At 66.4% G+C, this 55,488-nt stretch carries 54 protein-coding genes (1 of these 54 cut by a window edge); 31 read left to right on the top strand and 23 right to left on the bottom strand.

What is annotated here, in order from left to right:
- Positions 1 to 165 precede the first annotated feature (165 nt).
- From ACNO8X_RS19880 to ACNO8X_RS19870, 3 genes are read left to right on the top strand one after another with little or no spacing between them, the layout of a single operon-like run.
- A complete protein-coding gene (locus ACNO8X_RS19880; RefSeq protein WP_418002388.1) occupies positions 166 to 1,485 on the top strand; it encodes an ammonium transporter in 1,320 nt (439 codons plus the stop codon).
- A gap of 60 nt (positions 1,486 to 1,545) precedes the next feature.
- The gene (locus tag ACNO8X_RS19875) at positions 1,546 to 1,884 is read left to right on the top strand and encodes a P-II family nitrogen regulator (protein ID WP_020103781.1); all 339 of its coding nucleotides are present in this window, start codon (positions 1,546 to 1,548) and stop codon (positions 1,882 to 1,884) included.
- A 17-nt stretch (positions 1,885 to 1,901) separates the two neighbouring features.
- Positions 1,902 to 4,391 (top strand): [protein-PII] uridylyltransferase, encoded by a 2,490-nt coding sequence (locus ACNO8X_RS19870; RefSeq protein ID WP_418002387.1) that lies wholly within the window; start codon positions 1,902 to 1,904, stop codon positions 4,389 to 4,391.
- Between the two features lie 7 nt (positions 4,392 to 4,398).
- On the opposite strand, the gene ACNO8X_RS19865 is transcribed toward ACNO8X_RS19870, so the two are convergent.
- Positions 4,399 to 6,537: a molybdopterin-dependent oxidoreductase gene (locus tag ACNO8X_RS19865; protein WP_418005968.1), complete on the bottom strand. Its 2,139-nt coding sequence runs from the start codon at positions 6,535 to 6,537 to the stop codon at positions 4,399 to 4,401.
- Positions 6,538 to 6,681: 144 nt separating this feature from the next.
- On the opposite strand from ACNO8X_RS19865, the gene ffh reads away from it, so the two are divergent.
- Both ffh and ACNO8X_RS19855 read left to right on the top strand, forming a co-directional pair.
- Entirely contained in the window at positions 6,682 to 8,259 is a 1,578-nt protein-coding gene (ffh, locus tag ACNO8X_RS19860; protein WP_043393425.1) for a signal recognition particle protein, read from the top strand.
- Between the two features lie 40 nt (positions 8,260 to 8,299).
- Complete coding sequence (locus ACNO8X_RS19855; protein ID WP_418002386.1) at positions 8,300 to 9,358, top strand: amidohydrolase family protein; 1,059 nt, start codon at positions 8,300 to 8,302, stop codon at positions 9,356 to 9,358.
- Position 9,359: 1 nt separating this feature from the next.
- On the opposite strand, the gene ACNO8X_RS19850 is transcribed toward ACNO8X_RS19855, so the two are convergent.
- The 3 genes from ACNO8X_RS19850 to ACNO8X_RS19840 form a co-directional block, all read right to left on the bottom strand.
- On the bottom strand, positions 9,360 to 10,193 hold the full coding sequence (locus tag ACNO8X_RS19850) for a D-alanyl-D-alanine carboxypeptidase family protein (RefSeq protein WP_043986783.1): 834 nt from the start codon (positions 10,191 to 10,193) through the stop codon (positions 9,360 to 9,362).
- Between the two features lie 95 nt (positions 10,194 to 10,288).
- A complete protein-coding gene (locus ACNO8X_RS19845; RefSeq protein ID WP_418002385.1) occupies positions 10,289 to 11,167 on the bottom strand; it encodes a D-alanyl-D-alanine carboxypeptidase family protein in 879 nt (292 codons plus the stop codon).
- The gene (locus tag ACNO8X_RS19840) at positions 11,091 to 12,116 is read right to left on the bottom strand and encodes a DMT family transporter (RefSeq protein ID WP_418002384.1); all 1,026 of its coding nucleotides are present in this window, start codon (positions 12,114 to 12,116) and stop codon (positions 11,091 to 11,093) included. The genes ACNO8X_RS19845 and ACNO8X_RS19840 overlap by 77 nt, the downstream gene beginning before the upstream one ends.
- Before the next feature lie 78 nt (positions 12,117 to 12,194).
- Here ACNO8X_RS19840 and ACNO8X_RS19835 point away from each other — a divergent pair, with 78 nt between their 5' ends.
- From ACNO8X_RS19835 to trmD, 6 genes are all read left to right on the top strand, one after another.
- On the top strand, positions 12,195 to 13,025 hold the full coding sequence (locus tag ACNO8X_RS19835) for a LysR family transcriptional regulator (RefSeq protein ID WP_418002383.1): 831 nt from the start codon (positions 12,195 to 12,197) through the stop codon (positions 13,023 to 13,025).
- 75 nt (positions 13,026 to 13,100) lie between these two features.
- Positions 13,101 to 13,532 (top strand): nuclear transport factor 2 family protein, encoded by a 432-nt coding sequence (locus tag ACNO8X_RS19830; RefSeq protein ID WP_418005967.1) that lies wholly within the window; start codon positions 13,101 to 13,103, stop codon positions 13,530 to 13,532.
- A gap of 262 nt (positions 13,533 to 13,794) precedes the next feature.
- Entirely contained in the window at positions 13,795 to 14,265 is a 471-nt protein-coding gene (gene rpsP / locus ACNO8X_RS19825; protein ID WP_029105754.1) for a 30S ribosomal protein S16, read from the top strand.
- Positions 14,262 to 14,504 (top strand): RNA-binding protein, encoded by a 243-nt coding sequence (locus ACNO8X_RS19820; RefSeq protein ID WP_003881089.1) that lies wholly within the window; start codon positions 14,262 to 14,264, stop codon positions 14,502 to 14,504. The genes rpsP and ACNO8X_RS19820 overlap by 4 nt, the downstream gene beginning before the upstream one ends.
- 2 nt (positions 14,505 to 14,506) lie before the next feature.
- On the top strand, positions 14,507 to 15,034 hold the full coding sequence (gene rimM, locus ACNO8X_RS19815) for a ribosome maturation factor RimM (RefSeq protein ID WP_418002382.1): 528 nt from the start codon (positions 14,507 to 14,509) through the stop codon (positions 15,032 to 15,034).
- A 5-nt stretch (positions 15,035 to 15,039) separates the two neighbouring features.
- Entirely contained in the window at positions 15,040 to 15,729 is a 690-nt protein-coding gene (gene trmD / locus ACNO8X_RS19810) for a tRNA (guanosine(37)-N1)-methyltransferase TrmD (protein WP_418002381.1), read from the top strand.
- 5 nt (positions 15,730 to 15,734) lie between these two features.
- Here the strand turns inward: trmD and ACNO8X_RS19805 are convergent, their stop codons facing one another.
- Entirely contained in the window at positions 15,735 to 16,655 is a 921-nt protein-coding gene (locus ACNO8X_RS19805; RefSeq protein WP_418002380.1) for a serine hydrolase, read from the bottom strand.
- A gap of 319 nt (positions 16,656 to 16,974) precedes the next feature.
- Here ACNO8X_RS19805 and rplS point away from each other — a divergent pair, with 319 nt between their 5' ends.
- From rplS to ACNO8X_RS19785, 4 genes are all read left to right on the top strand, one after another.
- Positions 16,975 to 17,316 (top strand): 50S ribosomal protein L19, encoded by a 342-nt coding sequence (gene rplS / locus ACNO8X_RS19800; RefSeq protein WP_133762512.1) that lies wholly within the window; start codon positions 16,975 to 16,977, stop codon positions 17,314 to 17,316.
- A gap of 43 nt (positions 17,317 to 17,359) precedes the next feature.
- Complete coding sequence (lepB, locus tag ACNO8X_RS19795; protein WP_418002379.1) at positions 17,360 to 18,211, top strand: signal peptidase I; 852 nt, start codon at positions 17,360 to 17,362, stop codon at positions 18,209 to 18,211.
- A 9-nt stretch (positions 18,212 to 18,220) separates the two neighbouring features.
- Positions 18,221 to 18,904, top strand: coding sequence for a ribonuclease HII (locus ACNO8X_RS19790; RefSeq protein ID WP_418002378.1), 684 nt, complete (start codon positions 18,221 to 18,223; stop codon positions 18,902 to 18,904).
- Between the two features lie 92 nt (positions 18,905 to 18,996).
- Positions 18,997 to 19,302 (top strand): DUF2469 domain-containing protein, encoded by a 306-nt coding sequence (locus ACNO8X_RS19785; RefSeq protein WP_003893809.1) that lies wholly within the window; start codon positions 18,997 to 18,999, stop codon positions 19,300 to 19,302.
- Between the two features lie 22 nt (positions 19,303 to 19,324).
- On the opposite strand, the gene ACNO8X_RS19780 is transcribed toward ACNO8X_RS19785, so the two are convergent.
- Positions 19,325 to 20,539, bottom strand: coding sequence for a cytochrome P450 (locus ACNO8X_RS19780; RefSeq protein WP_418002377.1), 1,215 nt, complete (start codon positions 20,537 to 20,539; stop codon positions 19,325 to 19,327).
- A gap of 142 nt (positions 20,540 to 20,681) precedes the next feature.
- On the opposite strand from ACNO8X_RS19780, the gene ACNO8X_RS19775 reads away from it, so the two are divergent.
- Positions 20,682 to 21,215: a TetR/AcrR family transcriptional regulator gene (locus ACNO8X_RS19775; RefSeq protein ID WP_418002376.1), complete on the top strand. Its 534-nt coding sequence runs from the start codon at positions 20,682 to 20,684 to the stop codon at positions 21,213 to 21,215.
- Between the two features lie 60 nt (positions 21,216 to 21,275).
- Positions 21,276 to 21,944: a PadR family transcriptional regulator gene (locus ACNO8X_RS19770; protein ID WP_418002375.1), complete on the top strand. Its 669-nt coding sequence runs from the start codon at positions 21,276 to 21,278 to the stop codon at positions 21,942 to 21,944.
- Between the two features lie 24 nt (positions 21,945 to 21,968).
- Here the strand turns inward: ACNO8X_RS19770 and ACNO8X_RS19765 are convergent, their stop codons facing one another.
- On the bottom strand, positions 21,969 to 23,552 hold the full coding sequence (locus tag ACNO8X_RS19765; RefSeq protein WP_418002374.1) for a PTS transporter subunit EIIC: 1,584 nt from the start codon (positions 23,550 to 23,552) through the stop codon (positions 21,969 to 21,971).
- A 137-nt stretch (positions 23,553 to 23,689) separates the two neighbouring features.
- Here ACNO8X_RS19765 and ACNO8X_RS19760 point away from each other — a divergent pair, with 137 nt between their 5' ends.
- Both ACNO8X_RS19760 and ACNO8X_RS19755 read left to right on the top strand, forming a co-directional pair.
- Complete coding sequence (locus ACNO8X_RS19760; RefSeq protein WP_418002373.1) at positions 23,690 to 24,169, top strand: PTS sugar transporter subunit IIA; 480 nt, start codon at positions 23,690 to 23,692, stop codon at positions 24,167 to 24,169.
- A gap of 60 nt (positions 24,170 to 24,229) precedes the next feature.
- Positions 24,230 to 24,616 carry a DUF2237 family protein gene (locus ACNO8X_RS19755; protein ID WP_043393462.1) on the top strand — a complete coding sequence of 129 codons (387 nt, stop codon included), beginning with the start codon at positions 24,230 to 24,232 and terminating at the stop codon, positions 24,614 to 24,616.
- A 3-nt stretch (positions 24,617 to 24,619) separates the two neighbouring features.
- Here ACNO8X_RS19755 and ACNO8X_RS19750 read toward each other — a convergent pair whose 3' ends face one another.
- The gene (locus ACNO8X_RS19750) at positions 24,620 to 26,371 is read right to left on the bottom strand and encodes a 3-ketosteroid-delta-1-dehydrogenase (RefSeq protein WP_418005966.1); all 1,752 of its coding nucleotides are present in this window, start codon (positions 26,369 to 26,371) and stop codon (positions 24,620 to 24,622) included.
- A gap of 99 nt (positions 26,372 to 26,470) precedes the next feature.
- On the opposite strand from ACNO8X_RS19750, the gene ACNO8X_RS19745 reads away from it, so the two are divergent.
- Genes ACNO8X_RS19745 through ACNO8X_RS19735 form a run of 3 tightly spaced genes read left to right on the top strand, consistent with a single transcriptional unit; the run spans position 26,471 to position 28,684 of the window.
- Positions 26,471 to 27,601 carry a Rieske 2Fe-2S domain-containing protein gene (locus ACNO8X_RS19745; protein WP_418002372.1) on the top strand — a complete coding sequence of 377 codons (1,131 nt, stop codon included), beginning with the start codon at positions 26,471 to 26,473 and terminating at the stop codon, positions 27,599 to 27,601.
- Positions 27,601 to 27,879, top strand: a complete 279-nt coding sequence (locus ACNO8X_RS19740; protein WP_418002371.1) for a ferredoxin — start codon at positions 27,601 to 27,603, stop codon at positions 27,877 to 27,879. Before ACNO8X_RS19745 ends, ACNO8X_RS19740 begins: the two co-directional genes overlap by 1 nt.
- A 4-nt stretch (positions 27,880 to 27,883) precedes the next feature.
- Positions 27,884 to 28,684 (top strand): SDR family NAD(P)-dependent oxidoreductase, encoded by an 801-nt coding sequence (locus tag ACNO8X_RS19735; RefSeq protein WP_418002370.1) that lies wholly within the window; start codon positions 27,884 to 27,886, stop codon positions 28,682 to 28,684.
- A 90-nt stretch (positions 28,685 to 28,774) separates the two neighbouring features.
- Here ACNO8X_RS19735 and ACNO8X_RS19730 read toward each other — a convergent pair whose 3' ends face one another.
- The 3 genes from ACNO8X_RS19730 to ACNO8X_RS19720 form a co-directional block, all read right to left on the bottom strand.
- A complete protein-coding gene (locus ACNO8X_RS19730) occupies positions 28,775 to 29,557 on the bottom strand; it encodes an SDR family NAD(P)-dependent oxidoreductase (RefSeq protein WP_260941460.1) in 783 nt (260 codons plus the stop codon).
- Between the two features lie 84 nt (positions 29,558 to 29,641).
- Positions 29,642 to 31,078, bottom strand: coding sequence for an amino acid permease (locus ACNO8X_RS19725; protein ID WP_418005965.1), 1,437 nt, complete (start codon positions 31,076 to 31,078; stop codon positions 29,642 to 29,644).
- A 68-nt stretch (positions 31,079 to 31,146) separates the two neighbouring features.
- Entirely contained in the window at positions 31,147 to 31,659 is a 513-nt protein-coding gene (locus tag ACNO8X_RS19720) for a DUF1772 domain-containing protein (protein ID WP_418002369.1), read from the bottom strand.
- Between the two features lie 96 nt (positions 31,660 to 31,755).
- Here ACNO8X_RS19720 and ACNO8X_RS19715 point away from each other — a divergent pair, with 96 nt between their 5' ends.
- Positions 31,756 to 32,685 (top strand): cupin domain-containing protein, encoded by a 930-nt coding sequence (locus tag ACNO8X_RS19715; RefSeq protein WP_418002368.1) that lies wholly within the window; start codon positions 31,756 to 31,758, stop codon positions 32,683 to 32,685.
- Here the strand turns inward: ACNO8X_RS19715 and ACNO8X_RS19710 are convergent.
- From ACNO8X_RS19710 to ACNO8X_RS19685, 6 genes are all read right to left on the bottom strand, one after another.
- Positions 32,682 to 33,536, bottom strand: coding sequence for an SDR family oxidoreductase (locus ACNO8X_RS19710; protein ID WP_418005964.1), 855 nt, complete (start codon positions 33,534 to 33,536; stop codon positions 32,682 to 32,684). The two genes, ACNO8X_RS19715 and ACNO8X_RS19710, sit on opposite strands and share 4 nt — an antisense overlap.
- 32 nt (positions 33,537 to 33,568) lie before the next feature.
- Positions 33,569 to 34,486 carry an alpha/beta hydrolase gene (locus tag ACNO8X_RS19705; protein WP_418002367.1) on the bottom strand — a complete coding sequence of 306 codons (918 nt, stop codon included), beginning with the start codon at positions 34,484 to 34,486 and terminating at the stop codon, positions 33,569 to 33,571.
- A gap of 31 nt (positions 34,487 to 34,517) precedes the next feature.
- Positions 34,518 to 35,318 (bottom strand): IclR family transcriptional regulator, encoded by an 801-nt coding sequence (locus ACNO8X_RS19700; RefSeq protein ID WP_020103748.1) that lies wholly within the window; start codon positions 35,316 to 35,318, stop codon positions 34,518 to 34,520.
- Positions 35,319 to 35,573: 255 nt separating this feature from the next.
- Positions 35,574 to 37,037 (bottom strand): FAD-dependent oxidoreductase, encoded by a 1,464-nt coding sequence (locus ACNO8X_RS19695; protein WP_418002366.1) that lies wholly within the window; start codon positions 37,035 to 37,037, stop codon positions 35,574 to 35,576.
- Entirely contained in the window at positions 37,034 to 37,942 is a 909-nt protein-coding gene (bphC, locus tag ACNO8X_RS19690; RefSeq protein ID WP_418002365.1) for a biphenyl-2,3-diol 1,2-dioxygenase, read from the bottom strand. The genes ACNO8X_RS19695 and bphC overlap by 4 nt, the downstream gene beginning before the upstream one ends.
- A gap of 1 nt (position 37,943) precedes the next feature.
- Positions 37,944 to 39,125, bottom strand: coding sequence for an acyl-CoA dehydrogenase family protein (locus ACNO8X_RS19685; protein ID WP_043393489.1), 1,182 nt, complete (start codon positions 39,123 to 39,125; stop codon positions 37,944 to 37,946).
- Between the two features lie 813 nt (positions 39,126 to 39,938).
- Between ACNO8X_RS19685 and ACNO8X_RS19680 the strand changes: the two genes are divergently transcribed.
- Positions 39,939 to 41,546, top strand: coding sequence for a flavin-containing monooxygenase (locus ACNO8X_RS19680; RefSeq protein WP_418002364.1), 1,608 nt, complete (start codon positions 39,939 to 39,941; stop codon positions 41,544 to 41,546).
- On the top strand, positions 41,546 to 42,346 hold the full coding sequence (locus tag ACNO8X_RS19675) for a mycofactocin-coupled SDR family oxidoreductase (RefSeq protein WP_418002363.1): 801 nt from the start codon (positions 41,546 to 41,548) through the stop codon (positions 42,344 to 42,346). Before ACNO8X_RS19680 ends, ACNO8X_RS19675 begins: the two co-directional genes overlap by 1 nt.
- Positions 42,347 to 42,441: 95 nt before the next feature.
- Here the strand turns inward: ACNO8X_RS19675 and ACNO8X_RS19670 are convergent, their stop codons facing one another.
- Together ACNO8X_RS19670 and ACNO8X_RS19665 are read right to left on the bottom strand one after the other, a co-directional pair.
- Entirely contained in the window at positions 42,442 to 43,278 is an 837-nt protein-coding gene (locus tag ACNO8X_RS19670; RefSeq protein WP_418002362.1) for an LLM class F420-dependent oxidoreductase, read from the bottom strand.
- Positions 43,279 to 43,394: 116 nt separating this feature from the next.
- Positions 43,395 to 44,225 (bottom strand): helix-turn-helix domain-containing protein, encoded by an 831-nt coding sequence (locus ACNO8X_RS19665; protein WP_418002361.1) that lies wholly within the window; start codon positions 44,223 to 44,225, stop codon positions 43,395 to 43,397.
- A gap of 206 nt (positions 44,226 to 44,431) precedes the next feature.
- Between ACNO8X_RS19665 and ACNO8X_RS19660 the strand changes: the two genes are divergently transcribed.
- Complete coding sequence (locus ACNO8X_RS19660) at positions 44,432 to 45,181, top strand: SDR family NAD(P)-dependent oxidoreductase (RefSeq protein ID WP_418002360.1); 750 nt, start codon at positions 44,432 to 44,434, stop codon at positions 45,179 to 45,181.
- Positions 45,182 to 45,268: 87 nt separating this feature from the next.
- Here the strand turns inward: ACNO8X_RS19660 and ACNO8X_RS19655 are convergent, their stop codons facing one another.
- Both ACNO8X_RS19655 and ACNO8X_RS19650 read right to left on the bottom strand, forming a co-directional pair.
- The gene (locus tag ACNO8X_RS19655) at positions 45,269 to 46,666 is read right to left on the bottom strand and encodes a WS/DGAT/MGAT family O-acyltransferase (RefSeq protein WP_418002359.1); all 1,398 of its coding nucleotides are present in this window, start codon (positions 46,664 to 46,666) and stop codon (positions 45,269 to 45,271) included.
- Positions 46,667 to 46,980: 314 nt separating this feature from the next.
- On the bottom strand, positions 46,981 to 47,820 hold the full coding sequence (locus tag ACNO8X_RS19650) for an alpha/beta fold hydrolase (protein ID WP_418002358.1): 840 nt from the start codon (positions 47,818 to 47,820) through the stop codon (positions 46,981 to 46,983).
- Positions 47,821 to 47,933: 113 nt separating this feature from the next.
- On the opposite strand from ACNO8X_RS19650, the gene ACNO8X_RS19645 reads away from it, so the two are divergent.
- The 3 genes from ACNO8X_RS19645 to ACNO8X_RS19635 are packed head-to-tail and all read left to right on the top strand — an operon-like array spanning position 47,934 to position 51,540.
- Positions 47,934 to 49,136, top strand: coding sequence for a CoA transferase (locus ACNO8X_RS19645; RefSeq protein WP_418002357.1), 1,203 nt, complete (start codon positions 47,934 to 47,936; stop codon positions 49,134 to 49,136).
- Positions 49,133 to 49,933 carry an acyl-CoA thioesterase gene (locus tag ACNO8X_RS19640; protein ID WP_418002356.1) on the top strand — a complete coding sequence of 267 codons (801 nt, stop codon included), beginning with the start codon at positions 49,133 to 49,135 and terminating at the stop codon, positions 49,931 to 49,933. Before ACNO8X_RS19645 ends, ACNO8X_RS19640 begins: the two co-directional genes overlap by 4 nt.
- A 44-nt stretch (positions 49,934 to 49,977) precedes the next feature.
- Positions 49,978 to 51,540: an acetolactate synthase large subunit gene (locus tag ACNO8X_RS19635; protein WP_418002355.1), complete on the top strand. Its 1,563-nt coding sequence runs from the start codon at positions 49,978 to 49,980 to the stop codon at positions 51,538 to 51,540.
- Here the strand turns inward: ACNO8X_RS19635 and ACNO8X_RS19630 are convergent, their stop codons facing one another.
- Positions 51,541 to 51,822, bottom strand: a complete 282-nt coding sequence (locus ACNO8X_RS19630; protein ID WP_418002354.1) for a transcription factor WhiB — start codon at positions 51,820 to 51,822, stop codon at positions 51,541 to 51,543.
- A 558-nt stretch (positions 51,823 to 52,380) separates the two neighbouring features.
- Between ACNO8X_RS19630 and ACNO8X_RS19625 the strand changes: the two genes are divergently transcribed.
- Positions 52,381 to 53,748, top strand: a complete 1,368-nt coding sequence (locus ACNO8X_RS19625; protein WP_418002353.1) for a cytochrome P450 — start codon at positions 52,381 to 52,383, stop codon at positions 53,746 to 53,748.
- 444 nt (positions 53,749 to 54,192) lie between these two features.
- Positions 54,193 to 54,864, top strand: a complete 672-nt coding sequence (locus ACNO8X_RS19620) for a class I SAM-dependent methyltransferase (protein ID WP_418002352.1) — start codon at positions 54,193 to 54,195, stop codon at positions 54,862 to 54,864.
- 105 nt (positions 54,865 to 54,969) lie between these two features.
- Here ACNO8X_RS19620 and ACNO8X_RS19615 read toward each other — a convergent pair whose 3' ends face one another.
- Positions 54,970 to 55,488, bottom strand: partial view of a TetR/AcrR family transcriptional regulator gene (locus ACNO8X_RS19615; protein WP_043986752.1) — the 3' portion only. The gene runs 138 nt beyond the window's last position; 519 of the gene's 657 nt are visible here — the last part of the coding sequence; its start codon lies beyond the right edge, outside the window; its stop codon occupies positions 54,970 to 54,972.

Genomic DNA, 55,488 nt, shown 5'->3' with positions numbered 1-55,488 from the left:
AGGGCAGGGCCGACGAAGAGGGCATTAACCGCTCCGAAACGTAACTGGTCGATCCGTTCACACGCGTGAAACGCCCGCGCGCCGCGGGCGAAACAACAGATGCGCAAAGTTCTGGCCTAGGTCATCGGCGTCTGCCCATGACATAGGTGAAGGAGGAAGCGGCCAGTGGATGGATTCCCTATCTTGGGCACGCCGGACACCGGTGACACAGCATGGATGTTGGCGAGCTCAGCGCTCGTGCTGCTGATGACACCGGGTCTGGCGTTCTTCTACGGCGGCATGGTGCGCCGTAAGGGCGTGCTCAACATGATCATGATGAGCGTCAGTGCCATGGGCGTCGTCACCGTGTTGTGGGTGCTGTTCGGCTACTCGATGGCATTCGGCAATGACACGTGGAACTTCGTCGGCGATCCCATGCAGTACTGGGGACTCAAGGGCCTGATCGGCGGTAACTCGTTGGTGCCGCACTTGGCCGCGGGAGCCACCGCGGCGGTCAAGATTCCGCTTGCCGGGACCATCCCGCAGCTGGTGTTCGTGGCGTTCCAGCTGATGTTCGCGATCATCACAGTCGCACTGATCTCCGGCGCCGTGGCTGATCGTCTCAAGTTCGGCGGCTGGCTGCTGTTCGCGGGCTTGTGGGCCACCTTCGTCTATTTCCCGGTGGCGCACTGGGTGTTCGCCTTCGACGGCATCACCGGCGAGCACGGCGGCTGGATCGCCAACCACCTCAAGGCAATCGACTTCGCCGGTGGTACCGCGGTCCACATCAACTCCGGTACCGCGGGCCTGGTGCTGGCGATCATCCTGGGCAAGCGCGCGGGGTGGCCCACCACTCCGATGCGGCCGCACAACCTGCCGTTCGTCATGCTGGGCGCAGGTCTGCTGTGGTTCGGCTGGTATGGCTTCAACGCCGGTTCGGCGCTGAACTCTGATGGTGTCGCCGCGTCGACGTTCATCACCACCACCGTGGCGACCGCTGCCGCGATGCTGTTCTGGCTGCTGACGGAAAAGATTCGCGACGGACACGCCACCTCACTTGGCGCGGCGTCGGGCATCGTGGCGGGCCTGGTGGCCATCACGCCGTCCTGTTCCTCGGTCAACGTTCTCGGCGCACTGGCGATCGGCGCGGGCGCCGGTGTGGTCTGTGCTCTGGCGGTTGGCCTGAAGTTCAAGTTCGGCTTCGACGATGCGCTCGACGTCGTGGGTGTCCACCTGGTCGGTGGTCTGTTCGGCACGCTCATGGTCGGCCTGGTGGCCGCTCCTGAGGCTCCGGCCGCGGTCAAGGGTCTGTTCTACGGCGGTGGCTTCGACCAGCTGTGGCGCCAGGCCGTCGGCGCGTTCGCTGTGCTTGGCTACTCGGCGATCGTTACGGCTATCTTGGCCTTGATCGTCAAGTACACCATCGGGCTGCGCCTCGACAGCGAGGATGAGGCCACGGGTATCGACGAGGCCGAACACGCGGAAACCGCTTATGAATTCGCGTGATCGGGAAGGATTTACGGTGACATCCACGGGTTTCGCGGTTATTTGGAAGGAAATGATCAAATGAAGTTGATCACGGCGATCGTCAAGCCGTTCACGCTCGAAGACGTCAAGACCGGCCTGGAGCAGATGGGCATCCTCGGTATGACGGTCAGCGAGGTGCAGGGCTACGGGCGGCAGAAGGGCCACACCGAGGTCTACCGTGGTGCCGAGTATTCAGTGGATTTCGTGCCCAAGGTTCGGGTCGAGGTCATTGTCGACGACGCGTCGGTCGACAAGGTCGTGGATGTCATCGTGCAGGCCGCGCGGACAGGCAAGATCGGTGACGGCAAGGTGTGGGTCACCTCTGTCGAGACCGTCGTGCGAGTCCGTACGGGTGAACGGGGCAGCGACGCCATCTGACGGCGGCTGACCACCAGATGACCATGCAGACACCAGATTCCGCTGCCGGAGCCGACGATACTTCGGTTTCGAAGGCTCCGGCAGTGGGATCACCCCGTCCGGCAAGCGATTTGTCCGCTGCCGTCGAGCAGTTGCTGGCCGGCGGCGCGCGCCGACTCGACTCGGCGGCGTTGCGTGAGGCGCTGGTTGACCTGTACGAATTCTGGCTTGCCGCAAAGGCAACCGAGATCGGCATCACCGAGACCAGTGGATTCGCCATCGTGGCGACCGGTGGTCTCGGCAGGCGGGAAATGCTGCCGTACTCGGACCTGGATTTGATGCTCTTGCACGACGATCTGCCGCAGGCCCTCGTGACCGAGGTCGCCGAGGCGCTGTGGTACCCGCTGTGGGACGCAAACATTCACCTCGACCACAGCGTCCGGACCGTGCCGCAGGCACTCAAGACTGCGGCCGGTGACGTCTCTGCGGGACTGGCCATGCTCGATGCGCGGCACATCGCCGGTGATTCCGATCTGGCGTCCCTGTTGGTCGGCGGTGCCCGGCGGCAGTGGCGGACCGGGATCACGTCTCGTTTCACCGAATTGATCGAGCATGCCGCGGCGCGGTGGGAACGTTCCGGTCAGATCGCGCACCGCGCCGAACCGGATCTGAAGAACGGCCGTGGCGGCCTGCGTGATGTGCAGCTGCTCAACGCGCTGGCCATGGCGCAATTGGCCGATGTCTACCCGAGTTCTTCGGTGGCCTCGCCGATCGGCACCTTGGGTGACGCCCACCTCGCACTGCTCAACGTCCGCACCGAGCTCCATCGCGTCTCCCACAAGGGCCGCGAGATGGTGCTCGCCCAGTACGCCGACGAGGTCGGCGCCGCGCTGGGCATCGGTGACCGCTTCGATCTGGCGCGGATGATCAGCGATGCCGCACGCACCATCAGCTTCTACGTGGACGCCGGCGTGCGTACCGCGGGGAATGCCTTGCCGCGCCGAGGCTTTGCCGCACTCAAGCGACCGGTCCGGCGTCCGCTGGACGAGGGCGTGCTGGAGTTCGGCGGCGAGGTCATCCTGGCCCGGGACGCCAAGCCGCAGCGTGACCCCGGCCTGATTCTGCGAGTGGCCGCGGCTGCCGCCACCAACGGACTGCCCATCGCGGCCTCGACGCTGGCGCGGCTGGTCGAGTCGGCGCCCGAACTGCGGGCACCGTGGCCGAAAGAAGCGCTCAACGACCTGCTCGTGATGCTGGCGGCCGGGCCGGGCGCGGTGGCCACCGTGGAGGCACTCGACCGGACCGGGTTGTGGGGCCGGCTGTTCCCGGAGTGGGGCGCGATCCGCGACCTCCCGCCGCGTGACGTCGTGCACATCTGGACAGTGGACCGCCATTTGATCGAAACCGTCTCCCGGGCAAGTGCTTTCACCACCCGGGTGGACAGGCCTGATCTGCTGGTGCTGGGCGCGCTGCTGCACGACATCGGTAAGGGCCGGGGCGGCGATCACAGCGTGATCGGCGCTGAACTGGCCAATCAGATCGGCATCCGGCTGGGCCTGTGGCCCGGCGATATCGAGGTGCTGGTGAAGATGGTGCGCTATCACCTGCTGCTACCGGAGACCGCAACTCGTCGAGACCTGCAGGACCCCAACACCATTGCCGCGGTGGTCGACGCGCTCGGCGGCGATCCGCTGCTACTGGAACTGCTGCATGCGCTGGCCGAGGCGGATTCACTGGCCACCGGTCCTGGTGTGTGGGGCGATTGGAAGGCCTCGCTGATCGGTGATCTGGTCCGGCGGTGCCGGTTGGTGCTGGCGGGGGAGGACCTGCCGCAGCCTGATCCCATTGATCCGCAACTGCTTTCGCGTGCCGACCAGAGCGGTGTCCACGTGGAGCTCGCCGCGGCGGACAGTGCGCACCTGTTCAACGTCACGATGCTCGCTCCGGACCGGCGCGGTCTGCTGTCCAAGGCGGCGGGCGTGCTGGCCTTGCACTCGCTGCGGGTCCATTCGGCATCGGTCAACAGCCACGAAGGGCTGGCGATCAACACCTTCGTGGTGTCGCCGCATTTCGGCGCACCACCGGCTGCCGAATTACTGCGTCAGCAGTTCATCCTGGCGCTCGACGGTGAACTGGACGTGATCGCCGCGCTGGAGCAGCGCGACGCGGAAACACCGGTCCAGACCCGGCGGGCCGGTGAGATTCCGGCAGCCGTGCCCGGCTATCACACGATCGCGCCACCCCGCGTGCGGTGGTTCGCCGGATCGTCGGCCGGCGAACTGGTCGTACAGATTCGCAGCGCCGACCGGCCCGGCCTGCTCGCCCGACTGGCCGCTGTGGTCGAGCGCAAGGGCGTGGACGTCTCCTGGGCCAAGGTGACGACGCTGGGCGCGACCGTCGTCGATGCCTTCGGTCTGCTGGTTCCCGAGGCCTTCACGGCCGCTGAGGCCAGGACTGCATTCGAACAAGATCTGTACGCAGTGCTGCCTGCCCCGCTACCGGTCAAGCCCGTTACTGCCGCCAGCTGACACCAGGTCAGCCGGCGCTGACCGTCACCCAGGTGTTGTTGACGGCCGCCGTCCCGGTGAATGGGTCCACCAACGCCGGATCGTGCAGGTCGTTCACGTTGGCACCGGGCAGGGTATTGGCATGGTGCCAGCCGGTGTTCGTGTGTCCCCAGCCGTGCGGCACCGCCACGGTGCCCGGCCGGATGTCGTCACTGATGTCGAGCGGCACTTCGATCTGTCCTGTCGCTGAGGTGACCCGGACGAGGTCACCTTGAGCGAGCCGGCGCGCATCAGCATCGGAGGGATGCATCAGCACCGTGCATTTGTTGGAGCCACCGGTCATCGAGGGCAGATTGTGCAGCCAGGAGTTGTTGCTGCGCAGTTGGCGCCGCCCGATGAGCTGCAGATCGTGGCCGGAGTTGTCAGTATTGTCCGGCGCCTTGTCGAGTAGTTGGACGGCGGCGGCGACGAACTCCGCGGGCGCCAGGGCGACCTTGCGGTCGCGGGTGGCGATCACCGTGCGTAGCCGCGGTTGCAGTGGGCCGAGGTCCAGGCCGCCGGCGCTGGAGCGCAGATCGCCGATGGTCTTTCCCTTGCGGCCCTTGCGGATTCGGCCGTAGGGGCCGGTTGCCAGCGCCACCGTGGCCATTCGCATCGGGTTGGCGAACTCGATCAGCGGGGTGCGCAGCGGCGCGGTGAGCTGCCGCAGCGGAGCCGGGAGCAGTTCCATGGTCAGGCGACTGAGGATTTCCCAGTCCTCCAGGGCGCCGGCGGGTGGGTCGAAGGTCCGGTGTTGATAGCGAATGTTGTTGCGCACGCTGAAGATCGTCGTCAACAACCCGACGTCTTCGCGCTCGAGCGGTGACACCGGCGGCAGGATGAAGTCCGCGTGCCGGGTGGTCTCGGTCACGTACATGTCCACTGCCACATACAGATCCAGCGACGCCAGGGCGTCGCCCAGCCGGCCCTTCTGTGGGACGGAGGACGCCGGGTTGCCGGCATAGGTGATCATCGCGCGGATCTGGCCGTCTCCAGGGGTGAGGATTTCGTCGGCCATCGCGACGGCGGGCAACTCGGCGCGGAAGGACTGGTAGCGGCCGGACCGGTCGGTCCACGCCCCGTGTCCCACCGGGATGTACTTGGCCAGCCGTGGCAGGTCCGCGATCGGCGTGGAGAACATGGTGCCGCCCGCGCGGTCCAGGTTGCCGGTGACCGTGTTGAGCACCATGACCAGCCAGCTCACCAGGGTTCCGGTCTGCTGCTGGCAGATCCCGATCCGGGCGTAGATGGCTGCCGATTCCGCGGCCGCATGCTCGCGGGCGAGGGTGCGGATCACCTCCGCGTCCACCCCGGCACGCTGTGCGACGGCCTCCGGACCTGCATCGGCGACCAATGCCTTCAGCTCGTGCCATCCCGTCGCAATCTCATCGAGAGCCGCTGTATCGCAAAGGTTTTCATTGGTAAGTACGTGCAGCATGCCCAGCAGTAGGTACGCGTCGCCGCCGGGGCGTACCGACACATGCTGGTCGGCCATCTGGGCGGTCTCGGTCCGGCGGGGGTCGATGACGACGACCTTGCCTCCGCGCTCGCGGATCGCTTTGATGCGGCGTTTGGCGCCCGGCATGATCGACAGCGAACCGTTCGACACCGCGGGGTTGGCGCCGAGGATCACCAGTCGCTGGGTGCGGTCGATATCGGTGATCGGGACCAGGACGTTGGAGCCGAAGACCCGCCACGCGGCATATTCGTGGGGCATCTGGTCGAGCGTGGACGCCGAGAAGAAGTTCGGTGTCAGCAGGGCCGCCCGCAACATCAGCCCGTAGAACGCGCCCGAACTGTGCGCTGCCGGGTTACCCAGGTACATCCCCACCGATCGGGCCCCGTGCTCCTTGCGGATGCGGCGCAGTCGGTCCCCGATCTCGGTGAACGCCTCGTCCCAACTGACCGGCTCGAAGCTGTCGCCGACCCGCCGCATCGGGGTGCGCAGCCGGTCGGGGTCGTGATGCAGGGCGCCCATGGCGGTGGCCTTGGGGCAGATGTAGCCCTTCGAGAAGACGTCGTCTGGGTTGCCCTCGATGCGGCTGACCTTGCCATCGGTCACCGTGACGTGGATTCCGCAGTGCGCCTCACACAGCGTGCACTGGCTGATGTGCTTCGTACCGGCCATGCCGTCCGTAGAGCTGCGTACTTCGGGCAGGGGAACGTCGATCGCAGTCATCCGGCCTCCAGGCGATATCTGGCTACGTGCGTGACCAGATTAGCGCCGACGGTCACTCCAGGCCAGAGCTGGCCGACCGCTAGGCTTAGCCACGTGTTTGAATCCCTGTCCGACCGGTTGACCGGTGCGCTGTCAGGTCTGCGCGGCAAGGGCCGGCTGACCGACGCCGATATCGACGCCACCGCCCGCGAAATCCGCCTGGCCCTGCTCGAGGCCGACGTGTCGCTGGCGGTCACGCGCGAATTCATCGGCCGGATCAAGGAACGCGCCAAGGGCGCTGAAGTCTCCGGTGCGCTGAACCCGGCTCAGCAGGTCGTCAAGATCGTCAACGAGGAGCTCGTCGGCATCCTCGGTGGTGAGACGCGTCAGCTGGCGTTCGCCAAGACCCCGCCGACCGTCATCATGCTGGCCGGTCTGCAGGGTTCCGGTAAGACCACCCTCGCCGGCAAGCTGTCGAAATGGCTTGCCGAGCAAGGGCATACACCGCTGCTGGTGGCCTGCGACCTGCAACGCCCCGGCGCGGTCAACCAGCTGCAGATCGTCGGTGAGCGGGCGGGCGTCAGCGTCTTCGCCCCGCACCCGGGCGTCTCGCCCGACGGGGTGAGCATCGACCAGATGACCACCGGCGACCCGGTGTCGGTTGCCGCCGCGGGTCTGGCCGAGGCCAAGGCCAAGCACTTCGACGTCGTGATCGTCGACACCGCCGGCCGCCTCGGTATCGACGAGGAACTGATGGCCCAGGCCGCCGCGATCCGCGACGCCGTCAAGCCTGACGAGACCCTGTTCGTCCTCGACGCGATGATCGGTCAGGACGCCGTCACCACCGCCAACGCCTTCCGCGAGGGCGTCGGCTTCACCGGTGTCGTGCTGACCAAGCTGGACGGCGACGCCCGCGGTGGTGCCGCGCTGTCCGTGCGTGAGGTCACCGGTGCGCCGATCCTGTTCGCCTCCGCCGGCGAGAAGCTCGAAGACTTCGACGTCTTCCACCCCGACCGGATGGCCTCGCGCATCCTCGGCATGGGTGACGTGCTCACCCTCATCGAGCAGGCCGAGCAGGTCTTCGACCAGAAGAAGGCCGAAGAGGCCGCCGCCAAGATCGGTTCGGGTGAGCTCACGCTGGAGGACTTCCTCGAGCAGATGCTGATGATCCGCAAGATGGGTCCCATCGGAAACCTGCTGGGCATGCTGCCTGGTGCCGGCCAGATGAAGGAAGCCCTGGCAGCTGTCGACGACAGCCACCTGGACCGGATTCAGGCGATCATCCGCGGCATGACTCCCGGCGAGCGGTCCGACCCGAAGATCATCAACGCATCCCGGCGACTGCGTATCGCGAACGGCTCCGGTGTCACCGTGGCCGAGGTCAACCAGCTGGTCGACCGCTTCTTCGAGGCCCGCAAGATGATGTCGCAGATGGCCGGCCAGATGGGAATGCCGTTCGGCCGCAAGAACACTCGTAAGGTCGCCAAGGGCAAGAACAAGCAGGCGGGCAAGGGCAAGAAGGGCGGTCGCGGGCCGACGGCGCCGAAGGCGGCGGCCAACCCGTTCGGCCTGGACCCGAGCGCGCTGCCGGGCGGTTTCCCGGATCTGTCGAACATGCCGCAAGGGCTGAACGAGTTGCCACCGGGGCTTGCCGATTTCGATCTGTCGCAGCTGAAGTTCCCGAAGAAGTAGTCCGGTGGCAGCGGCTTCTCCCGTCGCTACGCTCGCCCCGATGCACATTCGCGGTCGGGGCCTGCCCGACGGCGAAGAGGTGCAGTGGTGGATACACGACGGAGTGCTGTCGGCTGAACCGGTAGCCGGTGCCGAGACGATCTTCGACGGTGGCTGGATCATCCCCGGTCTGGTCGACGCGCACTGCCACGTCGGGCTCGGGCCGGGCGGCGCCGTCGAACTCGACGAGGCCGAGCGCCAGGCCCAGACCGAGCGCCAGGCCGGTGCGCTGCTGCTGCGCGACGCCGGATCGCCGGTGGACACCCGTGCCTTGGACGACCGTGACGACCTGCCGCGGATCATCCGGGCCGGACGGCACCTGGCGCGGCCCAAGCGCTACCAACCCGGGCTGCCCATCGACATCGAGGACGAGTCGCAGCTGCCGCAGTATGTCGCCGAACAGGCCCGCCGTGGCGACGGCTGGGTGAAGCTGGTCGGCGACTGGATCGACCGGGGAGTGGGCGACCTGGCCCCGCTCTGGTCCGACGATGTTCTCAAGGCCGCCATCGGCGCCGCCCATGCGAACGGTGCCCGGGTCACGGCGCACGTGTTCGGCGAGGAGGCGCTGTCGGGCCTGATCAACGCCGGCATCGACTGCATCGAGCACGGCACGGGGATCACCGATGACATCATCGAGCTGATGCTCGCGAACGGCACCGCGCTGGTGCCGACGCTGATCAACATCGAGAATTTCCCCGGCATCGCGGAGAAGGCCACCAAGTTCCCGGCGTACGCCAAGCACATGCGCGATCTGTACGCGACGTGCCCGCAGCGGGTCGGTGCCGCGCACGAGGCCGGGGTGCCCATCTACGCGGGTACCGATGCCGGCGGCATGATCGCCCACGGTCGCATAGCCGACGAGGTCGCAGCCCTCGGCCGGGTGGGGCTGAGCCCGACGGAGGCGCTGGGCGCGGCGAGCTGGGCCGCTCGTGCGTGGCTCGGGCGGCCGGGCCTGGAGCACGGTGCGTCGGCCGATCTCGTCTGCTACGCCGACGACCCGCGGTTGCCGGGGGTCCTCGACAACCCCACGCTGGTGATCCTGCGCGGCCGGGTCTACTGACTCAGGTGTATTGGCTGAATCCCCAGTCCAGCAGCTGCCGTGCCTGGGGGTAGAGATCGCCGGTGCCGAACATCTGCACCACGACCAGCCGGTGGTTCCCGCGTTGCGCAGCGCCGACGTACGTCTTGCGGGCCCGGTCCGTGTAGCCCGTCTTGCCGGCGAAATCGCCGGGGTATCCGGTCAACAGCTCGTTCTGGCTGGTGAGAGTCCGGCCAGGGAACTGCGCCGACGTCTGCCGGAAGATCTCGGCGATCACTGGATAGGTCAGCGCCGCCCGGTAGATCACCCCGAGATCGCGTGGTGTGGTGATCGATTCCCAGCCGGGTCCGTCGAGACCGGACGGCGAGCCCGCGCGGGTGCTGCGGGCGCCGAGTGCGGCGGCCTTGCGGTTCATGGCCGCCACCGTGACGCGTTGCCCGCCCAGCATGTCCGCCAGCATGTTCGCGGCGTCATTGCCCGACACCATGAGCAGGGCGTCCAGCAGCTGCCGCGCGGAGTACACCTGGCCGGGCTTGAGCCCGACGCACGAGCACTCCACCTTGGTGTGTGACTCGTTGGCCCGTCCCAGCGCATCGGGTCGCAGGTTGTCCAGTACGACCATGGCCAGCAGTGGCTTGATGGTGCTGGCCGGTGCGTACGAGCCGCCCGGGTCCTGCGAGGCCAGCACCTGACCGGTATCGAGGTCGGCGACCAGCCAGGCCTTGGCCGGGCCGTTCGCCAATGCCTGTGCGCCCGTGGGCTGCCCGGTGGGTTCGGCCCCCGCGATGGGAGTTGCGATCGGCGCCGCTAGTAACGCGCTGAGGGCCAGCGCGGTCGCCGTGAACAGTCTGCGCACGAGCGCCGACGCTACGGACGCCAGGCTGCGATCAGCTCGCGCCGAGATTCCGGTCGGGTATCGGTTACCCGTGTATTTCCCGTCGCTCCGCTCGCCTACAGCGAACCGACGCTGACCGAGCGGTCCTGCGCGAAGCCCCAGTCCAGTAGCGCGGAGGCCTGATCCCAATAGGTCGGACCACCTTCGTGGACCATGCCGTACATCATCGCGATGACCAGTCGGTGGCCACCGCGGTCGGCGGCGGCGACGTAGGTCTTCTTGGCGGCGTCGGTGAATCCGGTCTTGCCGCCGATGGTGCCCGGGTAGCGCTGCAGCAACTGGTTTTCGTTGACGATCTGCTCGTTGCCGTTCTTGCCCGGGAACGTCGCGGCGGGCTGCGCGGTGATCTGCGCGAAGTAGGGGTTGGCCATGGCGGCGCGGAAGATGATGGCCAGGTCGCGCGGTGTGGTCCAGCCCGACCCACCGGCACCGTCCAGACCGGACGGAGTGGCGGCATGAGTGTCGACGGCACCGATGGAGGCGGCCTTCGCGTTCATCTTGGTGACCGCGGCGTCGTAGCCGCCGATCATGTCCGCCAGGGCGTTGGCGGCGTCGTTGCCCGAGGCCAGCAGCACCGCGTCCAGCAATTGGCGGGCGGTGTAGACGTGTCCGGGGACGATGCCGACGCAGTTGCACTCGACCTGCGTGTCGGCGACCGTGCCGACGACGGTCGCGTCCAGGCTCGGCAACTCGCCGAGCGCGGTCAGCGCCAGGAGCGTCTTGATGGTGCTGGCGGGCGGATGCCGCAGGTCCATGTCGCGGCCGGCGAGAATCTGGCCCGAATCCATGTCGGCGACGATCCAGGCCGGGGCCGGTCCCGCCGGAATCGGCATGGTGCCGGCCGGCTGGATGTCGGGGTCAGCGGCCGCCGTCGGCGACGCGACGAGGAGCACGAGCGTCAGGGCCGCCATGACGGCGGTTACGAACCTTCCCATGGGGCCAGCAGCCTACTGGTCGAACCTGGACGGTGCCGATCCGCCGCGACTCGTTGGCCCCGGCGCCGGGCGGGCGCGGTGCGTGCGATGCGGTACGAGCCTGCAGGGTGCACGCGGCGGCGCCGAGAACCAGGCCGCACACGGTCAGCCCCGACAGCCGATCACCCAGCGTGATCCAGGCCATGACGCTGGCAGCGGCAGGGATGACCGCGAACAAGATGGATGCGGCGCGCGCCCCCGACTGTTTGATGCAGACGGCGTACAGCGTTGTTGCCCCCACCGACGAGACCACCACCATGATTGCGAGCAGTGTGATCGCGCGTGGCCAGTCCGTGCACGTCATCGGTGCCGATGCCGCGGCGATGCCCGCCAACGGGGTGGAGGCAGTCAGCCCTATCGCTGTGACGGCCATCGGATCGGCTCCGGCACAGTGCCTGCCTTGATAGATGCCGCCGACGGAGAGGCCCGCCATCGCGATCACAACGGCGATGATCGGGAATCCTGCGTCGTGGTCCTGCACGATCTTCGGCGCGCAGGCCAGTAGGACAGCGGCGGTTGCCAGGACGAGCGCCGCAACTCCTCTTCGGGATTCTCGATGAGCCAGCAGCGCAGCCATCAATGCGGCGGTCACAACCGGGTTCAGCGCTATCACCAACGACGCGAGGCCGGCTGACACGCTGTGAGCCAAACCCCAGTACAGGCTCAGGAATTGGACACCCTGGGTGAGCAGTCCCGCGATGATGGCGTGCCCGACCTGGGTCCGGGTTGGAAGCGGCTGTCGCCGGACGGCAAGGATTGCCCACAGGACCACCGCAGACGCGGCAAACCTCAACACGATCACCAGGAACGGCGACATCACCGACACGGTGGCGGCCCCGATCGGATAGCCCGCGGCATACAACAGCACCGTGGGCGCAGCGAGCCTGATCGACAGATGCTTGTGGTCCATGCGTTGAGCTTGTCGACGTTCCCAGGCCAACTCCATATTGTTCAAGCTTTGTGAACAATGACGTGGCAGACTGCGGACATGGCGACGCTCGATATCGCGGCACTGCGGTCATTTGTCGCCGTGGTCGCGTTCTCCGGCGTACGCCGGGCCGCTGCGGCGTTGTACTTGTCGCCCGCCGCGGTCAGCGGGCACCTGCGCCGGTTGGAACGGGAACTCGGGTGCCGACTCGTCGTGGGCCAGGGTCGCGGTATCGGGCTGACCAGCGACGGTGAGGAGCTGGCAATTCGTGCGCGGCTGATTCTCGAGGAACACGACGAAGCGGTTCAGTCGTTGCGCGGTCCGCAACCGGATGAATTGCTCGTCGCCGCAACCGAGCACGCAGCCGAATATCTCGTACCAACCGTGACGAACGTGCTGGCTGGAGTGTTCCCCGACAAACACATCCGGCTGCGCCTCACGCGCAGCGCCCAAGTACGTCGGCTTGCCGATGACTCGCGCGCGGATGTTGCCTTGATGCTCAATCAGGCCAGCCGGGGCAGTCAATCGGTGGCGTCGCTGCCGCTGCAGTGGGTCGGTGTTGACGATGCACCTCGGGATAACGTCGTGCTGTTCGAAAGGCCTTGCGCAGTACGCGATCTGGCGATCGCAGCCCTGGGTACGCGTCGGCACCGGGTGGTGAAGGAGTGTTCGAATCTGGCGTCCGTGCTGACCACCGTCCGCAACGGTGCCGGTGTCACGGCGCTCCCGCGCACCGGACCGATCCCACACGGACTACACCGGGTGGAGGACCTCCCCACTATTCCCAACGTGGAGCTGTATCTCGCTCTGAGTCATCGGGTCGACGAGCGCGCGAGGGCAACGCTGGTCGGTTCGCTCCGCATTGCGCTCGCCGACCGGGCGGCGCCATAGCGGTCTGACCAACGGCAGGGTCTGGGGAGCGCGACTATGCAGCCCTTCCGCGCGCCCGTGGTGTTCAATCGGAGCATGCTGAGCCTCGAGGAGATCTCGGACCGCCTGGAAATCCAACAACTGCTGGTCGCGTACTCGACGGCCATCGACACGCGCCGATTCGATGATCTGGCCCAGGTTTTCACGCCCGACGCCTACATCGACTACCGCGCGATGGGCGGTATCGACGGGCATTTCCCCGAGGTCAAGGACTGGTTGGCGCAGGTGCTGCCGAATTTCCCGGCCTATGCGCACATGCTCGGCAATTTCGACGTCACCATCACCGGTGACACCGCCAAATCGCGCACCATCTGTTTCAACCCGATGGTGCTGCCGGCCGCGAATGCCGACACGCAGAGTCAGGTGCTGTTCTGCGGTCTCTGGTACGAAGACGAGTTCCTCCGTACCGCCGAGGGCTGGCGCATGACGCGCCGCGTCGAGACCAAGTGCTTCGACCGCGTCGTCTGACGCCGAGCGGCCAGTTGTGACACGGGATCCTCGCGAATCCGTGTGATAATCCCCCGCAAGCGGGAGGTACCCCCAGGCCGAGTCGGCGGCGCCGGGGCCGGATTTGGGCCGGTCGCGGCTGCTCTGGCAGAATGGTCGGCTGTCTGTCCGCGACTCGTTCAATGCGTCGCGCGGCGGTCACACACGTGAGGCAAGACCGGACCGGGCAATCCGCCCGAGTCGCTGAATTGCAGCGTGGCAATCATCAGGAGAAGTGCAGAACATGGCTGTCAAGATCAAGCTCACCCGGCTTGGCAAGATCCGCAACCCCCAGTACCGCATCATCGTCGCCGACGCGCGCACCCGCCGCGACGGCCGCGCCATCGAGGTCATCGGCCGGTACCACCCGAAGGAAGAGCCGAGCCTGATCGAGATCGATTCGGAGCGCGCGCAGTACTGGCTGGGCGTCGGCGCACAGCCGACCGAGCCGGTCGCCGCCCTGCTGAAGATCACGGGTGACTGGCAGAAGTTCAAGGGCCTGCCGGGCGCCGAGGGCACCCTGAAGGTCAAGGAGCCCAAGCCTTCCAAGCTGGACCTGTTCAACGCCGCGCTGGCCAACGCCGACGCCGCCCCCGGTGGCGAGGCCGTGACGCTGAAGAAGCGCAAGGACAAGAAGGAAGAGGCAGCTGAGGCTGCTGCCGAGACCGAGGCTGCTGAGGCCACCGAGGCCGAGGCCGAAGCGCCCGCCGAATGAGCAGCGTCGTCGTCGACGCCGTAGAGCACCTCGTCCGCGGAATCGTCGACAACCCTGACGATGTCCGGGTCGACATGGTGACCAGCCGCCGCGGTCGCACCGTCGAGGTGCACGTGCACCCCGACGACCTGGGCAAGGTCATCGGGCGCGGCGGCCGTACGGCCACTGCGCTGCGGACTCTGGTTGCCGGTATCGGTGGCCGGGGTATCCGCGTCGACGTGGTGGACACCGACCAATAAATATGGACCTCGTGGTCGGCCGCGTCGTCAAGGCGCACGGCATCAGCGGCGAGGTAGTCGTCGAAGTACGTACCGATGATCCCGGCGAGCGTTTCTCGCCGGGATCATCGTTGCGTGGCAAGCCGGGAGCCCGGAATCCTGGCCCCGAACGCACCTATGTCGTCGAAACGGCGCGGGAGCACGGCGGCCGGCTATTGGTGCGCCTTCAAGGCGTGACCGACCGCAACGCGGCAGATGCGTTGCGCGGCACCCTGTTTCTGGTGGACTCCGCCAGCCTGCCGCCCATCGATGAGCCCGACGAGTTCTACGACCACCAACTCGAGGGCCTCAAGGTCCGCACCGTTGACGGCGTCGAGATCGGTGTGGTGGCCGAGGTGCTGCACACTCCGGGTGGCGAATTGCTTTCCATCCGAACGGAATCCGGTGCCGAGGTGCTGGTGCCGTTCGTCACCCACATGGTGCCGACGGTGTCGCTGGCCGACGGTCTGGTGGAGATCGATCCGCCCGACGGTCTGCTCGAGTTGGACTGACTCTCATGCGGATTGACGTCGTCACCATATTCCCGGCGTATCTCGATGCGTTGCAGCAGTCCTTGCCGGGCAAGGCGATCGCCAATGGCACAGTCCAACTCGGTGTGCACGACTTGCGGAACTGGACGCACGACGTGCACAAGTCGGTGGACGATTCCCCGTACGGCGGCGGACCCGGCATGGTGATGAAAGCGCCGATCTGGGGCGCCGCTCTCGATGAAATCTGTACGCCTGAAACAGTTTTGGTGGTCCCGACGCCGGCGGGCCGGTTGTTCACGCAGGAGCATGCGCACCGCTGGACGGGCGAGAAGCACCTGGTGTTCGCCTGCGGCCGCTACGAGGGCATCGACCAGCGGGTCGCCGACGATGCGGCCAAGCGGATGCGGGTCGAAGAGGTGTCGATCGGTGACTACGTGCTGCCCGGCGGTGAGTCCGCCGCGCTCGTGATGATCGAAGCTGTGGTGCGGTTGCTGCCCGACGTGCTGGGCAATCCGGTGTCGCACCAAGATGATTCGCATTCCGCGCACGTCGGGGGAGTGCTGGAGGGGCCGAGCTACACCCGGCCACCGGTCTGGCGTGACCTCGAGGTGCCTCCGGTGCTGCTGTCGGGGGACCATGCCAAGGTGGCCGCTTGGCGCCGCGAGCAGGGCCTGCAGCGGACGCGGGAGCGCCGCCCGGACCTGCTGTCCGATTAACTGATCTAGCTGATCCGCCCGCTCGGGAACATCGTCTTGACGGCATTGGTGATCGTGGTGCGTGCCGTAGCGTCATCGGTGGGTTGCAACGAGCCGATTGCGATGACGTAGCGGCGGTCGGCGCCGACCACGCCGGTGGACATGTGCATCCAGTTGTTGCCGTTCCACTCCGGCATCCAGCCCTGCTTCACCGCAACCGGTTCGCCGTACAGGCCGTCGGGAATGCCGAAGCGCTGCGGGTAGCCGTCGGCGCCCGACGGCGTGGACGCGGCCAGATTGGCCAGGATGATGCTGGCCCGCTCCGGGGGCAATCCGCCGGTGCCGTTCAGCAGCTGGTCGTAGTAGTGCACCAGGTCGGTCGTGGTGCTCATGGTGTTCCACCACTTGCCGTCGTAGGGCACCGACGTCCCGGTCAGCCCGTAGCGGGCCGCGACGCGGCTGACGACGCTGTTGCCGCCGCTGCGGTTCCAGAAGACCTCGGCCGCGGAATCGTCGGACGACCGCAGCATGGTGTCCAGCGACTGGCGGTCGGCGGCGGTGAGCTCGATCTGGCCCTTGGCCTCCTGCAGCAGCAGATCGTCGGCGATGAACAGCTTGGCGACCGACGCGATGGGCATAGCGGACGTGTTGCCGGTGGCGATCAGCTGGCCGGTGTCGCGATCGAGCACCGCGGCGCTGATCGACGCGCCGGCTGCCGCGGCATCGGTGGTGGCACTGCGTTCGCGGGCGTCGAGACCCGCCAGGGCCGCAGCGGGTTCGGCCGCCGGGGCCTCCGGCATCTCCAGTGCGGTGACGACCGGCACGACGGTCAGCGCGATCCGGTTCGGCGGCGCGGCCCCGTAGACCTTCGCCTCGCAACCGGCTGTGAGCATCACCGTTGCCGTGGCAGCGGTGATGGTCAGCAGCTTCAACTGCTGCGGGCGCATTGGTCTCCTAGCATCACGATGGATAAAATTCTGGTTGTTCAGCCTAACGGGTAAAGCTGTGTTGGGTGTGACGTCTGTGACCGTGCCGCATGTGATGTCTGCTGCATCGGCCCCGATGGGGTCACGATTTCGTCACCCGGCGGCGGTCTGGCACAATTGAGCAGTTGTCCGCGCTGGGCGCGGGGTCGGCGTCTGTTTCGGATGTGTCCCCGCCCGCTGCGGCATCCGCCCAAGTACGTCCGTAAAGAGAATGGCTTTTCCGCCGCGCCGCATGGCGTCCGGCGGATGTGGCCCGCGAGTTAGCAAGGAAGTGTCACCGATGAAAACGCTGGACTTCGTCGATCAGGCGTCGCTGCGCGACGACATCCCGGCCTTCAACGCCGGCGACACCCTCAACGTCCACGTCAAGGTCATCGAGGGCAACAAGCACCGCATCCAGGTGTTCAAGGGCGTCGTGATCCGTCGTCAGGGTGGCGGCATCGGTGAGACCTTCACCGTCCGCAAGGAGAGCTACGGCGTCGGCGTCGAGCGGACCTTCCCGGTGCACTCGCCGAACATCGACCACATCGACGTCGTCACCCGCGGTGACGTCCGTCGCGCCAAGCTGTACTACCTGCGCGAACTCCGTGGCAAGAAGGCCAAGATCAAGGAAAAGCGCTGAGTCTGTCCGGCGATTTTTCCGCCGAACTGACTAGCCTGGTGCCGTGACCGGCCCAAGCGAAGACAGCAGCACCTCGGACAGTCCGACGACGGACGACGCCGACACGACAGCGACCGCCGACGCGGCTGGCACGGCCGACGAGGCCGATGAAAAGCCGAAGTCGAAGCTGGCTGCGCTGCGCGAAGGCGTCGTCCTCGTCGTCACCGCGGTGCTGCTGTATTACCTCGTGCTGACGTTCGTCGCGCGGCCGTACCTGATTCCATCGGAGTCCATGGAGCCCACACTGCATGGCTGCAGTGGCTGCGTCGGTGACCGGATCATGGTCGACAAGCTGACCTATCGGTTCGGCACGCCCGAGCCCGGCGACGTCGTGGTCTTCAAGGGCCCGCCGAACTGGAACATCAGCTACAAGTCGATCCGTTCGGACAACCCGACCATGCGCTGGATCCAGAACGCGCTCTCGGTCGTCGGCTTCGTACCGCCCGATGAGAACGATCTGGTGAAGCGCGTCATCGCGGTCGGTGGACAAACGGTGCAGTGCCGCAACTCGACCGGCTTGACGGTCGACGGCAAGAAGCTCAACGAGCCGTACCTGGACCCGGCGACGATGATGGTCGACCCGGCGACCGACCCCTGCCTCGGCAACGAGTTCGGCCCGGTGAAGGTGCCGGACGGGCGGCTCTGGGTGATGGGGGACAACCGCACTCACTCGGCCGATTCGCGCGCCCACTGCACGAACACGCCGGACGACGCCATCAACGCGCTGATGTGCACCGGAGACCCGATCGCGGGCACAGTGCCGGTGGCCAATGTGATCGGGAAGGCCCGGTTCATCGCGTGGCCGCCGTCGCGCTGGGGCGGTGTGGTCACGGTCAATCCGCAGACCGGTCAATAGGTTTCTTCAGTGCCCGCTTGGCCACCTCGCACGGTGATCCGCAAGTCCGCGGGCCTGCGTACCTTGGAGTCCGCGCTGTACCGCGGCGGGCTGGGGCCGGTGGCTGGGGTCGATGAGGTCGGCCGCGGGGCCTGTGCCGGTCCGCTCGTCGTCGCGGCCTGTGTGTTGGGGCCGAACCGGCTGGAAAGCCTGGCGGCCCTTGATGATTCGAAGAAGCTGAACGAAGCTGAACGGGAACGCTTGTTCCCGTTGATCCGGCGCTACGCGCTGGCGTACCACGTGGTGTTCATCCCGTCGGTCGAGGTGGACCGGCGCGGGGTGCACATCGCGAACATCGAAGGCATGCGCCGCGCCGTCGCGGGCCTGCCCATGCGGCCGGGCTACGTGCTCTCCGACGGGTTCCGGGTACCGGGCCTGTCGGTGCCGTCGCTGCCGGTGGTCAGCGGGGACGCCGCAGCCGCGTGCATCGCCGCGGCCAGCGTGCTGGCCAAGGTCAGTCGCGACCGCCTGATGGTGGAGATGGACGCCGTACACCCCGGCTATGGGTTCGCGGTCCACAAGGGTTACAGCACTGCCGCGCACACTGCGGCGCTGGCCGAGCTGGGCCCGTGCCCCGAGCACCGGTTCTCGTTCGCCAATGTGCGCAAGCTGGCTGCCAACCCGGCGATAGGGCAGCGCTGCCGATCCGGGTAGGGAAAAATGGGAACTAGTCGCCAATCCGAACAAGACATGGCTCTGCAAAACCAAGTAAACAGAAGGACCGCTGACCTGATGAGTCTGTGCCGATGAGTGCCGAGGATCTCGAGAAGTATGAAACCGAGATGGAGCTCTCGCTGTACCGCGAGTACAAGGACATCGTCGGGCAGTTCAGCTACGTCGTGGAGACCGAACGCCGCTTCTACCTGGCCAACAGCGTCGAGCTGATCCCGCGCAACGCCGACGGCGAGGTCTACTTCGAGCTGCGCCTGGCTGACGCCTGGGTCTGGGACATGTACCGGCCGGCGCGGTTCGTCAAGCAGGTCCGGGTCATCACCTTCAAAGACGTCAACATCGAAGAGGTCGAGAAGCCCGAACTGCGCCTGCCCGAGTAACCCCGGCGGCACCGCTGATGGGTCAGCGGTAGCGCAGCTCGAGGCGCCGGTGCCGGCGCACCATGAGGCTGGGCACCCATTCGGCGTCGGCCAGCTCGAACCAGTTGGTGGCCTCGAGCAGTGTGGTGATCCCGATGCGGGCTTCCGTGCGGGCCAGCGCCGCACCGACGCAGAAGTGCAGACCCTTCCCGAACGCCAGGTGATTGCGTAGGTTCGGCCGGTCCAGCTGCAGCTGGTCGGGGTCGTCGAACGCGGCCGGGTCGCGATTGGCCGAGCCCCAGAGCAGCAGCAGGTGACCGTCTTTGGGCAGCGGCACACCGGCCAGCGTGGTGTCGGTCCGGATGTGCCGGTGATGGTTGCGGAACGGCGACTCCAGCCGCAGCGTCTCCTCCAGCAGAGCGGGCACCAGTTGCGGGTCGTTTCGCACCTGTTCCTGGACGTCGGGCTGGGTCGCGAGCAGTCGGGCTGCGTTGCCCATCAACCCGGCCGTGGATTCGCCGCCGGCACCGACCAGTTGGATCAGCATCAGCACCGCCACCTCGGTTGCGATGGAGCCGTCGGCCACCGCGCGGGCGAGGTCGCCGAGCAGGTCGTCGCCGGGGTTCGCCTGGGCTTCGGCGAACTTGGTGTACAGGTAGCCGGCGAGTTGCGTCGACGTCTCGACCGCGGTGCCGATGTGCTCGAGATCGAAGACGCCGCTGAGCAGTTCGGTGCTGCCGTAGCCCCACTGCACCAGCTGCGGCACGTCGTCGTCGGGCAGCCCGATGAGCCTGGCCACCAACGTCATCGGCAGTCGGTCGCCGATGGCGGACATCCACTCGATGCGGCCGTCCACCGCTGCGTCGAACCAGAGTTGACGCGCGATGTCGGCGATCGCCGGCTCGAGGGCGCGGATCCGTTTGGCCACCAGGGCCGGCAGCACCAGTTTGCGTTCGTGCGCGTGCCGCGGGTCGTCGCCGGTGGCGAGTACATGTCCTGCGGTGTCGACGCCGCCCATGTCGAAGGTCCCCGGTTTGGAAGACCCAGCCTGGGTTCCGTCATTCACCAGTGTGGCGGTCAGGTTTGAGGAGAAGTCCTCCGGGCGGCTGACTGCCTCCTGCACGGCATCCCACGTGGTGGCCAGGTAGAAATCGGTGCCGGCCACCCGGTGCACCGGTCCGGCGACCCGCAGTTGCGCATAACAGGCATACGGATCGTCCAGCGTGGACGGGCTGAGTAGGTCTGAAACTAGTTGCACGCCTTGAGCTTTGGTTGCCGGAAACCGCATGTCAAGGACAATTTCGGGCTGTCTCACGCACGGTCGACGAGCTGCGGCGATGCGGACGATTCCGGAAAAATCGTCTCGCGACGAGACACATTTCTAGTTTAGTATCACAAGTATGGACTGGCTGATCGGCGCCGATCGCCGCGACGCGGGCGTCGAACGCATCTATGCCGCCGCGGCGGCCAGCGCTGCTGCCCACGGCCTGGACCGGTTGAACATCGACGAGGTCGCCGCGAGCGTGGGCTGTTCGCGCGCCACGGTGTACCGGCACGTCGGCGGCAAGCAGGCGCTGCGCGACGGGGTGTTGGCCCGCGCGATCATGCGGGTCGGGCAGGAGATCGCCCAGGCGGTGTCCGGGCAAACCGGGCCGGAGCGGGTCGCGGCCGCGGTGCTGTCGGCTGTCCGGGTGGTCCGGGCGGACCCACTGGCCTCTGGTTTGGTGCGTTCGGGAGCCCTGGTCGACTTCGATTCGCTGCGCCTGGCGCAGGCGGCGGGCGAGCTGTCCGGGGTCGCGGATCCGCTTCTCGCGGACTGGATCGTGCGGGTTGTGCTGTCGTTGCTGTGCTGGCCATTGGCCGACGAAAAGGCCGAAGAGCTGGTGGTACGCCGGTATGTGGCCGCGGTAGCCGGGCCGGTGGGCCGGAAGTGACTATCCCGACAGGCGGTCATGACTAGGGCCTTTGCGGCAATAGATTGTTAGGCTAAGCAGATGGCAACCAAGCCGCCGAGCAAACCGTCGCTGGCAGCGACGAGTTGGACGCTGCTCGGCATGTTGTCGTACGAAGAGGAAATCACCGGCTACGACATCAAGAAGTGGATCGACTGGAGCGTCGGTTTCTACTACTGGAGCCCGTCCTACAGCCAGATCTACACCGAGCTGAAAAAGCTTGAGGGACTTGGCTATCTCGAGTCCCGCGTCGAACAGGACGAGGGCCTGCGCACGCGTCGCCTGTACAGGATCACCGAGGCCGGTATGGCCGCCGTGACCGACTGGACCAACAACGCGCCCGTCGACCCTCCGGTACTCAAACACAGTGTGCTGCTGCGGGTTACGTTCGGCCATCTGAGCAACCCGACCCGGCTGCGCGAGCTGCTGGAGCAGCATGTCGCCTATTGCGAGGCCATGGAGCGGCAGGCCGCCGAGGACTCCGACGGTGCCAAGGCCCAGCCGGTGTGGGCCTATTCGGTGATCGCGCTGCGCTGGGCGGCCAAGTACTACGCCGCCGAGCGGGAGATGGCACTCGAGCTGATGAAGGACATCGACGAGGCCGACGCGGTGCTGCAGACCGCAGCGAAAGGTGTTGCGGGCATGCCGCGTTCGATGCCTGGCCTATGGCGCGAGGTCGAACGCGAAGTTCAGGGGCGTCACGACAGCTAGCCCGGGGATTCCCGCGGGGCGTCGCTAGAGGATGTCGACGATGTCGTTCTTCATGGCCTCGGCGTCGGTGCCGAAAACCGCTTGGACACTGTTGCCGACCTCGATGACACCCGCGGCACCAAGCCTTTTCAGGTGGTCTTGATCCACCTTGCCCTTGTCGGCGACTTCGATGCGCAGGCGGGTGATGCATGCATCGACGTTGACGAGGTTTTCCCGGCCGCCGAACGCCGCGATCACTTGCTCTGCCCTGCTCGCGGTCACCGTGGCCGCCGGCGCGGTCAGTGTCGCGGTCGCGGCGCCGCCGACGACCACCGCGGTGGCGGAGTCCGTACCCTCTCCGAGGTTCGCCTGCTCCTGCGCCTCGAATTCGGTTTCCGGTTCCCGTCCCGGTGTCCGCAAGTCCCACTTGGTGATGGCGAATCGGAACAGCACGTAGTAGACGACGAAGAAGACAACGCCCATGCCGAGCAGCAGTGGGATGTTCTTCGCGGCCGGGGCCGTGCCGTAGAGGAGAAGGTCGGCCAGCCCGGCGGAGAACGAGAAGCCCAGGTGGATGTCGAGCAGATACGCGATCGCCAGTGACAGCCCCGTCAGCACCGCATGGATGACGTAGAGCGGGAACGCCACGAACATGAACGCGAATTCGAGTGGCTCGGTAACGCCGGTCAGCAGCGCCGTCAGCGCCGCCGCCGACAGGATGCCGACGGCGACCTTCCGCTGTTTCTTGTTCGCCACATGGATCATCGCCAGGGCTGCGGCAGGCAGCCCGAACATCAGAACCGGGTAGAACCCCGACGTGAAGATGCCCGCTGTCGGGTCGCCCGCGGCGAAGCGGGTGAGTTCGCCGGTGACGACGTGGCCGTCGGGAGTCTGATAGTCGCCGTAAAGGAACCACACGTACGAATTCGGGATGTGATGGAGTCCGAGCGGAATCAGCATGCGGTTGGCGAACCCGTACACGAAGGCGCCAAGGGCGCCCGAGCCGCCGATGAACTTGCCGAGGCCGGTCAGGCCCGCGTCGAAGAACGGGTAGCAGTAGCTCATCGCGAACGCGAGGAACAGGCAGGTGACTGACACCACGATCGGGACGAACCGCCTGCCCCCGAAAAATCCTAGGTAGGAGGGCAATTGGATGGTGTGGTAGCGGTCGAAGAGCCACGCGGTGAGCAAGCCGACCACGATTCCCGCGAAGACGCTGTAGTTGATCTGGGCCTGGGCGCCGGCCTTGTCGACCTCGCCGGCGAGCACGACGGGCGACATGGTCTTGAACACCGCTTGCACCACGAGGTATCCGACGACGGCGGCCAGTGCTGTCGAACCGTCCGCCTTCCTGGCGAATCCGATGGCGACACCGACGGCGAACAACAGCGGGAGGTTGCTGAAGATCGCGTCACCGGCAGCGCTCATCGCGTGGAAGAACGGCCCGATGACGGGAGCCTTGATCTTGCCCAATAGATCGTCTTGACCCAGCCGGAGCAGGATTCCTGCCGCGGGCAGCACCGCGATCGGCAGCATGAGGCTCTTGCCGAGCCGCTGCAACTGCGCGAAGCCGGGAACGCGCACGCCCGACTTCTCCTGCGCACCTGTAATTTTCGGTGTGCTGCTCATGTGCGGGACCCTCTTCTGCCGCAGAAACGCCGCCCGGCGCGGAAGTTGTGCGGAAGCTTAGACGAGAACGCATGGCTGTGAGATCGCGTTCGGCGGCGCTCGTATTGTTGGAGCCCACGAGCAGAGGAGATACGGCAGTGAGTCAGACATCAGTTCTCGCCCCGGTCGCTGGGCGTGCGGTTCTGCTCGAGGACGTTCCGGACCCCGTCTTCTCAGCGGGCATGGTCGGCTACGGCGCCGCGATCGACCCGCCGCGCAGGGTGATCGACGCGGTCGCCCCGGTCAGCGGCAAGATCTTGAAGTTGATGCCGCACGCTTACGTCGTCCTGGCCCCGGACAACGTGGGCGTTCTTGTGCACCTCGGCTTGGATACCGTGGCGCTCAACGGCGCCGGTTTCACGGCTCATGTCAGCCAGGGTGACGATGTCGTCGCGGGTCAGGTCGTCATCAGTTACGACGTTCCTGCGATCGAGGCGGGCGGGCTCAATCCCATTGTCGCCGTGGTCGTCATGGACGAACGCGTCCCGGAGAACGTGACGCTGTCCGACGCCGTTACCTTGGGCGCGGACATCGATTCCGGGGCACACCTTTTCACTGCGAACAAGACTTCGCGATGACCGGTGCGCAGTGCCATGGATCGTGGGACATTGTGCCCGGGGGCACGGAAGGATTGACCGATGGCTGATCGCAATGTGCTCGGTGCGCCGCTGGAGCCGTGTGGCACCGAGCCGCTGACCGGCTTCTACCGCGACGGCTGCTGCTCGACCGGGCCTGAGGACGCCGGCCTGCACACGATCTGTGCGGTCGTCTCCGCCGAGTTCCTGACGCACCAGCGCTCGATCGGTAACGACCTCTCCACGCCGATGCCGGAATATCGGTTTCCGGGGCTGTCGCCGGGGGACCGCTGGTGCGTGACCGCGGTGAACTGGCTTCGGGCGCACCGCGACGGGTGCGCGGCACCGGTGGTGCTGGCCTCCACCCACGAGCGGACGCTGGAGGTCGTGCCGCTCGAGGTGCTCAGGGAGTACGCCGTCGATGTGCCCGACGATCTCGGCGGCCTCTGAGCTCTACAGCTTTCCGGCCGCGTCCCGTCCGGCGATGTAGCCGTAGACCAGACCCTGTGCGATGGTCGCGCCCGCTCCCGGGTACACCGCGCCGAAGGCGTTGGCCGCGGTGTTCCCCAGCGCGTACAACCCTTCGATGACGCCGCCGTCCTCGCGTTGCACGCGTCCGCGATCGTCGGCCACCACGCCACCGCAGGTGCCGAGATCGCTCAGCGTCATCTTCACCGCGTAGAACGGACCCTTGACCAGCGGGCGCAGGTTCGGGTTGGGCGTCACCGTCGGGTCGCCGTAGTAGCGGTCGTACGCGCTGAGTCCGCGGTCGAAATCAGGGTCGATGCCGGCGGCCGCGCTTTCGTTGAACCGCGTCATGCTCTGCTCGAAATCGGCGACCGGGACGCCCATCTGCGCCGCCAGGTCGGCGAAGTTGGTGGCCTTGGCGGCGATACCGGCCTGGTACCAGGACTTGGGCAGCGGCATCCGCGGGAACGAGCCGGCGGCGAAGACGTAGCTGTTGCGGTACTTCTGGTCGAACACGATCCACATCGACTCGACAGGGGTGCCGGCCAGCTCGAGTTCGAGCACTCGCTGGCCGAACGACATGTAGTCGGTCGACTCGTTGGCGAAGCGCTTGCCGTCCTGATCGACGATGAGCGAGCCGGGCAGTGAGCGCTCGGCCAGCAGCACGGCCGGCGGGCGGCCGTTGGCCGACGCCACCGCCGGGAACCACCAGGCCTGGTCCATCAACGCCGTGGCGGCACCCAGATCGGTGGCGGCCCGGATGGCCTCACCGGTGTTGGAATCGGCGCCGAGGCTCTCGTGGTCGCCGAGCGAATCGGACTGGTACTTGTGGCGCATCGCCATGTCGTGGTCGAAGCCACCGGCCGCCAGCACGACACCGCGGGTGGCGGTGACGGTGAGCTCGCGGCCCGCGTGCGACAGCACGGCGCCGGTGACGCGCCGGCCGTCGCCGGTCAGCCGGACCAGGGAGGTGTCGGTCCAGATCGGGATGCCGGCCTGCAGTACACCGGCGAACAGCCCGGCCGCGAGCGCCTGTCCACCGGCGATGTACTCGCGGCCCAGCAGCTTGCCGCCGACGCCCTGTGCGAGCCGTTTCGCGATGAGCGGCAGGCCTTTTCGCGGCACCCGCGTCATCAGGTTCATCCACTTGTAGTCCGCGCCGGTGGTCGGCATCGGGACCTTGACCTCCATGACGCCGCCGCGCAACCGGTCCCGGTACTCGCCGAGCACGCGGGCGTTGAGCGGGCGGCATTCGCAGGTGCGCCCGGTGGCCCGGCCGCCGGGCCGCTCAGGGTGGTAGTCCGAGTACTCGCGGGCCCAGAACAGCCGCATCGGGGTGGTTCGCCCCAGCATGTCGACGGTCGCGTTGACGTGCTTCAGGAAGCCGGTGGAGCGAGCGGCCGGTGCGGTCCCGTTCACCACGGCGTCGAGGTAGGTCGCGGCGCGATCAGCGGTGTCGGCGGTGCCCTTGTCGGTCAACAGGGGAGTGGTCGGCAGCCAGAGGGCGCCACCGGAGCGGGCCGTGGAGCCGCCGATGTCCGACGACTTCTCGACGACGAGGACGTTCAGCCCGGATTCATGACCGCTCAGTGCGGCGGCCAGGCCGGTGCCGGAACCGATCACCAGCAGATCGACGGTGGTGTCAGCGATGTCGAGGCCGGCCGGAATCGTGGCCGCGGCAGATGTCGTCACGGCCGCTAAGCGTATTGCGGCAGACGGTTTTCCGGCCTCGGGCATCCCTGCCAGCGGGATAACACGTGCATTCGCCACCCCGTTGCTGTTAGACCTGAATCATCAAACTGCAGCCCAGTTTTCAAGGTAAGGATGGTCCATCAGATGTCGCTGGATGATGTCGATGTTCGCCAGATCGAAGCCGGTGAAGCGCCGACCCGGTTCGCCCGTGGTTGGCATTGCCTTGGCCTGACCAAGGACCTCGGTGACGGCAAGCCGCACTCGGTCAACGCCTTCGGGCAGAAGCTCGTCGTGTTCCGTGGGGAAGATGGCCGGCTCAACGTGCTGGACAGTTACTGCCGACACATGGGCGGCGACCTGAGCCAGGGCACCGTCAAGGGCAACGCGATCGCCTGCCCGTTCCACGATTGGCGCTGGGGCGGCGACGGCAAGTGCAAGCTGGTGCCCTACGCCAAGCGCACGCCGCGGCTCGCGCGCACCGCGAAGTGGGCGACCCTCGAGCAGGACGGGATGTTGTTCATCTGGAACGACCCCGAGGGCAGTGCACCGCCGGAGGACGTCTACATCCCGCGCATCGAGCAGGCGGGCAGCGACGAGTGGACCGATTGGCATTGGTACACAACGGTTGTCAACGTCAACTGCCGCGAGATCATCGACAACGTGGTCGACATGGCGCACTTCTTCTACATCCACGGTGCGGTGCCGTCGCACTTCAAGAACATCTTCGAAGGCCAGGTCGCGACGCAGTACATGAACGGTGGCGGCCGCGAGGACATGCAGGGCACCGAGGGCGCGAAGATGCTCGGGTCGACATCGGTGGCGTCGTACTACGGGCCGTCTTTCATGATCGACGACCTGACGTACCACTACCCGGACGCCGATCACAAGACGATCCTGATCAACTGCCACTACCCGATCGACGCGAATTCCTTTGTGCTGCAGTACGGAATCATCGTCAAGAAGGTCGAGGGTCTGCCCGAGGATGTGGCCGTCGCAACGGCGCACGCGCTCGGCGACTGGGTGAAGCAGGGCTTCGAGCAGGACGTGCAGATCTGGAAGAACAAGGCCCGCATCGACAACCCGCTGTTGGTCGAAGAGGACGGTCCCGTCTACCAGCTGCGCCGGTGGTACGAGCAGTTCTACGTCGACGCCGCCGAGGTGGTGCCGGAGATGACCGACCGCTTCGAATACGAATTGGACACCACCGTCCCGCGCGAGGCGTGGACGAGGGAGATGGAAGCCAACATCGCAGCGCGGGCCGCGGAGTCGGTCTGATGACCGCGCGGCCCGACATGCGGCTGGCCGACATGCCGATGGTGCCGGTGGCTTGCCGTGCCTGTGGCGCACAGGTTTTGGCGCGCAAGGGCAGCTGGCAACAGACCAGCGTGCAGTGGACCTCCGAGTCGGCCGCGAGGTGCGAGGAACGTCAGCGGGCGGAGTGCCTGCCGGGCCGGATCTTCCTGGCCTGTGGCCAGCTGAAGGAGTCCATCGCGGCGGCGGTGGCGGCGGGTGTCGTGCACGTCGTCCAGGACGAACTGGGCGTGGCACCATAGCCGCATGAGCTCAGACAAGCGGGTCGCGGTCGTCACCGGCGCCAGCAGGGGCGCCGGCAAGGGCATTGCCGCGGCGTTGGTGGCCGACGGGTGGACGGTTTATCTCACCGGTCGCACCGTCACCGACCCCGGCGACGGCGGCATCGCCGTTGCGGTGGACCATCGCGACGACGATGCGGTGGCCGCGTTGTTCGCCCGGGTGGCCGACGAGGCCGGTCGGCTCGACCTGCTGGTCAACAACGCTGCCGTGGTGCACGACAACCTCGTCGACCCGAAGCCGTTCTGGGAGAAGCCGATCGGCCTGGGTGACGTGCTCGACGTCGGCCTGCGGTCGGCCTATGTCGCGTCGTGGCACGCCGCGCCGCTGCTGGTGGCGCAAGGGCGGGGCCTGATCGCATTCACGTCGTCGCCGGGAGCGGTGTGTTACATGCACGGCCCGGCCTACGGCGCGCAGAAGGCCGGCGTGGACAAGATGGCGGCCGACATGGCCGTCGACTTCCACGGCACCGGGGTCTCGACGTTGTCGGTCTGGATGGGCATTCTGCTCACCGACAAGTTCAAGCAGGCGTTCGACGCCGACACGCTGGCCAAGGCTGCGGGCAATTTCGAAACGCCGGAATTCGTCGGGCATGTGATCAATGCGCTGTACCGGGACCCGGACCTGGACGGAATCAGCGGGCAGACCGTGATCGCCGCCGAAGAGGCCCAGCGCTACGGCATCACCGACGTGGACGGCCGGACGCCGCCTTCGCATCGGGCGATGCTTGGTGATCCGCGGGTGCCCAGCGACGTCATCGTCCGCTGAGCGGACAACTCGGACACAGTGCGCTGAGGGGACAGTGCGCCGCGCTGAGGGGACAGTGCGTGCTGTTTCAGCTGAGCACCCGCGGAAGTACTAGCAGTGCGCGCCGCCGTCGATCCGGATCTCGGTGCCGGTGAGGAACGCGCCGTCATCGGAAGCCGCCATGGCGACCACCGCGGCAACCGCGCTGGGGTCACCCAGGTTCGATTCGTTGCCGGTGTTGAGCATGGGTACCTGCTTGGTCCACAGGCCGTAGTCGGTGCCTTCGGGCATCTTGGAGAACGTGCCGTTGGCCAGCGGGGTGGACACACCACCGGGCTGGATGTTCACCGCTCGCAGCCCCTGCTTGGCGTATTCGAGGGCCAGCGAGTGGGTGAAGCTCAGGATGCCGCCCTTGCTGGCGGAGTAGGCCGCCATGTACGGGTGGGCGTAGCTCGCCGAGGTCGAGGTGAAGTTGATGATCACGCCGCGCCCCGAGGCCAGCAGGGCCGGCAGGGCCTGGCGGGTCATCAGGAAGGTGCCGGTCAGGTTGACCGAGATGATGCGGTTCCAGTCGGCCAGCGTGGTTTCGTGGGTGTGCGAGCAGGTCTCGATCGCGGCCACGTTGACCAGTACGTCCAGGCCGCCCATGTCGGCGATCGCGGCGTCGACGCCCTTGGTGACGGCTTCCTCGGACGAGATGTCGAGCACCGTGGTGGTCAGACGCGCTGCGGTACCGGCCTTTTCGGCGGCTTCCTTGGTGCGGGCCAGCCCATCGGCGGAGATGTCGCACGCGACGACGGTGCCGCCCTCATCGAGCAGGCGGGCCACGGTGGCCTGGCCGATGCCCGAGCCGGCACCGGTCACGATGACCCGGCGGTCGCTGAATCTATCCATGCTGCAAGTCCTTTCGTTGCCGAAGGATTCTTGCGGTACCGGAGTTCCCAGGGACAGCCGTTGCCCGGTCACCGGGACATCGGTTCAGGTATCGAGCGCGTCGACCGGCACCCGGCTGTCGTCGGTGACCGAGGCCGGGGCGGCGGGCTCCGCCGCAGCTGAGCGGCGCCGCCGGACCACCTCGAAGGAGCTCAGGATGACCAGTAGGGTCACGCCGCTCATCAGGAACTGTGATCGCGTGCCGGGTAGGAACGCCATCGCCAGGATGACGGCCGCCATGAGTGCGATGGTGGCGTAGCTCAGCCAGGGGAACAGCCACATCTTCAGTTTCAAGCTGCCCGGTGCGCTCCGCTCGACGCGGCGGCGCAGCACGACCTGGGAGATGGCGATGATCAGGTAGACGAACAGCGCGACGGCGCCGTAGGAGTTGATCAGGAAGTTGAACACCACGTCGCCCCACACGTAGGTCGCCGCGACCGACGCGTAGCCGACGGCGGTGCCCAGCAGAATCGCCCGGCGCGGGACCCCGCTGGCGGACAGCTTGGTGAAGAACCGCGGGGCATCGCCAGAGGTGGTGAGCGCGAACAACATTCGCGAGGTGGTGTACAGCGCGGAGTTGAGGCAGGACAGCACCGCGGTCAGCACGATGAAGTTCATGATCGTCGCGACGCCAGGGATGCCCAGCACAGTGAGCACCGACGCGTAAGGGCTGATGCCCACGCTCTTGGTGTTCCACGGCTGGATGGCCACCACCACGAGGATCGATCCGACGTAGAACCCGATGATCCGGAAGACGATCGACTTCATCGCCCGCGACACCGCGCGCTCGGGCTCGTCGGATTCGGCGGCGGCGATGGTGACGATCTCGGCGCCGGTGTAGAACGCGACGCAGGGGACCACGGCGGCCAGCACCGCGCCCCAGCCGAGCGGCGCGAAGCCGCCGTGATCGATCAGGTTGGCCAGACCGGGGGTGGAGTGCGGCCACAGGCCGGTGATCCACAGTGCGCCCATGGCCAGGAACACCACGATGGCAATGACTTTCACCGACGAGAACCAGTACTCGAATTCCCCGAACGAGCGCGCCGAGACCAGGTTGCTCGCGGTGAGGGCGAGCATGAGGCCGAGGCTCAACAGCCACAGCGGCACTGCGGGGAGCCATAGATGCAGGATGCGTCCGCCGGCGACGGCTTCGACCGCGACGACGATGACGAAGAAGTACCAGTACATCCAGCCGGTGACGAAGCCACCGCGGCGCCCGAGGGCCTGCCGGGCGTACACATAGAACGAGCCGACCACGGGTTGCGCCACAGCCATCGCGGCGAGCATCCGCATGATCAGCAGCGTGATGATGCCGGCGACCAGGAACGACACGATGGCCGCGGGTCCGGCGCTGCCGATCACGACGCCGCTACCGACGAACAGCCCGGCGCCGATCACCCCACCGAGTGCGATCAGGTTCAAATGCCTGCGCCGCAGCCCTTTCGCCAGTTGCGCGTCGCTGGCTTTGATCTCTGAACTCACCACCGACGCGACGATGCCGCAATTGTGCGCACCGCTCCATGGTTGTGTTCACCATGCGTTAATCGGGCCTAGCTGCGCGCCGCCAATACCAGGGCCCAGGCCAGTACGCCGGCGGCTGCGGTGTTGGCCAGGCCGCGGATCACGTTCCAGTGCACCCAGGTCGACTCGAATTGCGCCCGGAGCGTCGCGAGGTCGGCGGGCGCGGTCGAGGTGGCCGCGGTGGCGAGCTTGTTGTTCAGCGGCACGTTGATCGTGGACGTGATGACGAGGCTGATGATGTTGAGCGCCAGGCCGATTCCGGCCCAGATCAGCACCGGGCGGGCATCGGGCTTGAGGCAGAACGTCCCGGCCAGTGCGGTGAAGCCGACCGACCCCAGGAAGGTCAGCATGAACGGCGGGTTGACGATCACCACGTTGATCTTGTTCATGACGTCGATGAAGGTCCGGTCGTCGAACGCGCCGAGTGCGGGCATCACGGACACCGCGTAGGCGTAGTACAGACCGGCCAGGAGTCCGGAGGCCAGCAGGGCAACGATGAGCGCGGTCATGCCGAGGGATTGGGGCAGCTTGCTGAAGGTCATGGTCCGACCGTATTCAGCGAGTGCTGGACGATCCATCGTCAAAAGGCTCATTTACATACGCGAGCGTCTACATCGGCCATCGTCTAACGTGGATGCGTGGACGCCCTGGCGGGATTGCTGGAAGGGCCACGCGCCCGTGGCGCGTTTCTGATGCGGTCGTTGCTCGACCCGCCGTGGTCGCTGCGGGTCGAGGACCAGGCTCCGCTGACCATCGTCGTGGTGGCCCGCGGATCGGCGACCGTGTTGCCGGACGGCGCGGCGAGCCGGGACCTCGAGGCCGGCGACATCGCGATATTCCGTGGGCCCGACGGTTACACCGTTGCCGATGACGCCGCCACCGCGCCTCAGGTCATCGTGCACCCGGGCCAGGCCACCACGACCGTGGACGGTGAACCACTGTGTGAGGCACTGAGTCTGGGGGTCCGGAGCTGGGGTACCCGCCCGGATGCCGACACGCTGCTGATCACCGGTGCCTACGAGGAGGTGGGCGCCGTGTGCCGCCGGCTGCTGAGCGCGCTGCCACCGCTGGTGGTGGTTCGCCGGGATGAGGTCAACGGCATGCTGGTGGACCTGCTGCTCGACGAGATGTCGTGCGACGAACCGGCGCAGGGCGCCGTACTCGACCGGATGCTGGATCTGCTGACCATCGCGGCGCTGCGCAGTTGGTTGGCCCGCGAGGATGCCCCGGCTTGGTATCGCGCCTATCGAGATCCGCAGGTGGGCACGGCTCTTCGGTTGATCGAGAACAACCCGGCACACCCGTGGACGGTGGGCTCGCTGGCTGCCGAGGTCGGGCTGTCACGGGCGGCGCTGGCCCGGCGGTTCACCCAACTCGTCGGCGAACCGCCGATGGCACTGCTGACCGAGATTCGTCTGGCGCTGGCCACGGACCTGCTCCGCGGGTCCGACGCCACCATCGAAACCGTGGCGCGCCGGGTCGGCTACAGCACGGCCTTCGCGCTCAGTACCGCCGTCAAACGCCGGTACGGGATGAGCCCCAAGGCAATCCGCGCCGAGTTCGCCTAGCGGGTCTTGGCGAAGCGGCGGTGCCGCCACACGTACTGCGGGATGCCGCGCACGGGGACACCCTTGGGCCAGCTGTCGGGCCGGAAGTAGGCGTCGGTGCCGCCATCGACGAAAATAACGCTGCCGCAAAGGAATTCGGCTGAGTCCGACAACATGAAGGTGATCCAGTTGGCGAGGTGCACGGGATCACCGAAGTTGCCGGTCGGGATCGGGAAGGCGCGCACAGCCTTGCCCTCGCGCGGCGAATCGAGCTGAGCCTGCAGCAGCGGCGTCATGATGGCCCCGGGCGCCAGCACGTTGAGCCGGATGCCGCGGCCGGCCCAGTCGGCTGTCACCGCGGTCTGCCGGACCCAGCGGGCCACGGCGATCTTGGAGGCGGCGTACATGAGTGCGGAAGCGCCGCCACCGAAGAATCGCACGGCCCGGGCTGCGCGGTCGGCGTCGCCGGCCAGCAGTGCGCGGATCGCGCGGCGGGGGACCGCAGGCACCGTCGTGCTGGAGTTGCTACCCAGGGCAACGACTTTCGCGTTGCCGGTGGCCGCGAGCGCCGGGCGCCACGCGGTCAGCAGGTCGACGGTGCCGAGGTAGTTGATCTGGGCGATCAGGCGGGCGCGGTCCTTGCCGTCACCGGGACCGATCCCGGCGGCCAGCACAGCGCCGTCGAGCTTGCCCTCGGACAGTTCCAGCACGCGGGTGGCGGCGGTACGCCGGCCGTCCGCGGTGGACAGGTCGGCGATGACATCGGCGTCCTTGAGGTCGACCCCGATGACCGTATGACCCTGAGCGCGTAACTGTCCCGCTGCTTGGTATCCCATGCCGGATGCCGAACCGGTCACAGCGTAGGTGCCGATGATGAACTCCTCGATAGGTGGGGATTCGCCGTCTAGTTGGCGAGCAACTTGGTCACTGCGTCGGCCACGTCACGACGGGCGCGGTGTGCGATGTCGAGCACGGGCATGGTCAGGAAGCCGTGAATGGCACCGTAATACAACTCGGTGACCGGAACGCCCGCGTCGCGCAACGCCTCGGCGTAGGCCAGGGCCTCGTCCCGCATCGGGTCGTAGCCTGTGACCACGAGCACGGCCGGCGCCACTCCGGCGACGGATGCGGACAGCGGTGCCGCGTAAGGGTTTTCGCGGTCGGTGGTGTTGGGTACGTACTGGTCCCAGTACCACTGCATGGCGGCGGTGGTGTTGTAGTAGCCGGTGCGGAACTCGTGGTACGAGCCGTAGGTGAAGTCGGCGGTCAGCACCGGGTAGAGCAGTACCTGCGCGGCCAGCGGCGCACCGCAGCGGTCACGGGTCATCAACGCGGTGACCGCGGAGAGGTTGCCTCCGGCGCTGTCGCCACCGACCACGAGCTTCGCCGGGTCGCCGCCGAGTTCGGCGGCATGGGCGGCGGCCCATTGGGTGACGGTGTAGACGTCTTCTGCGGCAGCCGGCCACTGATGTTCGGGCGCCAGCCGGTAGTCGACCGAAACCACCACGGCAGGAATCGAATTCGCGAAGTTGCGGCAGAGACCGTCGTGCGAGTCGAGATCGCAGAACACGAATCCGCCGCCGTGGGCGAACACGAAGATCGGCAGCGACCCGCCCGGCTCATCGATGGTGGGCCGGTAGATCCTGACTCGGATGCCGTCGACCTCGGTATCGGTGACCGAGCCGACCGGTTCTGGTTCGGCAGGTGGGACGTACCGTCCGCGGATGGCGGCGCGCGCTTGCGCGCCGGTCATGTTGGGTAGGTCGGGGAAGCCGCCGTTGAGTGCCTCGAGCAGGCCGGCGATCTGCGGATCCAGGCTCATGCGCGATCCGCTCGCGCTACTCGCTGGTGACTCACGCGTACTGGAGCGCCGGACCCATGCGCAGCGGGCGCATCGGCTGCAGCGTCGGTGCCACGCGGGAATCCTCGGCGTTGCGCCAGATGCCCATGGCGGTCATGCGCACGGGCGCGGTCAGCTGTTCGAAGGCCATGCGGTTCATTGGACCACACACGGAGACGGCGGCGACGGCCTCACCCTGGCGGCCGATCGGCGCAGCGACACAACCGAATCCGGGCACCGACTCTTCGCGCTCGAAGGCGACGCCGTGGGCGCGGACCTTGGCCAGTTCGGTGGCGAGCTGGGCGCGGTTGGCGATGGAGTACTTGGTCTTGCGGCTCATGAGGTCTACCTCGGCGTCCTGGTTGTAGGCCAGGATCGCCTTGCCGACGGCGGTACAGTGCGCCGGCTGGCGGCCACCCACCCGCGACGGCAGCACGGTCATCATGCCGTTGCCGACCTTCTCCAGGTAGACGACGTCGCCGCCGTCGAGCACGGCGAGGTGGACGACCAGGCCGGTGGCGCGGTGCAGTTCGTGCAGCAGCGGGCCGGCGGCGCGATGCATCCGGTCTTGATGCACCGCAAGGGAGCCGAGCTCGACCAGGCGCATGCCCAGTTCGTAGTCGCGGCCATTGCGGCGCAGCCAACGCAGCTGGACCAGGCGCTCCAGCATCCGATGGGCGGAGGAACGGGGCAGACCAGTGCGACGCACGATCTGCGCCAGGGTCAGGCGGCCGGGGCCGTCGAACGCGTCGAGGACCAGCGATACCCGGTCGATGACCGCGCTGGGGGTGGTGGATTCGACTGCTGCTGTCATGTCGGCCTCCGAGCTCCGTTGCTTCGTGTACATATTCCTATTAGGAATATGACTGTTTGTATCACACGCTGGTGGGGCTTGTCACACATTTCGCGGGGAACGCGGCAGAATATATGCACGACGAAGTGCCCCCAAGCCGGCCGGCAGGGGGCACTTTGTGTGTCGATTTTGCAGCTCATGGCCCAAATTTGGGACACGATCCCGTGGTTACCGTGGTGGCGACACGCGTAGTGACGACACGCCGGACCTGCGGTTTCAGCTCTGCGCCGCGGACCTCCCGGCGCGGCGCCCGTAGAAGCTGCCGTCGCCCAGGGACACGCCACTGGCATAACCCCAGGCAGACAGGCCCGCCGCGCTGCGCCCGGCGGCGAAGAGGCCGGGAATCGGCTCGCCGCTGACATGCAGCACCCGGCCGTCCAACGTGGTCAACAGGCCACCGAGGGTGAACCCGCCGGTGCTGTTACGCAGATCGATCGCACCGACCGGTGATCCGATGGGACGCAGCCACTGCGGCTTCTTGTGCAGCAGCGGGTCCTCGCCGCGCGCGGCGTGCTCGTTGTAGTAGGCCACGGTGTGCTGCAGGACGCCGTCCGGCAGCCCGATCTCGGCTTCGAGCTCGGCCACCGTCTCGCAGACCCAGGTGGCAGGCCGGCGTAGGAACGGTGTCGCAGACGTCGCGGCCATCGCCTCCTCCTGGGCATCGCCGTCGATGATCAGATAGGCGGCGTTGTCCTGGTAATACAGCGTCTGCTGGCCGATGCGCCCGGGATAGGTGTCCTCGGCGATGTATCGCTGGCCGAAACCGTTCACCAGGATGCCGCGGACCAACTGCTGCGGATCGCAGAAGAACGCCACCTCGGTGGCATCCATGTGCGCCAGGTCCGCGCCCAGAACCTGGGCCATCCGGATGGCCCGGCCGTCGTGTTGCTCGATGCTCGCCGCGGGACGGCCCGCGATGCGGGGTGCGTACTGCGCGACCATCTCGTCGCTGTAGGCGAAGCTGCCCGAGGCCAGCACCACGCCGCGGCGGGCTTTGATCGCCACGGTGTCGCTGTACCGGCGCGCGACGATGCCGACCACGCGGCCGTCGGCCTCGGTGATCAACGACTGCACCTCGGTGTCGTACACCGACCGGACGCCCTGCGCGGTCGCGGTTTCCACCAACGGCTTCATCAGCATGTAGCCGCCGCTGCGTTCGCCCGTCACCTTGCCGGCCATCTGCGGCACGTGGCCGCGCGGTGCCGGGGAGGCAATGGTGTTGTACGGGAAGGCGTTTTCGCCACCCGTGAACATCAGGCCCTCGTCGCCCGGCGGCTCCCAGCCCGGTTCACCCCAGAACACCGGCTTGAACGGCACGCCACAGCTGACCAGCCAGTCGTAGTGGGCCACGCTGCCGGCGCAGTAGTCGTCGATCCGTTCGGCATCCGCGCCCGGGCCCATGGCCACCTTCAGGAAGGCGGCCATGTTGTCGACGGAATCCTCGAAGCCACACGCCTTCTGGAGCGCCGTGCCGCCGCCGAGATAGATGAACCCACCGGCCATGGCGGCGGCGCCACCCCAGCCGCCGGTGCGCTCGACGACCAGTACGTCGGCGCCGCCGGCAGAGGCTTCCACCGCGGCGGCCGCGCCGGCGATGCCGTAGCCGACGACGACGACGTCGGCTTCGTCGTCCCATGCGGTGATGGACGACGCCGGGACCGGGAACAGGTCAGTGCTCATGGCAGCATGGCCCGCGGCGGAACGCCCATCCACTCATGGCCCCAGTAGCTGTCGGCGGTGATTTCCTCTGCGGTGTAATGCCGTTCGTCGACCGTCATGCCCTCGGTGCCGAACTCGATGTCCCAGTCGCCGGGCGAACGCACGTAGAACGAGACCATCTTGTCGTTGGTGTGGCGGCCCAGCGTGGAGGACAACTGGAAGCCGTCGCGGTTCACGCGGTCGAGCGCCTGCCCGACGGCATCGAGGGTGTCCACCTCGACCATGAGGTGGATCAGCTTCGGGTCGCGCAGCGTGGCGGCCGGGCAGATCGCCAGGCTGTGGTGCCGCTCGTTGATGCCCAGGAACTGCACCCGCAGCGGGCCGAACTCCGGGGGAGCGGGCACGCGGAAGGCGCCGCGGGGCAGGAAGCCCAGCACGTCGGTGTAGAAGTCGAACAGTCCCTTGGCGTCCTGGGCGGGCAACACCACGTGACCGAGGCCGAGTCCATCGGTGACGAAGCGGGCACCGAACGGCGTGACGACGGGGCTATGGTCCAGCACCGCACCGTGGAATACCTCGACGTCGTTGCCGGCCGGGTCGACGAAGGCGATGACCTCGTCGACGCGGCGGGCGTCGGCATCTTCCAGGGACAACTGCTTCCACGGCACGCCGGCGCCGTCCAGGGTGGCCTGCACGCGGCGCAGCGCGGCGCCATCGCGGACCTCCCAGCCCACGGTGACGATGCGGTCGGCATCGCCCGGTACCACGATGATGCGCGCGGTGCGCTCGTCCATCCGCAGGTACAGCGCGTCGGGGTCGGGACCGGTACCGGTCGCGAAACCCAGTACCTCGAAAGCGAATTGGCGCCAGCGCTCGATATCGGCGGTCTGGACCTTCACATAGCCCAAGCTCTTCAGATCGGTCACGTCAGATCATGCCTCGCAGCGGGCCCTGGGGATCGACGCCCAAGCTGCTCAGCGCCGACGCGTGGAATGTGGTGCCCGGGACGTGGATGGCGTGCGCCTGGCCGACGTGTGCGTCACGCCAGTAGCGCTGCAGCGGCTTGTCCATGCGGGTGGCGTTGCCGCCGCAGCGGGCGAAGATTTCGTCGACCGCGGACACCGCGCGCCACACCGACCGGATCTGGGTGCGCCGGCCGGCGGCACGGTCCTCGAAGGACACCTCCTTGCCGGCGTCGACCATGTCGTAGATGCGGTCGGCGTTGGCCAGCAGTTCCTGGCGGGCGGCGTTGATGTCGGCGGCGGCCTCACCGATGGCGTACATGACGTAGGGGTCGTCCTTGATGGCCACGCCACTGGAGTTGACTCGTTCGCGCTGGTAGTCGAGTGCGGCGCCCAGGGCGCCCTCGGCGATACCGATGACGGCGGACGAGATGCCCAGCGGGAACATCGTCGACCACGGCATCAGGTACAGCGTCGAGGTCATGCCGGCCTCGCGCTGGGCGCGGCCGTCCATCACCTTGGTGGCATCCATGGTGCGGTAGGTGGGGACGAAGGCGTCCTTGACGATGACGTCCTTGGAGCCGGTGCCGCGCAGGCCCACGACGTTCCAGGAATCCTCGACGATTTCGTAGTCGCTGCGGGGCAGGATCATGTGCAGCATCTGCGGCGGCATGAGGGGCTTGCCCTCGGCGTCACCGAGCATGGCGCCCAGGAAGATCCACTCACAGTGGTCGGTGCCCGAGCTGAACTGCCAGCGGCCGTTGAAGATGTAGCCGCCGTCGACCGGCCGGGCCACGCCCTGCGGGGCGTACGGGGAAGCCACCCAGGTGTCGGTGTCGGATGCCCAGATCTCGGCGGCGACCTTCGGGTCCGCGTACGCCAACTGGTAGGGGTGGACGCCGACCACGCCGTTGATCCAGCCCGCGGCGGGATCCAGGGCGGCGGTCGCCATCACGGTCTCCGCGAACTCGCGCGGATGTACCTCCAGGCCGTCGTATTCCTTGGGCTGCAGCAGCTTGATATTGCCGGCGGCCTTCATCATCTTGACGGTCTCGTCGGGCAGCTGGCCCAACTTCTCTGCTTCCCAGGCTTGTTCGCGAAGCTGGTCGGCGATGTCACCGATCTTGTCGATAACCCGCTGGGTCATGGTCGTTTCCTAACTCCTGTGATGGGCTAACTAATGGTTTACCGCACCCGTCATGCACCGGGAGGCTGTTCCCGGTGAGCGGGCGAAATTCCGATACCCGAAGTCGAATCGGGTGTTCTCGGCCATGTCACCGAGTCTCGGCGCCGGTGATCGGTTCTGGTCACAGGTCGGTCCGATGGTCGGGACAGGTGGTGGTAGAGCGTCCGATGATCGGGACGCTGATGACCAGCATCCGCTTGATTGGTGGCAACACCGATGGGTATCTGATTGTGTCGCATCAGTTTTGGGATTTGCCGGCATCTACGCCGTCGGCACACAGGGCGTTCGGTGCCGCAGGCGGGACTTATGGCTCTGGGGGTCGGACCGATGGGCCCTACAGCGTCGGTCCGGATCGCCGAATCATTGACCCGGATAGGTCACGACCAACCGGAACAGAGGCAGTGCGATGGCTGAATCGGTGCGACGTAAGGCGCAGGCGACAGCTGTCGCCAGCGCGTCAGTGCTCTTCGGTGTCTGGGTAGCCGCGATCATGCACCCGACCACCATGGCTGAGCCACCCGGCTGCTGGGGGCCCGACGGTGTGGACTCTGACTGCTTGGGACCCGGCCCGTACGGGCACGGCCAGTGGGGGCCGGAACCGGGAACAATGGGACCGGGCGCCATGATCGTTCCCGGACCTTCGGGTCCCGCGTGGGCTGGACCCGATAACGTATGATCTCTGGCCGGTCCGATGGTCGAGACGGGTTCCGGCGGGCCGTCCGTTCACCGGGATGCTTCGTACAGGGTCATCCGGAGGACGGCTAACTTCACACTATGAGCAGCGCAGAACAGGTTGACGTCGTTGTTGTAGGTGCCGGGTTCGCCGGTCTTTACGCACTGCACAAGCTGCGGTCGGAGGGCCATTCGGTTGTGGTGTTCGAGGCGGCCTCCGATGTGGGCGGCACCTGGTTCTACAACCGGTATCCGGGCGCCCGTTGCGACGTGGAGAGCATCGACTACTGCTACTCGTTCGACAAGGACCTGCAGCAGGAGTGGACCTGGACCGAGAAGTACGCCACGCAGGCCGAAATCCTCACGTACATCAACCATGTCGCCGACCGGTTTGACCTGCGCCGCGACATCCGCCTCAGCACCCGCGTCACGTCGGCGACCCTCGACGAGGAGACGCTGCGCTGGTCGGTGACCACGGATACCGGCGAAACCGTGGATGCGCAGTTCTGCATCATGGCCACCGGTGCGCTGTCGGATCCGCTGCTGCCGAACATTCCGGGCGTCGAGACCTTCGCCGGCGAGACCTACCACACGGCGAACTGGCCGCACGAGGGCGTCGACTTCACCGGCAAGCGCGTCGGCCTCATCGGTACCGGGTCGTCGGGCATCCAGACCACCCCGATCGTGGCCGCCCAGGCCGCCGAACTCGTTGTCTTCCAACGCACCCCGAACTTCTCCGTGCCGGCCGGCAACGAGCCGCTGACGGCCGAGCGCGAAGCCGACGTCAAGGCCAACTACGACGAGCGGCGTGAGCTGTCGTGGCGCAGTGGTGGCGGCTCGCCCCACCTGGCGCACCCGAAGCTCACCATGGAACTGTCCGACGAGGAGCGTCGCGCCGAGTTCGAAAAGCGTTGGCAGCTGGGCGGTGTGCTGTTCAGCAAGACGTTCCTGGATCAGATGGTCGACCCGGTGGCCAACGCCGAGGCCAAGAAGTTCTACGACGAGAAGGTGCGCGCGGTCATCGACGATCCCGCGGTCGCCGACATGCTGATCCCGAACGATCACCCGATCGGCGCCAAGCGAATCTGCACCGATACCAACTACTTCCAGACGTTCAACGAGCCGCACGTGAAGCTGGTCAGCGTGAAGCAGACCCCGATCGAGCAGGTCGACGCCACCGGCATCACCACCACCGAGGCCCGGTTCGACCTCGACGCCATCATCTTCGCGACCGGGTTCGACGCTCTGACCGGTGCGCTGGGGCGCATCGATATCACCGGCCGCGGTGGCCAGAAACTCAAGGACAGCTGGGTCGACGGGCCGCGCAGCTACCTGGGCCTGGGCGTCGACGGCTTCCCGAACATGTTCCTGGTCAACGGGCCCGGCGCGCCGGCAGTGCTGGCCAACATGGTGCTGCACGCCGAAGCTCACGTGAACTGGATCGCCGACGCGATCGAGTACGTCGGGCAGCACGGCTATACGGCCATCGAGGCCACCACCGATTCGGTCGACGGCTGGAACGCCGAACTGGTCCGTCGCGCCGACCAGACTCTGTTCCCGAAGGCGAACTCCTGGTACATGGGTGCGAATGTGCCCGGCAAGCCACGGGTTTTCATGTTGTTCATCGGTGGCTTCGCCGCCTACAACGACATCTGCGCCGAGGTTGCGGCCGCGGGGTACAAGGGATTTGAACTGACCAAGGCCGGCTGATGTCAGGGCTGCTGAACAAGGTTGTCCTCGTCACCGGTGCCGCCCGCGGTACCGGCCGGACGCACTGCGAGCGGTTCGCCGACGAAGGCGCCGACATCATCGCGCTCGACGTCGAGAGTGCCGCAGCCGATTTGGCCGATCTTGCCGACGCGGTGAAGCTGCGCGGCCAGCGCTGCTACACCGGCGTGGCCGACGTGTCGTCGTTCGACGAGGTGCAGGCCGCGGTCGACGAAGGGGTCTGGGAATTCGGCCGGCTGGACGTGGTCGTTGCCAACGCCGGCATCCATTCGGCGTCGGCGCCCGCCTGGGAGGTGAGCGCCGAAGACTGGCAGCGCGTCATCGGGGTCAACCTCACCGGCGTGTGGCACACGGTCAAGGCCGGCATCCCGCACTTCGGGCCGGCCGGAGGGTCCGTGGTGATCATCAGCTCCACCAACGGACTTCGCGGCACCGCGAACACCGCGGCGTACACCTCGACCAAGCATGCGGTGGTCGGCCTCGCCCGCACTCTGGCGAATGAGTTGGGGCCCAAACGGATTCGGGTCAATACCGTGCATCCCGGCGCGGTCGGCACCCCGATGGTGCTGAACCCGGAAACGTTCAAGCGCATTCGTCCCGACCTGGAGAACCCGACTGCCGACGACGTCGCCGAAGTCCTTTCCGCCCGCAACCTCTTACCGGTGCCGTGGGTCGAGCCCGAGGACATCAGCAACGCGGTGGTGTTCCTGGCATCCGACGAGGCCCGGTACATCACCGGCACCCAGTTGGTCGTCGACGCGGGTCTGACGCAGAAGGCTTGACCTTTCTCGAATGTGACCAACTGGGTTACGCCGGTCCCGCGATGGTCCAGGAAATGGCAGACCGGGTCGCGGTTCCGCTTGCGGCTATGCGGATTTCACATCGGAAGTGCGGCAAAGCGATCGAGCGTGCGCAGCGTTGTGTCACGGGAAGTCACCGGCAGCAGAGCTAGCAGTACGCGATGCGCTCCGAGGTCGGCCCGGCGTTGGATATCGCCGAGTTGGGGGTCAAGGATGACGGAGGTGACCGGAACCGGCGCCTTGCCTTGTTGTTCTGCCAGCGCGTTGAGTTCGCTGATCCCTTTCTGCAGCTCCTGCGGCCCAAGCATGGTTGGCGCCATCCAGCCGTCCGCGTGCGCCAGCACGCGGACGTGAGTGGACGGGCCCCAACCCCCTAGCCACAGTGGCGGGTGAGGAACCTGGACGGGTTTGGGCCATGAATGGATCGGATCGAACGCCACGTAATTGCCGCGAAACTCGGCTTGCTCTTGGGTCCAAATTTTCTTCACCGCTTGAATCCGCTCGGTTTGCAGCGCGGTCCGCGTCCGCGGATCAGTGCCGTGGTTGCGCATCTCCTCACGGAGCCACCCAACACCGATTCCCAGTTCCAGGCGTCCGCCCGATGCCCTGTCCAGAGTCGCGGTCTCTTTGGCGAACGTGATCGGATCACGCTGTGTGAGCAGCGTTACGGCTGTGCCGATCCTCAGGTCCGTGGTTGCCGCCGCCGCAAAGGACAGTGCAACGAACGGGTCGAAGCTGCGCCGATAGTCGCGGGGAATCTCTTCCCAACCGGGATGGATTGTCTCGATTGTTGCCGGGATATGAGTGTGCTCGGGCAGGAACAGCGATTCGAAGCCGCGTGCTTCGATCTCGACCGCCAGCTCCCCGGGGGCGAGGCTCTCATCGGTGATCGACGTGAAGATGCCAATGTGCATTCAACTCTCCTGTTACTTCCTGCGCCGTGTCGGCGGCTCGAATGGCTCCTTGGCCAAGCGAAAGTGAATGCAGCCGAAAACAGCGGCCTCTAAACGGTTTTGACCGGTTGGCGCTGCTAGTCGGACGACGGCTCGCCGGCAAGAAGGCTCAGCAGTTCAAGGCCGTCAGCGTCGGCGCTTCCAGGTTCGGCGGAGTAGATGAGTAGCTGTTGTCCTGGCGCCTCACCGACCGCGAAGGTGTCGTACCGAAGGCTCATCTCACCGACGCGGCTGTGCCGAAATCGCTTGGTGCCACTGGTGCGTGGACGGACGTCGTGTTGCATCCAGACGAAGGTGAAAGCGTCGCTTTGAATCGTCAACTCGCCCACCACTTCAGCGATCCGGGGGTCCTCGCGGAACCTGACCGACATCGCCCTCAGGTTGCGAACGGTATCGCGCGCAACCTCGTTCCAGTCCAGGTAGAACTCCAAGCCGACTGGGTCGAGGAAAACCATGTACGCGAGGTTCTCCACCTGCGAATGATCGCTGTACAAGGCCCGCGCATGGGCGTTCATCGCCAGCACATCCAGGGCCGGGCTGATCACCAACGCCGGGGCATGCACGACATTGTTGACGATCCTCACTGTGCCCTCGCTGGCGTCACGTAGTACGAGATCCCCACCGACCGCCGTTGCCGCATGGGCGAGGTTGGCCAGATGTTCTTCGGCATGCGCGTCCAGTTGGAGGGCGCGTGAAATCGCCTGCAGCACTTGGTCTGATGGATGCCGTTCACGCCCTTGTTCAAGCCGGGTGTAGTAGTCGGCGCTGACTCCTGCGAGGGCCGCAACTTCTTGCCGGCGCAGTCCCGATACGCGGCGCGGCGGGTCGGCCGGCACCCCGGCCTGCAGCGGCGACAGCGAGGCGCGGCGGGCCTTCAAGAAGGTGCCCAGCTCATTTCGCCGATCCATGTCTTCAACGTACTCACAACGACCCGGCCCAGCCAGGGTGCACGACACCCACCCTCGGCCTGATCGAATCGATACCTCCCACGGGTACTGGAAAACTGGGAGTACCGCACCCTCCCACAGTCAGAGCTGCGCACCTACGGTGACAAAGTCTGTTATCGGCGGGCGGCCCTTCAAATGCCGACCGCGTTGAAGAGGAACGGAATTTCATGACCCCATTGCGTGGAAAGAATGCGCTTGTCACAGGAGCCTCGAAAGGAATTGGTGCGGCAATCGCGCGTGACCTGGCGTCTGCGGGAGCGCAAGTCGCTGTGCATTACTCCTCAAGCAAGAGTGGCGCAGACCAGGTTGTCGAGTCGATCAATAGTTCAGGTGGGCGTGCATTTTCCATCCAGGCGGACATCTCGGACCCGGAGAGCGTCAAGGCGATGTTCATCGAACTGAAAGGGCAGATCGACAAACTCGACATCCTCGTGAACAACGCCGGAATATATGAGATGGGCGCAATCGAATCAGTCACCCCGGAAGAATTTCAGCGCCAGTTCAGCCTGAATGTCTTCGGGCTGGCTATCACAACCAGGGAAGCGCTTGGAAGATTGTTGCCGGACGGCTCCAGCATCGTGAATATCGGGTCGAGCGTCTCCAGTTTCACACCGGCTGATTCCCTCGTTTACACCGCGTCGAAGGGAGCGGTAGACGCGATAACCGGCACGCTGTCAAAAGAGCTGGGCCCGCGTCGGATCCGGGTGAATTCCGTCAATCCTGGATTGACGGTGACCGACGGGATGCACGCCAGCGCGTTCTCCAGCCATCAGTTCCGCAGCGAGATCGAGAAAATCACTCCACTTGGCCGAATCGGTGTGCCCGAGGACATCGCGCCTGCGGTGACGTTCCTGGCCTCTGACTCTGCCTCATGGATAACCGGCGAAATCCTTGTTGTCGGTGGCGGTTTGGCATAGTCTGCGGCGAAATCCCGCGCACCATGTTCGGCTGGTCCTCGGGTTCGCCATACGGGCGTCGTTCGAGCCGCGACGCAGACGCTGTGCCTACTGGCGCTCGACCAGGCCAGCGGCGATCTCGAGTTCGACGAGCGCGGGTTCGATGGCGTCGGCCATGGCGTCGATGTCATTCGCCATCTCGGGAGTGGTGACGAAGCCGAAATCGATCCGGTCCCGGTAGCTGAAGCAGGTGACGTTGAGCCCGACGTCCATCAGCAAGGGGCCCATCGGCATCATCTGCTCGAGGACCGCGCCGTCCATGTAGAGCGGCACGGGCGGGCCCGGCACGTTGGAGACGACGAGGTTCATCGGCTTGAGCGTGCCACCGAGCTTGCTCGCGGTGTATGCCCGGGCGGCCAATGCGACCAGGCCGGGTGGGGTGGTGTCGGTCAATCCCATGATCTGGTGCGCCGTCAAGGCTTTGGCCATTTCCTTGGCGCTTTGGGAGCTGGCGTAGATGGCCTTGATCCGCTCGGCGGGGTCGACGATGTCGGACGCCAGAGATACCGCCATCGCGCTGACCTGGTTGCCCACCTGGTCGCTGGAGCTCTCGGTCCGGGTCGACACCGGGACCTGGGCGATGAGCGACTTTTCGGGCAGCTCGCCGCGGTCCTCCAGATACTTCCGCATGGCGCTCGAAACCAGCGCCAGCACGACGTCGTTCACTTTCACCCCGAACGCTTCCTTGACCGCTTTCACGCGCTCCAGGGACACACCGGAATTGCTGACCCGGCGGTGCGGCGAAATCGGGCCGTTGAAACGCGTGGGCGGTGCGTCGAAGATGCCGGGCGGTTTGTTGGCGACGCCGAGCGCTGCAATCTGCTGGCGCACGGTCTGCTCCAGGAAGCGCGCGATCCGATAGGGCGTCTTGATGCCGATGTTGATCAGCCCGCCCAGGGCCTGCAATTCCATCCCGGGTGCCTTGACACCGACCAGTGATCGGGTCGGTTCGGCGGCCGGGGGCCGCGGAGTGGGAGTGAGGTCCAACAGAATCTCGCCGAGTCCCGCTCCCGATACGCCGTCGATGATGGCGTGGTGCATCTTCATCAGCACCGCGACCCGGCCGCCCTCGACGCCTTCGATGAACCAGAGCTCCCACAGTGGCCTGGAGCGGTCCAGTTTGTAGGACATGAGCCGGCCCACCAACTGGTCGAGCTCCCGGCGACCGCCGGGAGCCGGGACTGCGATATGGCGAACGTGGAAGTCGATATCGAGCTCTTCGTCCTCGACGAACCACGGCCGGTCGAGGCCGAGGGGTGCGCCGGTGACCCGCCAGCGCAATTGTGGCATCTCCGGCAATCGGGCAGCGACAAGCGCTTTCACCGACTCGAAACTGAAATCCGGTGCGTCGGTCGGGTCGTAGATCGACGATGCGGCGACGTGCATATGCCAACTGTTGGTCTCCGCGAACCAGAAGGCTGCGTCGGCACCGGACAAGCGATTCATGGGGCTGATCCTAGGTCGCTCGCGCAGAGACCGGCTCGAAATCGGCCGTTTGGTACGAACTTCGGGGTGTGATGGTTGTCTCCGCGAGTCGGGAATCTGCAATCATGTTGGCGCACAAAGCTGCCCGGCATCTCCATCACCGGGATGCATGTTCCGCCCCGGTCAATTGGTAAGCCCGACAATATATTCCGCAGATTCGCGGTCGCCGTGATCGTGATGAGGTAGGGCGCAGCGGATTCGCACGACCAACGCAAGCGGCCGCGTACCGCACACCATCGCTTCGGTGTGTGGACGCGGCCGCTCGTGGCAGAAGGTCAGCGCTGCAGGAAGCCCAGCACCGTGCTCTCAAATGCCTCCTTGGCCTCGATCATGGCCCAGTGCCCGCAGTTCGGGAACACGTGCAGCTCGGCGTTGGAGATGGTGCGCATCGGGATCAGCGCCATGTCCAGCGGGCTGACGCGATCGTCGCGGCCCCAGGTGAGCAGCGTCGGCGCCTTCACCTTGTGCATCTGCGCCCACGGCTGCGGCGGCGCGTCGGCCGACCGCATGAACTTCATCATCATCTTGAAGGCGGCCTTGCCGTACATCCGGCGAGCCGATTCCAGCGTCTCGGGATCGGAAGCCAGCTTCATGCGCTCTTCGATCAGTTCCTCGGTGACGATCTTCTCGTCGTAGACCATCGAGTTGAGCCAGTCGACCAGACGCTGCCGGGTGGGGTCCTCGGTGAACTCCTGGAGCAGCCGGATGCCCTCCGACGGACCGGGGCTGAAGATGTTGGTGCCGATACCGCCGATGGTGACCAGCTTGCCGATGCGGTCCGGGTTGTTGATGGCGAAGTTGATGCCGACGCCGCCGCCCATCGAGTTGCCGACGATGTCCACCTTCTCGACGCCGAGCGCGTCCAGGAAGGGCACCACCGCGGACTGGGCATCGATCATCGGGTGGCCGCCGAAGTCGTCGCTGACGCCGAAGCCGGGGAACTCCAGGATCAGGCAGCGGACGTGCGCCGCGAAGGTCGGCAGGATGCCGCGGAAGTTCCGCCAGCCCGTGACGCCCGGTCCGGATCCATGCAGAAACAGCACTACAGGGCCGGTGCCCTCGTCGTAATAACGCAGCGTGCCGCGCTCGGTCTGGACTTCCTTCAGCTCAGTCATACGTTCCAAATTACGGTGCGGATGTCACGCGGCGGCGACCACCTCCCGTCCGGCGGGACGCGAGTCGCCCGGGGCCGCCGGATTGTGCTGCGTAGGGCCTCTATGGTGTCCAAATGACCGTGCCGGAGTCTGCGCGTCCGCTGGCGGGTGTGCGCATCGTCGAGATTTCCAGTTTCGTCGCAGTGCCCCTGGCGGGGATGACGCTGACGCAGCTCGGCGCCGAGGTCATCAGGGTCGATCCGGTAGGCGGCGCCGCGGACTATCACCGCTGGCCGGTCACCGACGACGGCGAGAGCATCTACTGGGCGGGCCTGAACAAGGGCAAGCGATCGGTCGCGGTGGACCTGCGCTCGCCGGAAGGCCAGGACCTGGTTACCCGGCTGATCGTCGACGCCGGCGTCTTCATCACCAATGTGGCGGGCCGGCAATGGCATTCGTACGAGACACTCTCCGCGCTCCGGCCCGACCTGATCCACGCCGAAGTGTCCGGCCGGGCCGACGGCGGCACGGCGGTGGACTACACCGTCAACGCGGGGCTGGGCTTCCCATTGGTCACCGGCCCGTCCCAACTCCAGACCCCGGTGAACCACGTCCTGGCAGCCTGGGATGTGTCCTGCGGCCTCTACCTGGCACTGGCGGTGACGGCGGCGCTCCGGCACCGCGACACCACTGGCGAGGGTCAGCGGGTCAGCATCCCCTTGGAGAACGTGGCCCTGGCGACCGCAGGCAATCTCAGCTTCCTGACCGAGGTGATGGTCAACGGGGTAAGCCGTGAACGCATCGGCAACTCGATCTTCGGCCAGTACGGGCAGCAGTTCGTCAGCGCCGACGGTGCCGCGTTCATGATCGTCGCGCTGACCGGGCGCCATTTCCGGGACCTGGTCGAGATTACCGGTACCACGAAAGCTGTTGCCGCACTGTCGGAATCGCTCGGCGCGGACTTCGGCGACGAAGGTGAGCGCTACCGCCATCGGGATGCCCTCACCGGGCTGTTCACCGTCTGGTTCTGTGCGCACACCGCCGAGGAGATCGCCGCGGCGCTGGGTGCGACGTCGATCCTGTGGGAGCGTTACCGCGACTTCTCCGAGGTGGCCGTGGGCCCGAAGGTGACCGACAATCCGCTGTTCACCGAACTCGACCAGCCCCGCATCGGCCGGTATCTGGCGCCGGGACTGCCACTGCGGATCGACGGTGAGTACCCGCCCGCCCGCCCGGCGCCGGCGCTCGGCGACGACACCACCGCGGTGCTTACGGGCCGGCTCGGGTTGAGCGCCGACGACGTCGTGCGGCTCACGGAAGCGGGGACCGTGGCGTGACCGTGCTGCCTGGATTGCTGGTGGTGTCGCCCGGTGACGGGGCCGACGCCTGGGTGGGCGAGGCCGGGGGACCGGAGGGCAAGCGGGCCTTCGGCGGTCTGTTGATGGCGCAGAGCCTGTCCGCCGCGTGCCAGACCGTCAACCCGGACCTGCGCCCCACCGCCATGCACCTGCAGTACCTGCGTGGTGGCGAGGCCGGCGCGGCCACCGACTACACGGTGGCACGGGTGTACGACGGGCGGACCGCGGCGTCGCGGCGGGTCGAGGCCTCCCAGGCCGGGCGGCTGCTGACCGTTGCGACCGTGTCCTTCTCCGTGGATTTGGCGGGCCCCGAGCACGATGAATCCGGCACGCTCCCAGACGATCCCGAGCTGCTGCCGGTGACCGGCCCGCCGGGACCGGCGCCCGCGGTGCCGCTGGACGAACTCGACATCCGGATCGTCGACGACCGGTCGTCGGGCGAGTTCGTGCGCCGCATGTGGTGGCGGGCCACGGTGCCCATGCCGCCGGAACAGTTGTCGCACATGATGATTGCCTGCTACGTCACGGACCTGTACGGGATCGACCCGGCGCTGCAGGTGCACGGCCACTCCATGCAGGCACGCACCCACCGCAGTGGCACCACCGATTTCTCGATCTGGTTCCACCACCGGATCCGGGCCGACCGGTGGAATCTGTTCGAATCGCGCTCGCCTGCCACCGGCCGGGGCCGGGGAGTGATCACCGGGAGTCTGGTCGGCGCGGACGGCACCCGCGTGGCGACATTGGTGCAGGAAGGCCTGATCGCGGACCGGTAGTACCGTCGTCCGCAGGCTGCTGAGGGAACACCTGAAGGAGAACGATGAACGGCGCACAGGCACTGATCCGCACACTGGTCGACGCCGGTGTCGATGTCTGCTTCGGCAACCCCGGCACCAGCGAGATGCACTTCGTCGCGGCGCTGGACTCGGTGCCCGAGATGCGTGGCGTGCTCTGCCTTTTCGAGGGCGTGGTCACCGGGGCCGCCGACGGCTACGCGCGCATGGCCGACAAGCCGGCGGCCACCCTGCTGCACCTGGGGCCGGGACTGGGCAACGGCATCGCCAACCTGCACAACGCCCGACGGGCCTATTCGCCGATGGTCAACGTCGTCGGCGACCACGCGCTGGGGCACAAGAAGTACGACGCGCCACTGGAATCCGATATCGACGCCATGGCCGGCACGGTGTCTGGCTGGGTGCGCCGGTGCGAAAAGCCGGCGGACATCGCCACCGACGCGCTGGCTGCCATCGAGGCCGCACAACTGGGACAGGTGGCCACGCTGATCCTGCCCGCCGACGTCTCGTGGACGGAAGGCGCCGAGCCGTCGGCGGGGGAGCCGGCCACGAGCCCGGCGTCGTTCGACTACCGCGCCGGCGTCGACCCGGACGAGCACGAGCTGCTCGACGCCGGTGCCGAGGTCTTCGGAACCGGCACCGTCATGCTGTTGGGCAGCTCGGTATGCCGCGAACGTGGCCTGCGTGCGGCCAGCCGGATCGCCGAGGCGACGGGGACCAAGGTGCTGATCGAGACCTTCCCGGCCAGGCTGGAACGCGGCGCCGGACGGCCCAACTTCGAACGGCTGGCGTATCTCGCCGAAGCCGCCCAATTCCAGCTGACCGGTGCCGAGAACCTGGTGCTGGCCGGCGCCCGGTCTCCGGTGTCGTTCTTCGCCTACCCCGGCAAGGCGAGCGACCTGGTGCCCGTCGGTTGCCGGGTACACACCGTCGGTGGCGATGTCGTCGAGCGGCTGGAGGCATTGGCCGATGCGGTGGCACCGGGTGGCGAGCCGGTGTTGACGGAACTGAAAATGCCTGAGCTGCCAGAAGATTCGGCACTGACGACGCAGAACTGGGTCGACGTGGTGGCGGCGACCCTGCCTGACGACGTGATCGTCGTGGACGAGTCCAATACCAGCGGGTTCCTGTTGCCGCAGGCGACGATGAGCGCGCCGCGGCACGACCTGTTGACCCTGACCGGCGGGGCCATCGGCTTCGGGCTGCCGAATGCCGTCGGTGCCGCGGTGGCCCGCCCGGACCGTCCGGTGTTGTGTCTGCAGGCCGATGGCAGTGCCATGTACACAATTTCGGCGTTGTGGACCATGGCGCACGAGCAGCTCAACGTGGTGACGGTGCTCCTCAACAACGCCGCCTACGCGATCCTGCGGATGGAGCTGCAGCGGGTCGGCGCGGAGGCTGGCGGGCCGAAAGCCGCTGCCATGCTTGACCTCTCGGGCCCGACGACAGATTTCGCGGCGTTGGCGGCGTCCATGGGTGTGCCCTCGGCCAAGGCCACGACCACTACGGAGTTGGCCGACCTGCTGCGCGTGGGCTATGCGACTCCGGGGCCGTACCTCATCGACGCGACGGTGCCGCCGCTGCTGTAGTCAGCGCTCGAACTCGGGTTCGCCGGCCAGGCCGGCAAGGGCGGCCACTGCCCGCAACTGCCGCAAGACGAACGCGCGGGGGCGGCCTCCCTCGGGTATGTGTACGCCGGCAACGACGCCGGAGATTCCCGGGATGCTGATGGCCTCGCCGGCGCAGCGTCGGCGACGCGGACAGCCGCGGCACAACGCCTTGGGTTCGGCGTCGTCGCCGGCGGTGGCCCACCGGTCCGGGTCGGACAGGCACGGCGGTATCTGCACCGGAACGGGCGGCTTCTGCAGCATCGCAGTCACTTTCGCGCATCTCCCTGAGCGGGTACTTCGATGACGGCGCCATCGCCGGGCGCAGCGCCGATAGCGATGACGCGGCAACGATCTGGACTCAATTGGTTCCCCCAAACCTGAGCAGTGGCGAGTCGGTCGGTGGCCACCCAGGTGGGTGATCTCAGGCGAACGCGAAACGCAATCGAATGTACCAATATGCTCATATCGATCACAATTTGAAGGTATTGACCGTCGATCAAGGTCTATCGGTGGAGCATGTTTTGCGCATTGTTCACCAAACAATCGGGGTCAGAAAGCAGTGCTGCGCGGGAGGATGCTCTCCTGATTGCGGGCGTCGCGCAGGTCCGCGATGTGCGGGGGCACCGTGCCGAGTAGATGGGTGGAGTTGCCCGTTCTCGGCGCCATTTCCATCGGCTAACCTTGGGGTGTAAACGGCATATTCACAAGACGATTCGGTCAGCCGAGGATAGGTACCGTGGCCACGTGTGACCTATTTCCGCGGGCCAGTGTCGGCGAAATCGGAGTTGTGTCGGCGCATCATTCTCGGGGAGGGTCGTTATGGCGGTGTCGTCGGAGATTCGGGATGTCGCGTCATTGCCGCTACCGCCGGTGAACCCGCTGCCGTATAAGGAGCGTCTGGCGGCATGCCGCAGTTTTCACACCGGGACCGATGTGTTGCGTGACGCAGGTGGTCCCGTAACTCGCTTCACGTTGGCACCCAGATGGTTGATGGCGCCGCTGGTCGTCGTCACGTCGCCACAAGGTATTCGCGATGTTGTCGCATGCCGTGACAGTTCGATCGACAAAACCGCCGGCGTGACCGTGGAAATGCAGCGTCTCATCGGCCCCAACTTGTTCGTTACTCCTTTCGACCAGTGGAAGTCTCGTCGCCGCACTCTGCAGCCGGTGTTCACGAAACAGTCGGTCAACGCCTTTGGTGGCCACATGTCCAAGGCGACCGAATCTGTGTGTGATGCCTGGCGCGACGGCGGTGAGATCGACCTGGATGTTGAGGCGCGCAAGCTGACCATGCGTGCACTCGGACACTCCGTATTGGGCCTGGAGCTCACCAGTCAGAACGATTCGCTCGCCGCACCGATGCGGGAGGCAGTCAGCTATGCGGTCTCACGGGCTATCAGTCCGATACGGGCGCCTCGCTGGCTACCTACGCCCGCGCGACAGCGGGCGCGCCGAGCTGCAGCCACCTTGCGTGACGCGGCGCTGGGCATCGTGACGGCGTGCAAGGACGATCCGACTCGCAGCGCGCCCCTGGTGCGGCAACTTATCGCGGCGAAGGATCCGGCCACAGGAAAGCCCCTGACGGACAACGAGATTGCTGACGAGTTGATCATTTTCATTTTCGCGGGACATGACACCACCGCGACGTCGATCTCGTATGCGCTGTGGCAGCTCGGGCGAAACCCTGATATTCAGGATCGGGTTGCCGCTGAAGTCTGCGCACTGGGTACTGCTCGGCTCACGCCAGGCGATGTACCTCGGCTCGGGTATACCGTGCAGGTCCTCAAAGAGGCGATGAGGTTGTGCCCCCCTGGTGCCACCGGCTCGCGCATGACGATGCGGGATGTCGAGGTGGCGGGCTACCGGATTCCGGCGGGGACGATGCTGGTTGTCGGTCGCATGTCTGTTCAGCGGGACCCGAGCTTGTGGACCGATCCGCTGCGGTTTGATCCCGACCGTTTCACCGAGGAGGCCTCGAAGGCTCGTAACCGCTGGCAGTATGTGCCGTTCGGTGGTGGGCCACGGGGATGCATCGGCGATCACTTTGCGATGCTGGAAGCCACTCTCGCGTTGGCGACCATTGTGCGTCTGGCCGAAATAGATTCTCTTGACGCCGAATTCCCGATGGCTGCACCGTTCACTGTTGTTGCCGGTGGTCCGGTCCCCGCGAGGATCACCCTGCGTTAGTCCGTCTGGGTTTGGCGACCGGGTAGGTGTCGCGAGCGGTACGGCAGCGCCGGTCGATGACCCCTCGACATTGACCGGCGCCGCCACTGGTGTCGGTGAGCGGGCGCGTTGGGTGCTGTCGCGCTCATTCCACGGTCCGCCTTTGCCGGTTGCGGCCGTGGCGGCGACGTCGTCGTGGCCATGTTCCTGGTGAGCCAACAATACCCACGTCACGTGCTGCGATACAACACTACCAGCTACCAATACGCGACAATTGTTGCACGTTATCGGGTCATTTTCTGCAGAGTGTCGGCGGGGATGAAGTGCACTCCTTGGCGTGCTGGAACCTGCTTTCGACGCGCTCAGCGATCTGGCGGTGCGGCTTCCTGGCAAGTCGGATCGCGCCCAGGCCACTCTGCGGTTTTTCGTGCCGGCGCCGAAGGCCGTGACGCTACGCTCTGGGCCATGGGCGAAGTGATGGACTGGGACAAGGCCTATCGTGGTGAACTTTTCTTGGGGCCACCGCCGTGGAATATCGGCGCTCCACAACCCGAAATCTTGACGCTCGTCGAGCAGGGGGACGTGCACGGCCCGATCCTGGACGCGGGTTGCGGCGTCGGTGACCTTGCGTTGGCACTCGCTGAACGCGGCTACGACGTCACCGGGGTGGACATCTCGACTGTTGCCATCGCCGAGGCTGAAGCCGCGGCCGCAGCGCGCGGGCTTTCGACCGTTCAGTTCCTGCCAGGAGACATGCGCCGTCTCGATGAGCTTGGCTTGCCCCACCGTTTCAATACGGTGTTCGACTGCACGCTGTTTCATTCCTTGCCCGTCGACGGGCGCGACGACTACATGCGCAGCATCTACGCCGCCGCGGAACCCGGTGCGGCGCTGTACCTGTTGGTGTTCACCACCGAAGCGTTGCCGCCGGACTCCCCGTTCCCGATTCCGAATTTGGTGACCGAAGCTGAAGTCACCGAGGCGGTCGCCAAATACTGGTCCGATGTCAGGCTGCAGCCCGCTTCGGTCGCGGTCAAGCCGCCGGAGTTTCCGGGACACCCTGAACGCAATTTCCCTACCGATGAATTCGGGCTGACGAACCTTCCGGCGTTGTTGCTTGCGGCCCGAAAGCTGTAGAGCGCTGAAGTTTCCGCGCCACAGTGCTACTCGGTTCGCCCGTCAAACCTGGTGTGTTGGTGACCATGTTTCAGGCGCGCGCCGTGCTTGTGGTGCCGCGTCAGGTCAGGGTTGGTCCTGGATGGGGGCCTTGGGTTGGAATGCGCCATGCCGTAACAAACCGGTGATGGTGTTATCCCAGCGTTCCAATTGCTCGCCATCGTAGAAAGACTCGCCCAGATACCGCTCGATATGCCGACGCAAGATCATGGGTCCAACGCGGAGGATCAGCGGGTTGAGAATCAACCATTTGTAGTCCAGGTCATTGAGGACTTCGCCCCGTTCGACAAATTGCTTGCCCTGCGCCTCACTGATGGCGGTCAGTCCATCGAATATCACTTCGCCGATTGTTGAACCTGAATCGATCTCTACGAGCGCGCGTGCCAGATAGTCCATTACGCGGGGATGGTCAGCGATCAGGCGGGTCATGCGCCTGCCGGCCTCTTCGAGGGCACCATTGTCCGGCATCGCCTCCGGCTCGAGGCCTTCGGCGAGTACCTGCAGGACGTAATTGTCGACTGTTGCAGTCAGATCCGCTTTGGTGTGGAAGTGGTGCTGCACGGCGCCCACCGAGACCCCGGCTTG

Origin of the sequence: Mycobacterium sp. PDNC021 (assembly GCF_048282635.1) — a bacterium.
Classification (GTDB): Bacteria; Actinomycetota; Actinomycetes; order Mycobacteriales; family Mycobacteriaceae; genus Mycobacterium; species Mycobacterium llatzerense.
The sequence above is the reverse complement of the archived record's forward strand: the minus strand, read 5'-3'. Positions and strand labels throughout refer to the sequence as shown.

What these genes read in the sequence shown, in the direction of transcription:
- trmD (WP_418002381.1), top strand. Translation starts at nt 15,040, where the DNA reads ATGCGGATTGACGTCGTCACCATATTCCCGGCGTATCTCGATGCGTTG.
- ACNO8X_RS19635 (WP_418002355.1), top strand. Translation starts at nt 49,978, where the DNA reads ATGAACGGCGCACAGGCACTGATCCGCACACTGGTCGACGCCGGTGTC.
- ACNO8X_RS19655 (WP_418002359.1), bottom strand. Translation starts at nt 46,666, where the DNA reads ATGAATCGCTTGTCCGGTGCCGACGCAGCCTTCTGGTTCGCGGAGACC.
- ACNO8X_RS19665 (WP_418002361.1), bottom strand. Translation starts at nt 44,225, where the DNA reads ATGGATCGGCGAAATGAGCTGGGCACCTTCTTGAAGGCCCGCCGCGCC.
- ACNO8X_RS19840 (WP_418002384.1), bottom strand. Translation starts at nt 12,116, where the DNA reads ATGGACCACAAGCATCTGTCGATCAGGCTCGCTGCGCCCACGGTGCTG.
- rimM (WP_418002382.1), top strand. Translation starts at nt 14,507, where the DNA reads ATGGACCTCGTGGTCGGCCGCGTCGTCAAGGCGCACGGCATCAGCGGC.
- ACNO8X_RS19765 (WP_418002374.1), bottom strand. Translation starts at nt 23,552, where the DNA reads ATGAGCAGCACACCGAAAATTACAGGTGCGCAGGAGAAGTCGGGCGTG.
- ACNO8X_RS19755 (WP_043393462.1), top strand. Translation starts at nt 24,230, where the DNA reads ATGGCTGATCGCAATGTGCTCGGTGCGCCGCTGGAGCCGTGTGGCACC.
- ACNO8X_RS19630 (WP_418002354.1), bottom strand. Translation starts at nt 51,822, where the DNA reads ATGCTGCAGAAGCCGCCCGTTCCGGTGCAGATACCGCCGTGCCTGTCC.
- ACNO8X_RS19685 (WP_043393489.1), bottom strand. Translation starts at nt 39,125, where the DNA reads ATGACCCAGCGGGTTATCGACAAGATCGGTGACATCGCCGACCAGCTT.
- ACNO8X_RS19620 (WP_418002352.1), top strand. Translation starts at nt 54,193, where the DNA reads ATGGGCGAAGTGATGGACTGGGACAAGGCCTATCGTGGTGAACTTTTC.
- ACNO8X_RS19785 (WP_003893809.1), top strand. Translation starts at nt 18,997, where the DNA reads ATGAGTGCCGAGGATCTCGAGAAGTATGAAACCGAGATGGAGCTCTCG.
- ACNO8X_RS19705 (WP_418002367.1), bottom strand. Translation starts at nt 34,486, where the DNA reads ATGAGCCTGGATCCGCAGATCGCCGGCCTGCTCGAGGCACTCAACGGC.
- ACNO8X_RS19750 (WP_418005966.1), bottom strand. Translation starts at nt 26,371, where the DNA reads ATGCCCGAGGCCGGAAAACCGTCTGCCGCAATACGCTTAGCGGCCGTG.
- ACNO8X_RS19820 (WP_003881089.1), top strand. Translation starts at nt 14,262, where the DNA reads ATGAGCAGCGTCGTCGTCGACGCCGTAGAGCACCTCGTCCGCGGAATC.
- ACNO8X_RS19695 (WP_418002366.1), bottom strand. Translation starts at nt 37,037, where the DNA reads ATGAGCACTGACCTGTTCCCGGTCCCGGCGTCGTCCATCACCGCATGG.
- ACNO8X_RS19645 (WP_418002357.1), top strand. Translation starts at nt 47,934, where the DNA reads ATGACCGTGCCGGAGTCTGCGCGTCCGCTGGCGGGTGTGCGCATCGTC.
- ACNO8X_RS19650 (WP_418002358.1), bottom strand. Translation starts at nt 47,820, where the DNA reads ATGACTGAGCTGAAGGAAGTCCAGACCGAGCGCGGCACGCTGCGTTAT.
- ACNO8X_RS19625 (WP_418002353.1), top strand. Translation starts at nt 52,381, where the DNA reads ATGGCGGTGTCGTCGGAGATTCGGGATGTCGCGTCATTGCCGCTACCG.
- ACNO8X_RS19835 (WP_418002383.1), top strand. Translation starts at nt 12,195, where the DNA reads ATGGCGACGCTCGATATCGCGGCACTGCGGTCATTTGTCGCCGTGGTC.
- rpsP (WP_029105754.1), top strand. Translation starts at nt 13,795, where the DNA reads ATGGCTGTCAAGATCAAGCTCACCCGGCTTGGCAAGATCCGCAACCCC.
- ACNO8X_RS19805 (WP_418002380.1), bottom strand. Translation starts at nt 16,655, where the DNA reads ATGCGCCCGCAGCAGTTGAAGCTGCTGACCATCACCGCTGCCACGGCA.
- ACNO8X_RS19720 (WP_418002369.1), bottom strand. Translation starts at nt 31,659, where the DNA reads ATGACCTTCAGCAAGCTGCCCCAATCCCTCGGCATGACCGCGCTCATC.
- ACNO8X_RS19740 (WP_418002371.1), top strand. Translation starts at nt 27,601, where the DNA reads ATGACCGCGCGGCCCGACATGCGGCTGGCCGACATGCCGATGGTGCCG.
- ACNO8X_RS19775 (WP_418002376.1), top strand. Translation starts at nt 20,682, where the DNA reads ATGGACTGGCTGATCGGCGCCGATCGCCGCGACGCGGGCGTCGAACGC.
- ACNO8X_RS19875 (WP_020103781.1), top strand. Translation starts at nt 1,546, where the DNA reads ATGAAGTTGATCACGGCGATCGTCAAGCCGTTCACGCTCGAAGACGTC.
- ACNO8X_RS19735 (WP_418002370.1), top strand. Translation starts at nt 27,884, where the DNA reads ATGAGCTCAGACAAGCGGGTCGCGGTCGTCACCGGCGCCAGCAGGGGC.
- rplS (WP_133762512.1), top strand. Translation starts at nt 16,975, where the DNA reads ATGAAAACGCTGGACTTCGTCGATCAGGCGTCGCTGCGCGACGACATC.
- ACNO8X_RS19730 (WP_260941460.1), bottom strand. Translation starts at nt 29,557, where the DNA reads ATGGATAGATTCAGCGACCGCCGGGTCATCGTGACCGGTGCCGGCTCG.
- ACNO8X_RS19680 (WP_418002364.1), top strand. Translation starts at nt 39,939, where the DNA reads ATGAGCAGCGCAGAACAGGTTGACGTCGTTGTTGTAGGTGCCGGGTTC.
- ACNO8X_RS19830 (WP_418005967.1), top strand. Translation starts at nt 13,101, where the DNA reads ATGCTGAGCCTCGAGGAGATCTCGGACCGCCTGGAAATCCAACAACTG.
- ACNO8X_RS19855 (WP_418002386.1), top strand. Translation starts at nt 8,300, where the DNA reads ATGCACATTCGCGGTCGGGGCCTGCCCGACGGCGAAGAGGTGCAGTGG.
- ACNO8X_RS19770 (WP_418002375.1), top strand. Translation starts at nt 21,276, where the DNA reads ATGGCAACCAAGCCGCCGAGCAAACCGTCGCTGGCAGCGACGAGTTGG.
- ACNO8X_RS19870 (WP_418002387.1), top strand. Translation starts at nt 1,902, where the DNA reads ATGACCATGCAGACACCAGATTCCGCTGCCGGAGCCGACGATACTTCG.
- ACNO8X_RS19670 (WP_418002362.1), bottom strand. Translation starts at nt 43,278, where the DNA reads ATGCACATTGGCATCTTCACGTCGATCACCGATGAGAGCCTCGCCCCC.
- ACNO8X_RS19675 (WP_418002363.1), top strand. Translation starts at nt 41,546, where the DNA reads ATGTCAGGGCTGCTGAACAAGGTTGTCCTCGTCACCGGTGCCGCCCGC.
- ACNO8X_RS19745 (WP_418002372.1), top strand. Translation starts at nt 26,471, where the DNA reads ATGTCGCTGGATGATGTCGATGTTCGCCAGATCGAAGCCGGTGAAGCG.
- ACNO8X_RS19660 (WP_418002360.1), top strand. Translation starts at nt 44,432, where the DNA reads ATGACCCCATTGCGTGGAAAGAATGCGCTTGTCACAGGAGCCTCGAAA.
- ACNO8X_RS19700 (WP_020103748.1), bottom strand. Translation starts at nt 35,318, where the DNA reads ATGACAGCAGCAGTCGAATCCACCACCCCCAGCGCGGTCATCGACCGG.
- ACNO8X_RS19865 (WP_418005968.1), bottom strand. Translation starts at nt 6,537, where the DNA reads ATGGCCGGTACGAAGCACATCAGCCAGTGCACGCTGTGTGAGGCGCAC.
- ACNO8X_RS19845 (WP_418002385.1), bottom strand. Translation starts at nt 11,167, where the DNA reads ATGGGAAGGTTCGTAACCGCCGTCATGGCGGCCCTGACGCTCGTGCTC.